Source organism: Pseudoduganella umbonata, from assembly GCF_014192225.1.
In the GTDB taxonomy this organism is placed as follows: Bacteria; Pseudomonadota; Gammaproteobacteria; order Burkholderiales; family Burkholderiaceae_D; genus Rugamonas; species Rugamonas umbonata.
The window spans coordinates 170,546-227,242 of sequence record NZ_JACHXS010000006.1 but is presented as its reverse complement, the minus strand read 5'-3'; the positions used below and the strand labels follow the sequence as shown (position 1 = coordinate 227,242).

At 64.9% G+C, this 56,697-nt stretch carries 49 protein-coding genes and 1 pseudogene (2 of these 50 only partly in view); 18 read left to right on the top strand and 32 right to left on the bottom strand.

Translation table 11 applies throughout. The features are described from left to right. The 8 genes from FHS02_RS17175 to FHS02_RS17140 all read right to left on the bottom strand — a co-directional run. Positions 1-1,822: the 5' portion of a sigma-54-dependent Fis family transcriptional regulator gene (locus FHS02_RS17175; protein ID WP_137313732.1), read on the bottom strand. The gene continues 143 nt to the left of window position 1, outside the view; the window shows 1,822 of its 1,965 coding nt (coding positions 1-1,822); it begins with the start codon at positions 1,820-1,822; its stop codon lies beyond the left edge, outside the window. An 83-nt stretch (positions 1,823-1,905) separates the two neighbouring features. Further along, positions 1,906-3,483: a GMC family oxidoreductase gene (locus FHS02_RS17170; protein ID WP_137313733.1), complete on the bottom strand. Its 1,578-nt coding sequence runs from the start codon at positions 3,481-3,483 to the stop codon at positions 1,906-1,908. Positions 3,484-3,520: 37 nt separating this feature from the next. After that, positions 3,521-4,102, bottom strand: a complete 582-nt coding sequence (locus tag FHS02_RS17165; RefSeq protein ID WP_217496928.1) for a gluconate 2-dehydrogenase subunit 3 family protein — start codon at positions 4,100-4,102, stop codon at positions 3,521-3,523. A 13-nt stretch (positions 4,103-4,115) separates the two neighbouring features. Then, positions 4,116-4,898 (bottom strand): lipoate--protein ligase family protein, encoded by a 783-nt coding sequence (locus FHS02_RS17160; protein WP_175424793.1) that lies wholly within the window; start codon positions 4,896-4,898, stop codon positions 4,116-4,118. Continuing rightward, positions 4,898-5,599: a 2-oxo acid dehydrogenase subunit E2 gene (locus FHS02_RS17155; RefSeq protein ID WP_137313734.1), complete on the bottom strand. Its 702-nt coding sequence runs from the start codon at positions 5,597-5,599 to the stop codon at positions 4,898-4,900. The genes FHS02_RS17160 and FHS02_RS17155 overlap by 1 nt, the downstream gene beginning before the upstream one ends. Before the next feature lie 3 nt (positions 5,600-5,602). After that, positions 5,603-5,848 carry a lipoyl domain-containing protein gene (locus tag FHS02_RS17150; RefSeq protein ID WP_137313735.1) on the bottom strand — a complete coding sequence of 82 codons (246 nt, stop codon included), beginning with the start codon at positions 5,846-5,848 and terminating at the stop codon, positions 5,603-5,605. Further along, positions 5,845-6,918, bottom strand: coding sequence for an alpha-ketoacid dehydrogenase subunit beta (locus tag FHS02_RS17145; RefSeq protein WP_229422606.1), 1,074 nt, complete (start codon positions 6,916-6,918; stop codon positions 5,845-5,847). The genes FHS02_RS17150 and FHS02_RS17145 overlap by 4 nt, the downstream gene beginning before the upstream one ends. 23 nt (positions 6,919-6,941) lie before the next feature. Continuing rightward, the gene (locus tag FHS02_RS17140) at positions 6,942-7,952 is read right to left on the bottom strand and encodes a thiamine pyrophosphate-dependent dehydrogenase E1 component subunit alpha (RefSeq protein ID WP_137313736.1); all 1,011 of its coding nucleotides are present in this window, start codon (positions 7,950-7,952) and stop codon (positions 6,942-6,944) included. A 371-nt stretch (positions 7,953-8,323) separates the two neighbouring features. Here FHS02_RS17140 and FHS02_RS17135 point away from each other — a divergent pair, with 371 nt between their 5' ends. Further along, on the top strand, positions 8,324-8,986 hold the full coding sequence (locus FHS02_RS17135) for a M17 family peptidase N-terminal domain-containing protein (RefSeq protein WP_175424794.1): 663 nt from the start codon (positions 8,324-8,326) through the stop codon (positions 8,984-8,986). A gap of 40 nt (positions 8,987-9,026) precedes the next feature. Here the strand turns inward: FHS02_RS17135 and FHS02_RS17130 are convergent, their stop codons facing one another. Together FHS02_RS17130 and FHS02_RS17125 are read right to left on the bottom strand one after the other, a co-directional pair. Continuing rightward, positions 9,027-9,647, bottom strand: coding sequence for a TetR/AcrR family transcriptional regulator (locus tag FHS02_RS17130; RefSeq protein WP_137313738.1), 621 nt, complete (start codon positions 9,645-9,647; stop codon positions 9,027-9,029). Then, positions 9,644-10,009: a DoxX family protein gene (locus FHS02_RS17125; RefSeq protein ID WP_229422607.1), complete on the bottom strand. Its 366-nt coding sequence runs from the start codon at positions 10,007-10,009 to the stop codon at positions 9,644-9,646. Before FHS02_RS17125 ends, FHS02_RS17130 begins: the two co-directional genes overlap by 4 nt. 411 nt (positions 10,010-10,420) lie before the next feature. On the opposite strand from FHS02_RS17125, the gene FHS02_RS17120 reads away from it, so the two are divergent. The 4 genes from FHS02_RS17120 (at position 10,421) to FHS02_RS17105 (ending at position 18,588) form a co-directional block, all read left to right on the top strand. Then, positions 10,421-13,267, top strand: coding sequence for a TonB-dependent receptor (locus FHS02_RS17120; protein ID WP_137313740.1), 2,847 nt, complete (start codon positions 10,421-10,423; stop codon positions 13,265-13,267). 88 nt (positions 13,268-13,355) lie between these two features. Further along, positions 13,356-14,456 (top strand): amidohydrolase family protein, encoded by a 1,101-nt coding sequence (locus tag FHS02_RS17115; RefSeq protein ID WP_217496929.1) that lies wholly within the window; start codon positions 13,356-13,358, stop codon positions 14,454-14,456. Continuing rightward, positions 14,453-17,158: an alpha-galactosidase gene (locus FHS02_RS17110; protein ID WP_137313741.1), complete on the top strand. Its 2,706-nt coding sequence runs from the start codon at positions 14,453-14,455 to the stop codon at positions 17,156-17,158. Before FHS02_RS17115 ends, FHS02_RS17110 begins: the two co-directional genes overlap by 4 nt. Continuing rightward, on the top strand, positions 17,155-18,588 hold the full coding sequence (locus FHS02_RS17105) for a DUF4832 domain-containing protein (protein WP_137313742.1): 1,434 nt from the start codon (positions 17,155-17,157) through the stop codon (positions 18,586-18,588). Before FHS02_RS17110 ends, FHS02_RS17105 begins: the two co-directional genes overlap by 4 nt. A gap of 37 nt (positions 18,589-18,625) precedes the next feature. Here the strand turns inward: FHS02_RS17105 and agaR are convergent, their stop codons facing one another. Genes agaR through FHS02_RS17080 form a run of 5 tightly spaced genes read right to left on the bottom strand, consistent with a single transcriptional unit; the run spans position 18,626 to position 23,910 of the window. Next, entirely contained in the window at positions 18,626-19,393 is a 768-nt protein-coding gene (agaR, locus tag FHS02_RS17100) for a transcriptional repressor AgaR (protein WP_137313743.1), read from the bottom strand. A gap of 57 nt (positions 19,394-19,450) precedes the next feature. Further along, positions 19,451-20,431 carry an N-acetylglucosamine kinase gene (locus FHS02_RS17095; protein WP_137313744.1) on the bottom strand — a complete coding sequence of 327 codons (981 nt, stop codon included), beginning with the start codon at positions 20,429-20,431 and terminating at the stop codon, positions 19,451-19,453. Continuing rightward, positions 20,415-21,611, bottom strand: a complete 1,197-nt coding sequence (locus FHS02_RS17090) for an SIS domain-containing protein (RefSeq protein WP_137313745.1) — start codon at positions 21,609-21,611, stop codon at positions 20,415-20,417. Before FHS02_RS17090 ends, FHS02_RS17095 begins: the two co-directional genes overlap by 17 nt. Continuing rightward, a complete protein-coding gene (locus tag FHS02_RS17085) occupies positions 21,605-22,954 on the bottom strand; it encodes a D-tagatose-bisphosphate aldolase, class II, non-catalytic subunit (RefSeq protein ID WP_137313746.1) in 1,350 nt (449 codons plus the stop codon). The genes FHS02_RS17090 and FHS02_RS17085 overlap by 7 nt, the downstream gene beginning before the upstream one ends. Before the next feature lie 2 nt (positions 22,955-22,956). After that, positions 22,957-23,910, bottom strand: coding sequence for a DMT family transporter (locus FHS02_RS17080; protein ID WP_229422608.1), 954 nt, complete (start codon positions 23,908-23,910; stop codon positions 22,957-22,959). A gap of 464 nt (positions 23,911-24,374) precedes the next feature. On the opposite strand from FHS02_RS17080, the gene FHS02_RS17075 reads away from it, so the two are divergent. Together FHS02_RS17075 and FHS02_RS17070 are read left to right on the top strand one after the other, a co-directional pair. After that, entirely contained in the window at positions 24,375-26,339 is a 1,965-nt protein-coding gene (locus FHS02_RS17075; protein WP_217496930.1) for an NPCBM/NEW2 domain-containing protein, read from the top strand. 73 nt (positions 26,340-26,412) lie between these two features. Continuing rightward, entirely contained in the window at positions 26,413-26,850 is a 438-nt protein-coding gene (locus FHS02_RS17070; RefSeq protein ID WP_217496931.1) for an acyl-CoA thioesterase, read from the top strand. Between the two features lie 153 nt (positions 26,851-27,003). Here the strand turns inward: FHS02_RS17070 and FHS02_RS17065 are convergent, their stop codons facing one another. Continuing rightward, a complete protein-coding gene (locus tag FHS02_RS17065; RefSeq protein ID WP_137313748.1) occupies positions 27,004-27,231 on the bottom strand; it encodes a hypothetical protein in 228 nt (75 codons plus the stop codon). 213 nt (positions 27,232-27,444) lie between these two features. Between FHS02_RS17065 and FHS02_RS17060 the strand changes: the two are divergent. Continuing rightward, a pseudogene (locus tag FHS02_RS17060) lies at positions 27,445-27,825 on the top strand (S-(hydroxymethyl)glutathione dehydrogenase); the annotation flags it as partial. Between the two features lie 140 nt (positions 27,826-27,965). Next, a complete protein-coding gene (locus tag FHS02_RS17055) occupies positions 27,966-29,090 on the top strand; it encodes a PQQ-dependent sugar dehydrogenase (RefSeq protein ID WP_229422609.1) in 1,125 nt (374 codons plus the stop codon). 511 nt (positions 29,091-29,601) lie between these two features. Here FHS02_RS17055 and FHS02_RS31230 read toward each other — a convergent pair. After that, the gene (locus tag FHS02_RS31230; RefSeq protein ID WP_137313750.1) at positions 29,602-29,829 is read right to left on the bottom strand and encodes a hypothetical protein; all 228 of its coding nucleotides are present in this window, start codon (positions 29,827-29,829) and stop codon (positions 29,602-29,604) included. Between the two features lie 383 nt (positions 29,830-30,212). Between FHS02_RS31230 and FHS02_RS17045 the strand changes: the two genes are divergently transcribed. After that, positions 30,213-30,812, top strand: a complete 600-nt coding sequence (locus tag FHS02_RS17045; RefSeq protein WP_229422610.1) for a CHRD domain-containing protein — start codon at positions 30,213-30,215, stop codon at positions 30,810-30,812. Between the two features lie 1,026 nt (positions 30,813-31,838). Here the strand turns inward: FHS02_RS17045 and FHS02_RS17040 are convergent. Beyond that, a complete protein-coding gene (locus FHS02_RS17040) occupies positions 31,839-33,005 on the bottom strand; it encodes a glycoside hydrolase family 43 protein (RefSeq protein ID WP_217496932.1) in 1,167 nt (388 codons plus the stop codon). Between FHS02_RS17040 and FHS02_RS17035 the strand changes: the two genes are divergently transcribed. Continuing rightward, entirely contained in the window at positions 32,991-33,755 is a 765-nt protein-coding gene (locus FHS02_RS17035; RefSeq protein WP_229422611.1) for a tyrosine-type recombinase/integrase, read from the top strand. The two genes, FHS02_RS17040 and FHS02_RS17035, sit on opposite strands and share 15 nt — an antisense overlap. 207 nt (positions 33,756-33,962) lie before the next feature. Here the strand turns inward: FHS02_RS17035 and FHS02_RS17030 are convergent, their stop codons facing one another. From FHS02_RS17030 to FHS02_RS17015, 4 genes are all read right to left on the bottom strand, one after another. Beyond that, on the bottom strand, positions 33,963-34,796 hold the full coding sequence (locus FHS02_RS17030) for an N-acyl homoserine lactonase family protein (protein WP_137313753.1): 834 nt from the start codon (positions 34,794-34,796) through the stop codon (positions 33,963-33,965). After that, positions 34,793-35,947, bottom strand: coding sequence for an MFS transporter (locus tag FHS02_RS17025; RefSeq protein ID WP_229430097.1), 1,155 nt, complete (start codon positions 35,945-35,947; stop codon positions 34,793-34,795). Before FHS02_RS17025 ends, FHS02_RS17030 begins: the two co-directional genes overlap by 4 nt. A gap of 30 nt (positions 35,948-35,977) precedes the next feature. After that, on the bottom strand, positions 35,978-36,742 hold the full coding sequence (locus FHS02_RS17020; protein ID WP_137313755.1) for an SDR family oxidoreductase: 765 nt from the start codon (positions 36,740-36,742) through the stop codon (positions 35,978-35,980). 424 nt (positions 36,743-37,166) lie between these two features. Further along, entirely contained in the window at positions 37,167-37,946 is a 780-nt protein-coding gene (locus FHS02_RS17015) for an alpha/beta hydrolase (protein ID WP_217496934.1), read from the bottom strand. A 236-nt stretch (positions 37,947-38,182) separates the two neighbouring features. Here FHS02_RS17015 and FHS02_RS17010 point away from each other — a divergent pair, with 236 nt between their 5' ends. The 3 genes from FHS02_RS17010 to FHS02_RS17000 all read left to right on the top strand — a co-directional run bounded on the left by FHS02_RS17010 (position 38,183) and on the right by FHS02_RS17000 (position 43,080). After that, entirely contained in the window at positions 38,183-41,005 is a 2,823-nt protein-coding gene (locus FHS02_RS17010; protein ID WP_137313756.1) for an ATP-binding protein, read from the top strand. Further along, positions 40,974-42,269 carry an MFS transporter gene (locus FHS02_RS17005; protein ID WP_137313757.1) on the top strand — a complete coding sequence of 432 codons (1,296 nt, stop codon included), beginning with the start codon at positions 40,974-40,976 and terminating at the stop codon, positions 42,267-42,269. Before FHS02_RS17010 ends, FHS02_RS17005 begins: the two co-directional genes overlap by 32 nt. A gap of 121 nt (positions 42,270-42,390) precedes the next feature. Next, the gene (locus FHS02_RS17000; RefSeq protein WP_137313758.1) at positions 42,391-43,080 is read left to right on the top strand and encodes a response regulator transcription factor; all 690 of its coding nucleotides are present in this window, start codon (positions 42,391-42,393) and stop codon (positions 43,078-43,080) included. A gap of 43 nt (positions 43,081-43,123) precedes the next feature. Here the strand turns inward: FHS02_RS17000 and FHS02_RS16995 are convergent, their stop codons facing one another. From FHS02_RS16995 to FHS02_RS16980, 4 genes are read right to left on the bottom strand one after another with little or no spacing between them, the layout of a single operon-like run. Continuing rightward, complete coding sequence (locus FHS02_RS16995) at positions 43,124-43,843, bottom strand: hypothetical protein (protein WP_137313759.1); 720 nt, start codon at positions 43,841-43,843, stop codon at positions 43,124-43,126. A 26-nt stretch (positions 43,844-43,869) separates the two neighbouring features. Further along, positions 43,870-44,424, bottom strand: coding sequence for a hypothetical protein (locus FHS02_RS16990; protein WP_175424796.1), 555 nt, complete (start codon positions 44,422-44,424; stop codon positions 43,870-43,872). Beyond that, positions 44,417-44,869 (bottom strand): (2Fe-2S)-binding protein, encoded by a 453-nt coding sequence (locus FHS02_RS16985; protein ID WP_137313760.1) that lies wholly within the window; start codon positions 44,867-44,869, stop codon positions 44,417-44,419. The genes FHS02_RS16990 and FHS02_RS16985 overlap by 8 nt, the downstream gene beginning before the upstream one ends. Before the next feature lie 20 nt (positions 44,870-44,889). Next, positions 44,890-47,046 (bottom strand): xanthine dehydrogenase family protein molybdopterin-binding subunit, encoded by a 2,157-nt coding sequence (locus tag FHS02_RS16980; protein WP_229422612.1) that lies wholly within the window; start codon positions 47,044-47,046, stop codon positions 44,890-44,892. Positions 47,047-47,560: 514 nt separating this feature from the next. On the opposite strand from FHS02_RS16980, the gene FHS02_RS16975 reads away from it, so the two are divergent. Both FHS02_RS16975 and FHS02_RS16970 read left to right on the top strand, forming a co-directional pair. Further along, positions 47,561-48,571, top strand: coding sequence for an SLAC1 anion channel family protein (locus tag FHS02_RS16975; RefSeq protein ID WP_137313762.1), 1,011 nt, complete (start codon positions 47,561-47,563; stop codon positions 48,569-48,571). A gap of 147 nt (positions 48,572-48,718) precedes the next feature. Next, complete coding sequence (locus FHS02_RS16970) at positions 48,719-49,666, top strand: MBL fold metallo-hydrolase (RefSeq protein WP_229422613.1); 948 nt, start codon at positions 48,719-48,721, stop codon at positions 49,664-49,666. Between the two features lie 61 nt (positions 49,667-49,727). Here the strand turns inward: FHS02_RS16970 and FHS02_RS16965 are convergent, their stop codons facing one another. Further along, positions 49,728-50,642, bottom strand: coding sequence for an AraC family transcriptional regulator (locus FHS02_RS16965; RefSeq protein WP_137313763.1), 915 nt, complete (start codon positions 50,640-50,642; stop codon positions 49,728-49,730). 94 nt (positions 50,643-50,736) lie between these two features. On the opposite strand from FHS02_RS16965, the gene FHS02_RS16960 reads away from it, so the two are divergent. Further along, positions 50,737-51,579 (top strand): SDR family oxidoreductase, encoded by an 843-nt coding sequence (locus FHS02_RS16960; protein ID WP_137313764.1) that lies wholly within the window; start codon positions 50,737-50,739, stop codon positions 51,577-51,579. Between the two features lie 59 nt (positions 51,580-51,638). Here FHS02_RS16960 and FHS02_RS16955 read toward each other — a convergent pair whose 3' ends face one another. From FHS02_RS16955 to FHS02_RS16940, 4 genes are all read right to left on the bottom strand, one after another. Further along, positions 51,639-52,358 (bottom strand): glycine betaine ABC transporter substrate-binding protein, encoded by a 720-nt coding sequence (locus FHS02_RS16955; RefSeq protein WP_137313765.1) that lies wholly within the window; start codon positions 52,356-52,358, stop codon positions 51,639-51,641. Then, complete coding sequence (locus FHS02_RS16950) at positions 52,355-53,449, bottom strand: L-dopachrome tautomerase-related protein (RefSeq protein ID WP_137313766.1); 1,095 nt, start codon at positions 53,447-53,449, stop codon at positions 52,355-52,357. The genes FHS02_RS16955 and FHS02_RS16950 overlap by 4 nt, the downstream gene beginning before the upstream one ends. A 92-nt stretch (positions 53,450-53,541) precedes the next feature. Beyond that, the gene (locus FHS02_RS16945; RefSeq protein ID WP_137313767.1) at positions 53,542-54,636 is read right to left on the bottom strand and encodes an L-dopachrome tautomerase-related protein; all 1,095 of its coding nucleotides are present in this window, start codon (positions 54,634-54,636) and stop codon (positions 53,542-53,544) included. Between the two features lie 15 nt (positions 54,637-54,651). Next, a complete protein-coding gene (locus tag FHS02_RS16940) occupies positions 54,652-55,659 on the bottom strand; it encodes a zinc-binding alcohol dehydrogenase family protein (protein ID WP_137313768.1) in 1,008 nt (335 codons plus the stop codon). Positions 55,660-56,149: 490 nt separating this feature from the next. Here FHS02_RS16940 and FHS02_RS16935 point away from each other — a divergent pair, with 490 nt between their 5' ends. Continuing rightward, positions 56,150-56,305, top strand: a complete 156-nt coding sequence (locus FHS02_RS16935) for a hypothetical protein (RefSeq protein WP_175424797.1) — start codon at positions 56,150-56,152, stop codon at positions 56,303-56,305. 266 nt (positions 56,306-56,571) lie between these two features. Here FHS02_RS16935 and FHS02_RS16930 read toward each other — a convergent pair whose 3' ends face one another. Further along, positions 56,572-56,697, bottom strand: partial view of an AraC family transcriptional regulator gene (locus tag FHS02_RS16930; RefSeq protein ID WP_137313769.1) — the final stretch only. The gene runs 783 nt beyond the window's last position; 126 of the gene's 909 nt are visible here — the last part of the coding sequence; its start codon lies off the right edge, out of view; the stop codon is at positions 56,572-56,574.

Genomic DNA, 56,697 nt, shown 5'->3' with positions numbered 1-56,697 from the left:
CGCCGCTCTCCTCCACACCGGTCTCCCGCCACGGCAGCGCGGGTACGGCCGACGTGCCGTGGGTGGCGGAGAACTGGTCGGTCAGTTCCTGCGGCAGGTCGGCATGCATGACCAGGGCCCCGTCCGAGATCGCCAGCGCATAGCGCAGCACATTGCGCAGCTGGCGGATATTGCCCGGCCAGCCGAAGGACAGCAGCGCATGCATGGCATCGGCGCTCAGCTGCGCATCCCTGCCGAGCAGTTCGGCTTCCTCGGACAGCACTTTGGCGATGAGATAGCGCTTGTCGTCGCGCAGGCGCAGCGGCGGCAGGTGCAGCGTGGCACCGCACAGGCGGTAATACAGGTCCTCCCGGAACGTGCCAGCGCCGATCAGGTTGCGCAGGTCGCGGTGCGAGGCGGCGATCACGGTCAGGTCCAGCGGCACCGGCCGGTCGGCGCCCAGCGGCAGCACCTCTTTTTCCGACAGCACGCGCAACAGCCGGGTTTGCAGGTGCAGCGGCATGTCGCCGATCTCGTCGAGGAACAGCGTACCGCCATCGGACTGCAGGATCAGGCCCTTCATGCCTTTCGCCCGCCCCCCAGTGAAAGTGCCCGCAGTATAGCCGAACAGCTCGCTCTCGATCAGCGACTCGGGAATCGCGCCGCAATTGACGGCCACGAAGGGCCTGGCGGCGCGATTGCTCGACTGGTGCAGCGCCCGGGCGACGACTTCCTTGCCGGTTCCCGTCTCGCCATGGACCAGGATGTTCAGCTTGCGGTTGACCAGGCGCTTGGCCTGGTCCAGCAGCCGGCGCATCGCCTTGTCGTCGCCCGCCAGCCGCTCCAGCTCGGGAAGGCTGGCCTGGCTATCGCCGGCCGCGTCGACGGCGATACGGCGTGCCGCCGGACGCTGCCGCGGCGGCCTGACGCTGGTGTAGAACATCCGGCCGCCACCGCGCGTGACGATCGAGCGATCGCTGGCGTCCTGGAAGCGCAGCAGCCGGTGCAGGTCGGCAGGGGCGAGCTCGAACAGCTCGGCCAGGGTGCGCCCCCCGACGCCGGCGGCGGCATCCCGGAACAGGCGGCGCGCGCCGGTGTTCGCCCCGACCACGGTGCCCTGTTCGTCGTAGGCCAGCATGATCTCGCCGCTGACCTCGACGAGCGCCCACGTGGTACCGAGGCGCAGGATCGCGCGATCCTCGAAGTGCCGCAGGAAATTGGCATCCTCGATCATCTGCGCGTACATCATCGTCAGGTGCAGTGCGAGATGCTGGCTTTTCTTGTCGGCCGGCGAGGTCAGCGCGGACAGGTCGAGCACGGCCAGGAACTTGCCTTCCGGGTCGAACAGCGGCGCCGCGGAACAGGTCAGCGGTATGTGCGTGGGATCGAAATGGTCGGCCTGGTGGCAGGTCAGCGCCGCCTGCTCGGCCACGCAGGTGCCCACCGCGCACGTGCCGGCCGACTGCTCGCTCCATTCGGCGCCCAGGTACAGGCCGGCCTTCTTCAGTTCGGCGGCATGGGCGTCGTTGCCGATGTAGTCCACCGTGACCCCGGCGGCATCCGTCAGCAGCAGCACATAGCCGAGCCCGGACACGCGCTTGTACATCTGCTCCATGCCGACGCGCGCCACGCCCATGAACTGCTCGATCTGTTCCTGGTGCGCGCGCAAGGTATGCGACGTGACGATGTGCGGCGCCCTCAGCCGGGAAGGATCGAGCCCGTAGTCGGCGATGCAGCGCCGCCACGACTTGAGGATCAGCTCGTCCCCGACTTCGGCCGGCGCGCCATGCAGCGCAGCCGACATCACGTGGTCGACGTGCCGGCTGTATGCGTCTTTTTTCATGCCTGTCTCCAGCTGCGCCGGCAATTCGTTGACTGCCGGTCGTTGAACTCCTGTAATGATACGTCAACCGGCCCGGCGCACCGCTACAGCGTGCCGCGCTTGAGCTCGGCGGCAATGTGTTCCGCCTGCCGGATCGCCAGCGCGACGATGGTCAGCGTGGGGTTGGCCGCGGAGCTCGACGTGAACTGGCTGCCGTCCGAGATATAAAGGTTGGCGATGTCGTGGGCACGGCCCCACTTGTTCACCACGCCGTCGCGGGCGCGTTCGCTCATGCGGTTGGTTCCCATGTTGTGGCTGGCCGGGTAGGCCGGCATGTCGATCACCCGCGTGGCGCCCACGGCTTCGGACAGCTTGCGGAACTGGCCCAGGCCATGGGCGGCGATGGCTTCGTCGTTGCCGTGGTAGGTCTTGCTCACGATCGGCACCGGCAGGCCATACTGGTCCTTTTCGGCAGGGTGCAGCGTGATCGCGTTCTGTTCGCGGGCCATGTCTTCGCCGCAGACCCAGATCGCCGTCATGTGGTCGTACATTTCCAGCGCCGAGGTGACGTCCCTGCCCCAGCCGCCCGGCTTCATGAACGCCGCCGCATAGGGCAGCCCCAGCGCCAGGCCTTCCAGGTAATAGCCGCCGTTGAAGCCGCGCCGCGTGTCGGGCGGCACCTCGTCGGCGATCACGGCGCCGATGTCGAAGCCGCGGTTCATGTACACCGGTTTGCGGTGGATCGCCAGGGCCGCCGCCGTCGAATGGTTCATGTAGTTGCGGCCGACCTGACCGGATGAATTGGCCAGGCCGTCGGGGAACATCGGCGACGCCGAATTGAGGAGCAGGCGTGGCGACTCGATCGAGTTGCCGGCAACACAGACCAGCCGCGCCTTCTGCAGCACCTGCCGTCCCTTGCGGTCGGCATACAGCACGCCGTCGACCTTGCCGGCCTTGTCGTGCCGGATCTGCAGCGCCATGCTTTCGGGACGCAGCTCCACCCTGCCCGTCTCCTGCGCGCGCGGCACTTCCGTGTACAGCGTGGACCATTTCGCGCCGATCTTGCAGCCCTGCATGCAAAAGCCGATCTGCATGCAGCCGGGGCGCCCGTCATACGGCTCGGAGTTCGATGCGACGGGCCGGATGATGCGCCGGTAGCCGATCTTGCGCGCGCCCGCCGCGACCACCTTCGTCTGGTTACTTTCCGGCATGGGCGGCAGGCCGCTGGCACGGCTGCCTGCCACGCCCATCTTCTTTTCCGCCAGTTCGTAGTACGGCTGCAGTTCCTGCAGCGTGATCGGCCAGTCCAGCACGTTCGCGCCCGCCACTGCGCCGTAGGTGGTGCGGGTATGGAAGTCGTGTTCCTGGAAGCGCAGCGCCACGCCGGACCAGTGCACCGTGGAGCCGCCGACGGCCTTGACGATCCAGGCCGGCAGGTTCGGATAGGTCTTCGTGTGGTGCCAGCCGCCGGCCGAGATCCGCTTGTCCAGCCAGGACAGCTTGTTGAACATGGCCCATTCGTCGTTCTCGAAATCGGCCTGGGTGAAGTGCCTGCCCGCTTCCAGCATCACGATCTTGTCCACGCCCTTGCGGGCCAGCTCGTGGGCCAGCGTGGCGCCGCCGGCGCCCGAGCCGATGATCACGACCACGTCCGGGTCGTTGAATGCAAATTTCCTGGTCATGCTGTCTCCTGTTGTCGTTATGTGGTACCGCCCTGCCCTACAGCCAGTCGATGTCGTCGAAGCCCCGCGTCAGGTAGCCGCCCTGCTCCCACGACGAGCCTTCGTAGCCGAGCAGCGGCCACACGGCCTTGTTGTCGTACAGGCTGGTCACCATGTCGCCGCGCACCTTCTGGAAGAACGGCGTGGCCTCGATGGTTTCCAGCAGGGCCACCCTGTCCGCTTCGGCCGGTAACGCCGCATAGGCGGCGCCGAAGCGCGCCGTGGCGGCCCGGTCCAGGTCGCGCACGCCGTCGCGCAGCAGCGCCGCCAGCGCCTTGTCCTTTGCCATGGCGCGCTCGAGGGGGCGCAATGCATCGGCGTAGTAGCGGTCGGCCAGGCGGTCATGAGGGAACACGTCGCGTGCCATGCGCAGCAGGGTCGTCGCCGCGGCTTCGCCGAAGACGGAGAACGTGCGGGCCAGGCCCCTGGCGGCGGGCGCGCCAAGGGCGGCGGGCGCCACCGCCGCGGCTCCCAGGGCAACGGCGCCGCCGTGCAGGAAACCGCGCCGCGTCACGGTGATCGTTTTCGGCAGCACGCGCATGCCGCCCGCGCCGCATGCCGGTTTGAGTGGTTCGTTCATGTCGGTCCTTTCGTCAGTGCGGCATGGAGAGATGGCGCGGCGCCTGCGCGGGCGCCCGCGGGATGGCAGGTGCGGTAGCCGGTGCCGTGGCCGTGCCGAGCACGTCCGTCAGCATGTGATGCAGGCGTTCGGCCAGCACCTCGGCCAGGATCGGCGCGCCCAGTTGCTCGGCGAACGAGGTGGTGCTGTCGTCCAGCAGCGCCGCATCGGTGGCGGCCTGGCCGAGCGCATCGCACAGCAGGGGCCAGTCGGGCGGGGCGATCAGCGTACCCGACGTCAGCAGCACGCCGGTACGCCGCCGCAGCTGGGCCAGCCCGACGATCTTGCGCCGGCCGACCACGACTTCCCACGGCGACAGGCCGCCGTAGCAGGCCCACTTCAGGCGTGCGTCGGCCTGCCGCAGCCGCGCCTCCTCCGGCGGAACCGCATGGGCGGCAATGCCCACGTCGCGCAGCAGTCCGGCATGCAGCGCGCCCAGCCAGCGGTAGCTCGACAGGGTGCCGCGGCCGAGCAGCGGGTGTTCCGGCGGCAGCACGATCGACGCGCTGACCATCCATGGCCCCGTCAGCACCGCGCCGCCGCCCGAGCCGCGCTGCACGATGGATGCGGCAAGCGCATGCCCGCCGTCGAGGCGCTCGCGCAGCGCTCCCTGCGAGCAGCCCAGCACCACGCCGGGCGCCCGGTAGGTCCACAGCCGCAAGCGCGGTTCGGTGACGGTTTCGCCGAGCTGCGCCGCGTTCCACGACTGTTCCTCCCGGCAGGTCACGGTATCGATGAAAACGGCCCTGTTCTCCATCACAGGCCCTCCGCGGTTTCCAGCCGGTGCTTCAGCGCACCCAGGAACAGTGCCGCCGGATAGCCGTCCACGGCGCGGTGGTCGAATACCAGGTGCAGCCCCATCATCGGCGCCACGGCCACCGCGTTCCCCCTGGCCACCGGCTTCGCGGTCACCCGCGTCACCCCGAGGATGGCCACCTGCGGTGCGTTGAGGATCGGCGTGAAGCTGTCGATGGCGGTACCGGCCAGGCTGGTCACGGTGAAGGTGCCACGCTGGTAGCTGCCGGGCGACAGGGTGCCGGTACGTACGCCCTCTGCCAGCGCACGCGCCTCGGCGGCCAGTTCGGCCGTGCTCTTGCGGTCGGCATTGCGCAGCACCGGCACCATCAGGCCTTCGCCCAGGCTCACGGCCAGGCCCAGGTTGATGTCGTCCATGACTTCGATCTCCCTGTCGGGCAGCCGCGCGTTGAGGCGCGGGTGTTCGCGCAGGCACAGCGCGACGGCACGCAGGACATACGCGGTCAGGCTGCTCCGCTCGCCCTCGCCGGCGGCCGCGCGCAGGTCCTGCAGCGCCGTGACGTCGGCCTCGATCGACTGGGCCACGCGTGGCACGCTCCAGCCCTGTTCCATATTGCGCGCGATGGCGCCGCGCATGCCGGTCAGCGGCACGGTACGCGGGCGGGCGGCAGTGCGCTGTTCCATATCGGATGTGGCGCTCATTGCCTACTCCCCGATCCGCGCCAGCGGCTGGGAGCGGCCGAACGTGTCGCCCGCCGCCACCAGCAGTTCGGTCACGCGGCCGGCAACCGGTGCGGTCACCTCGTGCGTCGTCTTGACCAGTTCGGCGATCGCCAGCGGCTGGCCGGCTGCCACCTCGTCGCCGACCGCCACATGCCATTCCTGCAGCAGGGCTTCCGTGCCCTCGTCCACGTCGTCCCACACCGCGCCTTCGAGTCGTGCTTCGGTCATGCCTGTGCTCCCTGGAATAATGGATTGACTGGTGGCCGCGCGCCCATCAGGCCGCGCACCGCGGCGGCGATCGCGTCGACCTGCGGAATCACCGCCTGCTCGAGCGGGCGGCTGAACGGAATCGGTACGTCGGGCACCGCCAGCCGGCGCACCGGGGCCCGCAGCGCCACCGTGTCGAGGTGCTCGGCCACCAGCGCGGCGATTTCGCCGGACAGGCCGAAGCTCAGGTAATCCTCGTCCGCGACCAGCACCCGGCCGGTCCTGGCCACGGAGGCCAGCACGCCTTCGCGGTCGAGCGGAACGATGGTGCGCAGGTCCAGCACCTCGACCGAGATGCCCTCTTCGGCCAGCTGTTCGGCGGCGATGGCGGCCTTGTGGACCATCTGGCTGAGCGTGACGATCGTGACGTCGCTGCCTTCGCGCACGATGCGCGACTTGCCGAACGGGATCGCATAGGGCTGTTCCGGCACCGCGTTGGTGCTGCCTTCGAAATACGACATCCACGACAGGCCCATGATCCCCTTGTGATAGCAGAACACCACCGGGTTGTTGTCGCGGATCGCCTGGATCATCAGTCCCTTGGCGTCATGAGCATTCGACGGTACCACCACCTTCAGCCCTGGCATGTGGGCGAAGCTCGCGTACAGGCATTGCGAATGCTGCGCCGCGTCGTTATAGCCGCCGCCGATGCCGGTGGTGATCACGACGGGGAGCCTGACCGTACCGCCGGACATGTAGCAGTTCTTCGCCATGTGGTTGTAGATCTGGTCGAAGCAGACGCCGAAGAAGTCGACGAACATCAGTTCGGCGATGGGCCGCAGGCCTTCCGCCGCGGCGCCCAGGGCCGCGCCCATGAAAGCCGTTTCCGAAATCGGCGTCTCCATGATGCGTTCGGGCCCGAAGCGGTCGAGCAAGCCCGTGGTGGCGCTGAAAATGCCGCCGTACTTGCCGATATCCTCGCCCATGACGAACACGGCCGGATCCCGTTCCATTTCCTGGCCGATGGCCTCCGCGATGGCCTGCGCCATCGTCAGCGTGCGCATCGCGCCGTCCTTGCTGCTCTCTTGCATGCTGGTCTCCTGTATGGCCGCCATCAATCGGCGAAAACGTGTTCGAAGGCATCCGCCGCCGCCGGATAGGGGCTGCGGCGGGCAAACGCAAAGGCCGATTCGATCCGGCTGGCGATGCGCAGGCGCAGCGCATGCTCGCGCGCCTCGCCGATCAGCCCCTGGCTGCGCAGGGCCGCGCCCAGCCGCACGATCGGATCGTCCTGGCGCAGCGCGGCGCCCTCGCCCTTGGGCCGGTAGTTTTCCGGGTCGCCCTGGAAATGGCCGAAGTAGCGGTCCGTCTTCACCTCGATCAGCGTGGGGCCTTCGCCATTGCGGGCGCGTGCGATCGCCGCGCCCGCGGCCGCGTACACATCGACGGCATCGTTGCGCTCGACCAGCACGCCCGGCATGTCATAGGCGGCGGCGCGCGTGGCGTTCGACGCGACGGCGGTGGAAACGGACTTTTCGACGGAGATGCCGTACTTGTTGTCTTCGCAGACGAAGATCACGGGCAGCTTCCAGACGGCGGCCAGGTTCAGCGATTCATGGAACGATCCCTGGTTGGCGGCGCCTTCGCCGAAGAACGCGATCGCCACCGAATCCCTGCCCAGCTTGCGCGCCGCGAGCGCCGCGCCGCAGGCCTGCGGCGCGCTGGCGCCGACGATGCCGCTGCACGAGAACCGCGTCGGCACGTGGAACAGGTGCATGTGCCCGCCCTTGCCGCGCCCCAGTCCCGCATCCTTGCCGAACATCTCCGCCGTCATCGCATCGAGCGGTACGCCCTTGGCGATCGCGAAGTGGTGCGAGCGGTGCGCGCCCACCACGCTGTCCCGGTCGCCCAGGTGCGCGCAGACGCCGACGGCAACGGGCTCCTGCCCGGCCGCGAGATGCATCTCGCCCGGGACCGGACCGGCGCCGATATCGAACGCCAGCCCTTTCTGTATCTTCGGCGGCAGCTTGCCTTCCATGTAGACCTTCGCCATGTTCTCTTCATAGGCCCGTATCTCGAGCATCTTTTCGTACATCCAGAGCAGGTGTTCCGGTGTCGGCTTCATCAGTGCTGTCTCCTTGTCTGTGTGGTCGATGCGCAGGCCCGCAGCCGGGCATGCCGCATACGCACGGAGACATTCAGCAAATTCGATGCCATGCTGGTTTACCGGCCAATGGGCGGGTTTTCGGGTGAAAACAAGGGAAAAACGTGCCGCGGGAATGGACAGGTGTCGCAAGCAGGCGATGGCGTGCGACAGGTGTGTCAGGCGGCCGGACCGTCGAGGCAATGCGGCAAGCCAGCGTGGGAACGGGAAGCCGTCCGCGTCCTGCCGCAAGTCGGCGCGCCCCGCCTTTCGGTGGATGTGCGGCGGTCGCCATCGGCGGTAGCATGCCCCGGCGGCCTGCTACCGCATTTCAACGAGACCGGGAAACAGCCATGACCGATACCGACCACTCCACCACCGCCATCCGGCTGCCGATCGGCAGCGCCGGCGGCGTCGTGTTCGACGTCGTCGCCTGGGGTCCGGCGCAGGCCGACGTGGACCTCAGCGTGGCCTGCATGTTCGAGCATGAGCTGGGCGGCGCCGGCATGCGTGGCGGACTGCTGGCACTCGACCGGGCACTCGGCGGGCAGCTGGGGCGGCTGCGGGAAGCCGGCGCGTTTCGCGCCCAGCCGATGGAGACCTTGCTGGTCACCACGCCGCCGCCAGGCCTGCCGCCGCGCGCCATCCTGGTCGTCGGCCTGGGCGACCCGGCGGCGCTGCACGGCGATGTGCTGCGGCAGGCGACCCGGGTCGCGATGCGCGAGGCGATCCGCCGCGGCGCCGGCGCGATGGCCTTCGCACCCAGCGTGCTCGACGCCGGCCATACCGACAATGCCCCGCTCGACATGCAGCAGGTCATGCTGGACGGGATGCTGGGCGCCCTGCGCGCCGAACACATGCTGGCCGCGGCCGGCCTGGCTGCCGCACCGTTGCTGCGGCATTGCAGCTTCGATGTCGGCGCGCCCCGCGTACAGGCGGCGGGCGACGCCTTCAGGGCGGCATTTGCGCGGCTGGCCGAGGCGATCCCGGGAGGCGTCGCGGCGATCGCGCCCTGAGGAACGTGGCAAGTCCCGGCAGCCACCGCCGCGGCATGGTTCACCCGTACAGGCGATACAGCAGATCGACGCCCCGTTCGGCGCGCTGCCGGATTTCCTGGTCGGTCAACGGAGCGCGGATCTTCAGGTTGACCCGCAGGATCGTGTGCCCATACCAGATACCTGCCAGCTCTTCGGCCGCTGCCATGGGGTCCCGAATATCGAGCCTGCCGTCCTGCGCCGCCCTTCGCAGGATATCCGCCAGCATCGTGTAGAGCCGCCCGGGCCCCGCTTCGTACAATCGACATGCCAGTTCGGGATAGACGTCGTTCGCCGACGTCATGACCCGGTCCCACGCAGCCAGGCGGTTTTCGTTGGCGAACGCCAGATAGCGCACGCCAAAGCCGACCAGCAGTTCGCGCAGATCGCCACCGATGGCGGCGCGATATTCTTCGTCGCTCATCGTCCGGGCAGACTCGCGCAGCATGACCGCCTCGATGAAGGCCTCCTTGTCCTTGAAATAGGTATAGAAGGTTGTCTTGGCGACTTTTGCACGGAGCGCGACGGCATCGACGGTCATCCGCAGCCCGTGGCTGAGCAGCAGGTCCCTGCCCGCCTCCAGCAGGGTTTCCCTGCACTCCAGCTTCCTTGGCCGGCCCCGGCCCCGCCTGGCCTCGGTCATGCGCGTTTCAGGTACCAGGCCGCCAGCAGCAGTCCGCCGACCACGGTCAGGTGCTCCAGCGCGATGTGCAATTCCGCTGTTCGCCGCGGCTCTGGAAAGCTCCAGAATGCGTGACCGAAAGGAATCGTCAGCAAGGTGAACAGCGCCAGTGCCACCGCGCCCAGCCAGCCGGAGTTGCCGACATTGGCGATGACCATCAGCGAACCACCCAGTTGCAGGAAAATCGTGGCGGCGGCGAGCACTCGTTCAAACGGCAGGCCCACCGCACGCACCTCCTCGACCACGGCGGAATAGTGGAACAATCCGAATATTCCGGCACTCCAGAACAGTACCGTCAACACGGCGCGCAGCATCATCTCCATCGGCATTACCTCCACAAGAAAATCCCAGAATATCCTACTCTCCAGTAGGAAAAAACAGGACGATTGCGCCGATGCAAGCACGCCAACAGCTTTCGAACGAAAGCATAAGTGCGAAAAACACAAATACAACAGGCAATTCGAAAAAACGTAAGAAATTTTGTATTGCGTTCATTTTCGCTATAGACTCAATAGCACTGTACCCGTAAGCGCAATACCAGATTCTTTCGTTATCTCGAAACCGAAACCTCATCAAGTGCGGATGAACGCCATACGAAATCAAACGAAAGTGCCGAGATATTCCTACCAGCTGGCCGGGCCCCGGCTGGTAGCCCTGGTGACCGCGACCGGACAGCCTTCCGTTTACCAGCATTCGCCTGCGCTGCTCCAACAACTTATACAAGGAAGCGTTTAATGAGTTCTCACCTGCACCGCCGCTCGCACGCCGACAGTCATCCTCGCTTCGTGCTGAATCCGTTAACTTCGGCCTGCCTGCTGGCGCTGGCCTCTTTCGCGGCGCCGGCTGGCGCCCAGGAAGTCACGGCCACGCCCGCCGCCGACGACCTGGTGCAGGTCGTCGTGACCGGCACCCGCGCCAGCCTGCAGCAGTCGCTGACGCTCAAGCGCAACTCCTCGGTCGTGCAGGACAGCATCAGCGCGACCGAACTGGGCCGCTTTCCGGACAATAACGTGGCCGACTCGCTCAGCCACATCACCGGCGTCTCGATCTCGCGCACGGCCGGCGGCGAAGGCCAGCGGGTCAGCATCCGCGGCCTGGGGCCCGACTACACGATCACCACCTTCAACGGCCGCCTGCTGGGCACCGACAGCGCGGGCCGGTACTTCGCGTACGACGTGCTGCCGGCGGACGTCATCAGCGGCGCCGACGTCATCAAGTCGACCCAGGCGCAATTGATCGAAGGCGCCATCGGCGGCCTGGTGAACCTGCGTTCCGCCAGCCCGTTCGAGCAGAAGGGCCAGCGCGGCCTGCTGCGCGTGGAGGCCGACCGCAACCAGATGAGCGACCTGAACGGCAGGAAGCTGTCGGGCACGTACAGCAATACGTTCGGCGACAAGGTCGGGGTGCTGCTCGGCGTCGTCTACGCCAAGCGGGACGTGCGCACCGACACGGCCGGCAACGATGGCGGCTGGTCGCGCAACGCCGTGCCGAGCGACCCGAGCCAGTTCTGGGAATTCGGCAACACCTGGGGCGGCGCCATCGACCCCAACGGCAATGGCGTCCTCGACGCCAACGAGGAAGGCCTGGTCGGGCCGGGACAGTTCCGCTTCGGTTCCATCATGGAAAAGAAAGAACGCCTGGCGCTTTCCGGCAAGGTGGAGTGGCGTCCCACCCGGGACGTGAAAGTCGTCGTCGACGGTTTCAAGACCCGGCTGGACTCGCCGCAGGTCGGCTACCAGCTGTCGTTCTACCCGCTGTACGCGCCGGGCCGGTGGTCGAACACGCAGGTCACCAACGGCGTGGTGACCGACCTGACGCTGTCCAGCGACGATCCGGAACTGCGGCTCAATCCGGAAGTGCTGAACAAGACCGAATACCGCGTGGTGGATACCACGATGGTCGGCGCCAACGCCGACTGGAAGATCTCGCCGACCCTGAAAGTGACCGGCGACATCTACGAGTCCACGTCGAAGCGCAATTCCGGCGGCAAGGACACCTACGTGGTGCTGCGCATGAACCAGCCCAACACGACGCGCATCCGGCTCACCGGCGCCGCCGTGCCCGACGTGACGACCACGTTCGCCGACGGCCGTGACCTGCAGAGCGCGCTGGCGCAGGGCCAGATCAGGGCCAGCGACTTCAATACCCACTTCTACAGCCGCACCGGCGACAACATCGACGACAACATCCGCGGCGCGAACGCGCAGGCCGAATGGAAGCTGGACCGCTTCCACGTCGAGCGGCTGAAGTTCGGCCTGGGCCAGACCAACCGCAAGAAATCGCGCGACATGATCAACAACGCGTTCAACGCGGGCCAGGATCATTACTCCGGCGCGAACGCGATCAACGTGGGCACCCTGGGCGGCAATGTCATCACCCAGACCTTGAGCCCGAGCGGCTTCCTGTCGGGCGTGAGCGGCAACTTCCCGCGCAGCTTCCTGGGGTTCGACGTCGACAGCTACGCGCAGGCCCTGGCGGCGTACGACGGCAAGGCCCGGCCGGGCGGCGGCGTGTACAGCTCGACCATCTCGGCACCCGCCTGGAACCCGCTGGAAAGCTACCGCGTGAGCGAGAAGACCACGGCCGCCTTCGTGCAGGCCGACCTGGCCGGCGACAGGTGGAGCGCGGACGTCGGCGTGCGCCTGGTACGCACCAAGACCACCGCGCAGGCGTGGGACGCGAAGATCAACGAGATCGTGGAAAACGGCGCGTTCAACTACACGGCCGTGTACGCCGACCCGTCCGCCGTGCGGCAGGAGGCCAGCTACACGTTCGGGCTGCCGTCGTTCAACTTCACCTACGCGATCACGGACAACCTGCAGCTGCGGCTCGGCGCCGCCAAGACGATGGCGCGGCCGTCGGTGGACAAGCTGGCGCCGTCCAGCACCACCGCCAGCATCTCCTGGGGCGACTTCACGCAGATCTTCGGCGGCAATGCGGAGCTCAAGCCGTACAGCGCACGCCAGGCCGACATCTCGCTGGAGTGGTACTACGCCAAGGACTCCGCGCTGACGTTCGCCGTCTACCAGAAGAACATCAGGAACCAGATCACCAACGAATGGCTGACGGGCCAGGATATCGGCGCTCCCGGTGGCCGGCTGTTCAACGTGCAGCGTCCCATCAATGGCGACAGCGCCAAGGCGCGCGGCATGGAGATCGGCCTGCAGCACCTGTTCGACAACGGCTTCGGCGTGCGGGCGCAGTACACGCGCAACCTGTCGAGCAGCTGGGTCAACGGCGTGGAGCGGCCGCTCGAGGGTATCGCGCCGGCAACCGCTTCGTTCGGCGTGCTGTACGAGCGGGGTCCCTGGAGCATGAGCACCACGGCCGACTACACCGACTCCTTCGTCACCGCCACCAATGTGCTCGGCGCCGGCTGGAACGAGACGGCCAAGTCCATGACGTGGCTGACCGCCCAGCTGGCCTACGAAGTGAACAAGTCGCTGCGCATCAGCATCGAGGGCAACAACCTGACCGACGCGGAGCAGGCACCGACGCTGGGCAACGGCACCGTCAGCCTGCCCAACGGCTACTATCGCTATGGCCGCTCCATCACCCTGGGGGCAAGCCTGAAGTTCTGATGCAGCAAGGGAGGAGCGGGCGGCGAGCGCCGCCCGCCCCGCACTACCGATAACTGGAATACCGATGCCACTTTTTTCAATGCGACCCTTGCTTTCCACATCACTCTCCTCCTTTGCCGCCCTGCTCTCCGGGGCGGTTCTTTTCTCCGCCCACGCCGCGGAGCAATCCAGCTACACGATGGCCGACTACGCCAGCGTCGCGAAGATCGATGTGCACCTGCACCTGCACGATCCAGCGCCGGCGTTCATGGAAGCCGCCAGGCGCCAGAACTTCAAGGTGCTGACGATCAACGTCGATTACCCCGACTTTCCGCCGCTCGACGACCAGCAGCGCGTGGCCATCGCGCTGAAGAAGCAGTTCCCGCAGGACGTGGCGTGGGCCGCCAGCTTCTCCGTCGACGGCTCCGACAAGCCCTCCTGGCTGCCCGCCACGCGCCGCCGCATCGCTGCGTCGATGCAGGCCGGCGCAGTGGGCGTGAAGGTGTGGAAGAACATCGGCATGAGCCTGCGTGACAGGAACCAGCACCTGGTCATGATCGACGACGCCCGCTTCGCGCCGCTGTTCGAGGACTTCGCCCGGCAGGGCATTCCGTTGCTGGGCCACCAGGGCGAGCCGCACAACTGCTGGCTGCCACTGGAGAAAATGACGGTCAACAACGACCGCGAGTATTTCAAGGCCCACCCGCAGTACCACATGCACCTGCACCCCGAGATGCCGAGCTGGGAAGCGCAGATGGCCGCGCGCGACCGCATGGTGGCGGCGCACCCGGCACTGCGCTTCATCGGCGTGCACCTGGCGTCGCTGGAACGCGACGTCGACGAGCTGGCCGCATTCCTCGACAGGTTCCCCACCGCCGTGGTGGACATCGCCGCGCGCATCGGCCAGGTACAGTACCAGAGCCAGAAGGACCGCGAGCGCGTGCGCCGCTTCTTCATCAAGTACCAGGACCGCATCCTCTACGGCAGCGACATGGCGCAGGCGCCCGGCCAGGACGGCGCCGCGCTGGGCCGCGAGGCCGAAGAAGTGTGGCGCATGCACTGGCGCTACTTCAACACCGCGGAGTCGTTCAAGGTCGCCGATCTCGACAAACCCATCCAGGGCCTCGCGCTGCCGCGCCAGGTGGTGGACAAACTCTATCGCACGAATGCCCGGCGCGCCTTCCCCGGCGCATGGGGAGGCCAGCGATGACCGCCCGCCGTGCATTCCTGCAATGGCTCGGCGCCGCGCCGCTGGCCACGCAGATCCCGTCCGCCCGCGCCGCCGAAGGCAAGGGCCAGGTGCGCGTGCAGGATGCCGCCGTGTCGCTGCAGTTCGACGAACAGATGCGTTGCCGCATCGTCAGCCTGGCAGGCAGGCAGCCCGTCGCGCTGACCGGCTACGACACCAGCGAGCACCTGGTCGTGGGCGGCAAGCCGCTGGGCCGCTTCACGATGCAGAAGGCGGAACCGGCCCGGGTCGCGACGCCGTTCGGTGCCGGACAGGCGCTGCGCCTCGCCGGCCGCTCGCTGGAAGGCATCGAGAAGCGCGTCACCGTGACGCTGCTCGACGAGCATCCCGGCGTCGCCTTGCTGGATGTCAGCTACGTCAACACGGGCGGCAAGCCGCTGGCCATCGACGCGTGGGTGAACGCCGCGCACCGCCTGGCCGCCACGCCGCGCCACGCGGGCGGTTACTGGACGTATTCCGGCGCCAGCCATGCCGACCGCCGCGACTGGGTGCAGCCCGTCAAGCGCGGCTTCGAGCAGCGCAATTTCCTGGGCATGAACGCATCGGACTACGGCGGCGGCACGCCGGTCGTCGATGTCTGGCGCCGCGACGTCGGCCTGGCCGTCGGCCACCTGGCCCTCCAGCCGCTGCTGGTCGCACTGCCCGTGAAGGCGGCCGGCGACCGGGTCGACATCTCGCTGCGCGGCGACGTGCCGCAGACACTGGCGCCGGGCGCCACCTTCGCCACGCCGCCCACCTTCCTGGCGGTGCACCGGGGCGACTTCTATGTGCCGCTGGACCGCTATCGCCGCCTGATGGCGGCGCAGGGCCTGGCCGCTCCCGAGCCGCCGCAAAGCGCCTACGAGGCGCAGTGGTGCGCCTGGGGCTACGAGCGCGACTTCTCGCTCGACTACGTGCGCGCCACGCTGCCCAAGGTGCAGGAACTGGGCTTCAAGTGGGCCGTGCTGGACGACGGCTGGCAGGTGAAGACCGGCGACTGGACGCCTGACCTGGCCAAGTTCCCGCGCGGCGCCGCCGACATGAAGGCGCTGGTCGCCGACATCCATGCGCGCGGCATGAAGGCGCGGCTGTGGATCGCGCCGCTGGCCGTGGCGCCCGGCAGCGACGAGCTGCATGACCACACCGACCTGCTGCTGCTCGACAAGGATGGCGCGGCACAGGACGTGACGTGGTGGAACTGCTTCTACATCTGCCCCGCTTACGGAAAGACGCAGGAGCGCCTGGCCGAGACGATCCGGATGATCATCGGCGACTGGGGCTTCGACGGCCTGAAGGTCGACGGCCAGCACCTGAACGGCGTGGCGCCGTGCTTCAACCCGAAGCACCAGCACAAGCGCCCGGAGGAGTCGGTCGAAGCGGTGTCGGCCTTCTACAAGGTCATGCACGACGTGGCGCATGCGGCCAACCCTGAAGCGGTGGTGGAAGTGTGCCCCTGCGGCACCAGCTACGCCTTCCACAACATGCCGTTCATGGACCAGGCGCCGGCGTCGGACCCGCTGTCGAGCTGGCAGGTGCGCCACAAGGGCAAGACGCTGAAAGCGCTGATGGGCCCCTGGTCGGCCTACGCGGGCGACCATGTGGAGCTGAGCACCGGCGGGCAGGACTTCGCCTCCAGCGTGGGCATCGGCGCCGTGGTGGCGACCAAGTTTACGTGGCCGGTCGATCCCAAGCCGAAGGACTCGTTCCTGCTGACACCCGAGCGCGAGGCGCACTGGCGCCAGTGGGTGGACCTCTACAACAGGCAGCGCCTGGCCGAAGGCCGCTACCGCGGCGACCTGTACGACCTGGGCTTCGACAAGCCGGAGACCCACGTCGTGGAACAGGACGGTGCCCTGCATTACGCGTTCTATGCCGACCGGTGGGACGGTGTGGTCGCCTTGCGCGGGCTCGGCGCGGGTACCTGGACGCTGCGCGACGCGCTCGCCGGCACGGTGCTGGGCAAGGTCACGGCCGACAAGCCCACGCTGCCCGTGCGCTTCACGCACAGCCTGCTGATCGAAGCGCGCCCCGACGCGCCGGACGCGCTGCCGGTCGCCTTCGCCGGCACGATCGCGGATGTGGGTACGGACGGCTTCCCGCGCGCATCCCAATGGGCCGATGCGCCCGCGACCTTCTTCCGCCACGACTGGCAAGGCAAGCCGCTCGCCGGCCCGCAATCGACCCGCGTGCTGCTGCTGCGGGGCGCGAACCACCTCTACCTGCGCTTCATCTGCAAGTTCGAGGCGTTGAATACCTTCGACAGCGCCAGGTCGGCGACCGACATCTGGCCGCTGTGGGAGCGCGACGTGGTCGAGGTCTTCCTGCAGGCGCCGGAGCGGGCGGGGCTGAAGAGCTACCGCGAGGTGCAGGTGTCGCCCAACGGGCTGCTGCAGGAGATCGCCGTCGAGGTGTCGGGCAAGCGGCGCATCGCCGCCGAGAGCCGTGCCAGGGCGCACATCGATGCGCAGCACAAGGTCTGGACGGCCGACCTGGCGGTGCCGATGCGCAGCGCGGGCGGTGCCGGGGATGGCTGGCGCCTGAACCTGTTCCGCGTGGAAGGCCAGGGAGGTGCCGGCAAGCAGCAGGTCCTGTCCGCGTGGAGCCCGACCGGCAAGGGCAGCGGCAGCGGTACGCCCGACTTTCATGTGCCGGCCGCCTTCGGGCGCCTGCTGACCGCGGCATGATGAGGCGGAGCCTGCGACCGCTCGGCGCCTGCGCCCTGCTCGCGGCGTTCTCGGCGCAGGCCCAGGCGCCCTTGCCGCAGCGTGCCGGTACGCCGGCACGTATTGCGGGCGCCGTGGTCGATACCACGTTCCGCGCCACCGGCGAGGAAATCGCCAATCCCGAGCGCGGCATGTATGCCTGGGCGGCGGACAACCTGGCCGCGTGGACGCAGGCACAAGCCGATGCGCAGTTCGCGGCCGGCTATCGCCTCGTCTATGCGCCGGTGCGGCTGGACGATCACGCCGGCGGCCCGCTGCCCGGCAGCGTGCTGGCCGGGATATCCGGCGGCTTTGCCACGGCGCGGCGCGCCGGCCTGAAAGTCATCCCCCGTTTTCTCTACAACTACCCTGCCGGCGAGACCGCGTACCAGGCGGCGCAGGATGCGCCGCTCGACCGCGTACTGGCGCATATCGGGCAGCTCGAGCCGCTGCTGGCGGCCAACGCGGATGTCATCGCGTACCTGCAGGCCGGCTTCGTCGGCGCCTGGGGCGAATGGCACACATCGTCGAACGACCTGACGGCGCCGGCGTCGCGCACGCGGATTCGCGACGCGCTGCTCGCCGCCCTGCCCGTGGACAGGTTCCTGCAAGTGCGCTACCCGCCCTACCTGATGGCATGGGCGCCGCAGCCGCCGCGCTGGCGCGACGGGTCGGCCGCCTCGCGCATCGGCGTCCACAACGACTGCTTCCTGGCTTCGGAGACGGATGTGGGCACCTACAGCGACGATGCGACAACCCGCCGGCGCGAACGCGGCTATGTCGCGTCGCTTTCGACTGTCGCGCCGTTCGGCGGCGAAACCTGCAATCCCGCGGATGCGGTCGAGCCGACGCCGCGCACGAACTGCGACGACATCCTGCGCGAAGGAAAACAGTTCGGTCTCACCTACCTGAACGACAGCTACTACCGCAAGCTGTTTCACCTGCGCTGGGAAGCGCAGGGCTGCATGGCGGAGGTCAGGCGCCGCATGGGCTACCGCTTCGAGCTGGTGGCGCTGCGGCACGGCGCCGCCGTGAAGGCGGGCCAGTCGGGCGAGCTCGCGCTGACGGTACGCAACAGCGGCTGGGCACGTGCCTTCAATCCGCGCGGCGTGCAAATGCTGCTCAGGCACCGCGCCAGCGGCGCCGTCGTGCGGATCGCCCTGGCCTCGATCGATCCGCGCACCTGGCTGCCGGGTAGCGACGGCAAAGCGAGGGCAAGTTTTGCCGTGCCGGGCGGCACGCCGGCCGGTGCCTACGACGTGCTGCTTGCCTTCCCGGATGGCGCCGCCTCGCTGGCAGGCGATGTTCGCTACAGCGTGCGCCCGGCCAATGCCGCGGATGCCGCCAGGTCGCAGGGCTGGGACGCGGCACTGGGCGCGTTCCGTACCGGGACGACGCTGGACATTCACTGAGCGGGCAAGGACCGCCACTTCCCGTGGCGGTGGTTCGCTAATCGGCGATCAGCAGTTCGATGCCGGCGTCCCGAAGGCCGTCGCGGTATTGGGGATCGATGTCCGCATCGGTGATGATCGTGTTGACACGGTCGAGCTGGACGATGCGGTGCAGGCTGATGAAGCCGAACTTCGACGAATCGGCAAGGACGATCACTTTCCGGGCACGTTCCACCATCTTGTGGTTCAGGCTTGCCTCGGCCTCGTGGTGGGTAGTCACGCCGAACTGCAGGTCGAGGCCGTCGACGCCAAGGAACAGCTTGTCGAAGCTGTAGGCCTGCAGGCAGGCCTCGGCCTGCAGGCCCTGGATCGACAGCGACTGCTTGCGCAGCAGGCCGCCCGTCAGGATCAGGTCGACGCCGGGGGCGTTGACCAGCTCCCATGCGATATTCAGCCCGTTGGTCATCACCGTCACGTTGTGGGCATCGCGCAGATGGCGCGCCAGCGACAGCGTGGTGGTGCCCGAATCGATGATGATGTTCTCGCCCGCCTTCACCAGGCTGGCGGCCAGCGCGCCGATGCGCTCCTTCTGCTCATGATTGAGCGCGTCTTTCTGCGAGACCGTATGTTCGGTCGGCGGCATGCGTGCCAGCGTCGCGCCGCCGTGGCTGCGGATGGCAAGGCCCTGCGCCTCGAGTGCACTGAGATCGCTGCGGATCGTCACCGCCGAAACGTTGAGCTGTTTCACGAGGTCGCTGACTTGTACCGAGGCGTGTTCGGTAAGTGCTTTCAGGATGATGTCGCGGCGCTGACCGGTTTGTCCCATGGTCGGTCGAATAGTTTTGTTAAAACAGCAGCTTACCAGATTGCAGCAGGCCCGGCACTAGGCCTTGGGGCCCGGCGCGCCTGCCAGCCGTTCGAGCGCTGCCGGGTCCAGCGGCGTACCGGCGCTGCGCGCCGCATACAGCGCGGCACCGAGCACGGGCGACAGGCGCGGCGCCTCCAGCCGGTACGCTCCAGCGCCGCCGGTGGCCAGCGCCCGCGCGAACGGCACGCGCAGCGGCCCTTCGGCGCCGAACAGGCCGCCGGAGTACGACACCGCCACTTCCGTGCCGGGGTCGACGCCGAGCTGGCCCCGTACCGCATCGACCAGCGCGGCCACCTCGACGGCGGCCGACTCGAGGATCGCCGCCGCCTGCAGGTCGCCCTGCGCAGCCGCTTCGGAAACGAGCCGCGACAGCGCCGCCACCTTGCTGCGCTCCCCTTTCAGTTCGCCGTAGACGACCTGGCACAGGTCGATATCGTCGCGCAGCGCCAGGCGCGTGCGCATCAGCGCATGCAGCGGCCCGCGTGGCGTGCGGCCATCGCTCATGCGCGAGAACAGCGCCAGGCCGGCGCGGGCGATCCAGTAGGCCGAGCCTTCGTCGCTGAACAACTCACCCCAGCCGCCGGCACGCGCGCGCTGCCCGCCGACTTCGCCATAGGCCATCGACCCGGTACCGGCGATGACGCTGATGCCGTCGGCGCAGGCCAGCGATCCGGCCCAGCTGCACACCATGTCGTTGCCGCACAGGTAGCGCCCGTGGCCCAGCACGGCGCGCGGCAGCGCATCGAGCAGCGGCTGCACGTCGCGGTCCTCGCCGTAGGCCGGCAAGCCGAAGAAGGCGAATCCGACATCGCCCGCGGTGATGCCGGCCGCGGCGAACACCGCCGCGCAGCCGCGCGCCAGCACGCCGGCCGCGCCATCCATGCCCACTTCGAGGTAGTAGGCGCTGCTCTCTTCGTGGCGCGCCAGGACCTGCCCCTGCCCGTCGACCAGCGCGAACGCCGTCTTGGTACCGCCGCCGTCAACCCCGAGGAACATGGCTGTCTCCCGTCAGTGGATAAATGGTCACGCCGCGTACCACGCGGTTGACCGTGCCCGACACGCTCGGCGTATCCGGGCGCAGCCCCAATGCCAGCGACTGCAGCAGCGCGAAGGCCTGGCAGAACAGGATGTACGGCAGTGCCAGCGCCAGGTCGGCGGACAGCCCGACTCCCTGCAGCGTGACGCAATCGCCGCCCAGTTCCGATTCGTCGCGGCCGCTCAGCGCCAGCACGCGGCCGGCGCGGCCATCGTTGCGCAGCTCGCGCAGCAGGTCCAGGTCATAGCGGCGGGCCTGCGCGTCGTTCGACAGCATCACCACGACGAGGGTGTCGGCATCGACGATGGTCTTCGGACCGTGGCGGAATCCCAGCGGGGAATCGAACAGTGCCACCACCTGGCCGTCGGTCAGTTCCAGCAGCTTGAGCGAGGCTTCGCGGGCCAGCCCGCGCAGCGCGTTGCTGCCGAGGTAGACCACGCGGCGGAAGCGGCGCGCCACCAGGGTTTCCAGCAGCGGCACCATTGTGTCCAGCACGCGCGCGGCAGCGGCCGACGGCTCGGCCGTCGAACCCGGCGGCAGTATGCCGAACGCGCCGGCGGCAGCCAGCAGCATCGACGTGAAACTGGTGGTCATCGCGAAGCCGCGGTCGTGCGTGGCGTCCGGCAGCAGGATCGCATGGGCGTTGCCGCGCCCTTGCGCCATCTGGCACAAGGCACCGTCGGCATTGCAGGTGATGACCAGGTGATACACCTCGTCGACCAGCTGGTCGGCCAGCGTCACGGCGGCCACGCTTTCCGGGCTGCTGCCCGAGCGTCCGAACGACACCAGCAGTGTCGGCACCCTGGGCTGCAGGAACTGCTGCGGGCCGGAGACCAGGTCGGTGGTGGGCACCGCTTCCACGCGCCACCCGCCGCCGAGCATCGCCGGCGCGAGGCATTCGCCGATGAAGGCAGACGTGCCGGCGCCCGTCAGCACGATGCGCAGGTCGGCACGCGACAACAGCGGGCCGAGGAAGGCGTCGAGCGCGGCGCGCTGGTCCGCGACCAGTGCCTCGATCTCGGGCCAGATGGCGGGCTGCTGCGCGATTTCCCGCGCGGTGAGGCCGGCGCCGGCGGCATCGAGCCGCTCCGCGCCGATGCCGAGGATTTCGCTGTTCCTGTTGCTGTCTGCGACTAGCATGCTTCCAACTCCTTTGTTGCGGCGCCTGCCGTGCGGGCGTCCTTGTTACAAGCTTCCCTGGTACAAGCTTGCAGATACTGGCGCAGCACCCTGGCCACGCCCTCTTTCAGCAGATCGACCGGACGGTTGGCTACCCTCCCCTCGCGTACCGCTTCGTACTGGGCCGGCAGGTACTGGCTCAGCAGCGTAAGCGGCGGCGCATCCCGTTCCAGGCTGGCCAGCAGGCGCGCCTGCGCGGCCTGGATGGCCGGATGCGGCCAGTAGTAGCGGATCCGGTCGCTCAGGCTGTACTGCTGGTCGAAGCGCGCACTGCGCGGATCGCGCGGGTCGTCGCTATAGTATTTACGCCAGTATTCCGGCTCGGCGCGCATCACTTCCAGCACCGTGTCCTTGAAGCCGGAACCCTTGCCGTCGCCGGCCATCGCCGCGTCGATATCGGCCAGCGCCCACAGCGTCTCGCGCAACGCGAAGGTGGCGCCGGGGCCGACCTTCAAGATCGCGAAGTGGCCGGCCACCAGCGCGGCCAGGTTCGCCGGCGTCTGGTAATCGGTCGAATGGGCTTCGTAGACCAGCGTGGGCACCTCTTCGATCATGCGGCTGAGGTCGACGGCGCGCTCGGGCCGGAAGTCGATCACCTTGTGGTGATCGAACTCGACGCCGGGCTGCACCACCAGGCCGACCACGCGCGGCCATGCCGCATCCACACCCGCGGCGGCGAATGCGCTGCGGTGCGACGCGATCGTCTGCGCCGCCGCGGCGGGCGTGGTGACGCTCAGTTCCGCCAGGTCCTCGTGCGCGCCGCCAGGTACCGGCACCTCGGTGCCGACCACGTAGACGGGCGCTTCGCCGCCGGCCGCCTGCCATGCCTGTTCGGCGACGGCGCACAGCCGCGCGGCACGCGCGGCGACCACGTCATCCCGCAGCGGCACCGGATCGCCGGCGCACGACATCGAGCAATCCAGATGGATCTTGCGGAAACCCGCCGTCACGTACTGCCCGATCAGCACCTCGGCCTTCGCCATGGCGGCGTCGGCGCTCTCGCCTTGCCAGGCATTCGGCCCCAGGTGGTCGCCGCCGAGCAAGACGCGCCCGCGCGGCAGGCCCACGCGGTCGGCGATGCCGTACACGAAATCGCGGAAGGCGGCCGGCGTCATGCCGGTGTAGCCGCCATCCTGGTTCACCTGGTTCGACGTGGCCTCGATCAGCACCGGCTGGTCCGGCCCGGCCGCTGCCGCGACTTCCATCGCAGCCTCGATCACCAGCGGATGCGCCGAGCACACCGCGTGGATGCCGACCGGCTCGCCGGCCTTGTGGCGGCGCACCAGATTCAACATGTATTCCATTGTCAGACTCCTTCGGTTGATTCGGGGGATGCGGCGCCGTCGTCCGTCTGCAGCGCGAGGAACAGCGCCGCCGCCAGCGACAGGCCGATGCCGGCCAGCCGGTAGCCGCCCGGTACCGTGGCGGCCAGCGCCATCGCGATGACGGTGGTCAGCAGCGGCGCGCCGGCGTTCACCAGCGGCGATACCGTCAGCGCCTTGCCGTGCCGGAAGGCGTACACCAGCGTCAGCGCGCCGACCGCGTTCAGGATCTGCGTGGCGGCGGCCAGCCACGGCCCGGAAAGGCCGTAATTGATCGGCTGCGAGAAGTCGGTCATCGCCAGCGCCGTCGGAATGCACAGCAGCGCACTCGCGGTCATGTAGAAGAAGATGCTTTCGGCATCCATGCGCGTATTGGCCAGCTTGATGAAATACGCCTGCAGGCCCCAGGCGGCCAGCACGGCCAGCGCCAGCACGAACCACAAGCCGTACTGCTGCGGCGCGCCGCCCGGGTTGAAGTCGAACAGCGGCAGCGCGCAGACAGCCAGCACGATGCCGGCCACTCCCATGCGGCCGGTGCGTTCGTGCAGGAACACGAACGACAGCACGATCGTGATGACCGGGGAAAGCGATATCAGCGGAAAGATCAGGTAGGCCGGCCCGTCCTTCACCGCGTAAAACAGCACCATCTGCCCACCGGCGCCGAGCAGGCCGATGGCCAGGCCGTAGGCCACCGCGGTGCGGTCGCGGCGCACGCGCCAGCCCGAGCGCGCCAGCACGAACAGCGCCGGTGGCACCATGGTCAGCGCCCACACGACATACACCAGCGTTTCAGGAAAGCCGTGCTGGCTGGGCAGGCCGGCAAAGGCGCCCCATACGCCCCACAGCAGCGCGGTGGCCAGCGCGTAGCCGAGCCAGCGTGGCCGGCGCGCGGCGGCGGCGGCGTTTCGTTCTTGCGGCATCGTGGTCGTCGTCTCCATGGCCGGCGTCAGAATGCCGCTCTCGCCGGCGCACCATGCGCCAGGGCCGTCCCGCCAGGCACGGGCGCAACCGCCATCGCCTTCCTGCGGTACCGAACTCCACTGCTGATTTTGCGTTTCATCGTTGATTCTTCCTCCGCTACGACGGCATGGTGGGTATTGTTTGCGTTGCGAGCCGTTCCGATAGTAGTTAATTATCGAACGAAACGCAAAGAACTTTCAAATTATTTTCGTTTACCTGTTGTTTGGCGTGCCGGAAAACGCCTTTTGTTTTCGAATGCTTTCGATTATCATCGGGGACCGGGGCTTCCGCAGCCTGCCGGGTCGGGCCCGGTTTCTCTCTCGCAGGCAGCTGGACTTTCGAATTTCTTCGCTACACGCCAACGAAGATCGCTGTGCCGAAAGCTGAAGCGAGTGACCCATTGCCGATCGAAGCGACGTTGCACGATAAACAGGAGATGCGCATGAAAGACCGTTGGTCCAGGATGAGTCAACCAAGGCACCGTTCGGTGCTCCGCGGCGTGTTCGTTACGACAATGGCCTTGCTGGTTGCGCACGCGTACGCCAAGCCGGCGGCCGATGCGCTGGCACCGGCCGGCCGCTGGGAAGGCAAGACCGACGGCAGCGCCAGCACGCCGCCGATGGGCTGGAACAGCTGGAACGCCTTCCGGACGGAAGTCGACGAAGACAAGGTGATGGGCGCCGCGCGGGTGCTGGTCGACAGCGGACTCGCCAAACTCGGCTACACCCAGGTCAACCTCGACGACGGCTGGTGGCTGAAGCGCCGTACCAGCGATGGCCGCCTGCAGATCCGCACCGGCATCTTTCCATCGGCGGCCACCGGCGGGCCGGATGGCACCAGCTTCAGGCCGTTCACCGACAAGCTGCATGCCATGGGGCTGAAAGCCGGCATTTATACGGACATCGGCCGCAACGCCTGTTCGCAAGCCTACGACCTGCATTCGCCCAACCTGCCGCAAGGCACGACCGCCGAGCGCGAGGTAGGGCTGGACGGACACGTAACGCAGGACATCAACCTGTATTTCAAGGAATGGGGCTTCGACTACATCAAGATCGACGCCTGCGGGCTGGCCGATTTCGTGCCGGGCTCCGAGCTGGTGAAAAAGCAGGACTACCGCGCGATGGCACCGCTGATCGAACGCGGCTCGATCAACCGCACCGACATCGGCGCGGTGCGCGCCCGCTACGAAGCCGTCGCCGCGGCACTGAAGGCGGCCCGGCCGGCCAATGATTACGTGCTGTCGATCTGCGCCTGGGGCATGGCGAACGTGCGCACCTGGGGCAAGGACGTCGGCAACCTGTGGCGCACCAGCGCCGACATCACGCCCAGCTGGACCAGCATGCTGCACAACTTCGACAGCGCGGCGAAACGGCCGCTGTACGCGGGCCCCGGCCACTGGAACGATCCCGACATCCTGCACATCGGCCATGGCGACTTCGATGCCGCCCACCCGGTCGAGGTGCGTTCGCATTTCTCGCTGTGGGCGATGATCAACGCGCCGATGCTGGTCAGCTACGACCTGCGCAATGGCCCGGCATCGTTCCTCGCGGTGCTGGGCAACGCGGACGTAGTGCGCCTGAACCAGGACAAGGCGGGGCACCAGGGCGTGGTGACCTACGATTCCGACGATGCGCAGATCATCGTCAAGACGCTGGGCGACGGCCAGCGCAAGGCGGTGGCGCTGTTCAACCGCGGCGCGTCGCCCGCCCCGGTAACCCTGCTGGCCAGGCACCTGAAACTGTCGGACAGCGCACCGGTCACGCTGCGCGACCTGTGGTCGAAGCAAAGCGCGACGTTCACCGGCGAGAAAGCATTCACGCTCGCGCCGCACGAAACGCTGGTGTTCGAGGCAACCGGCAAGCGGCAGCTGGAAAACGGCGTGTACCTGTCCGAGATCCCCGGCTCGATCAACGTCGCCGTCGACGGCACGCGCCAGGCGCAGCCCGATCCGACCATCCACCGCATGATCGACCCGTGGTCGAACACCCGCTCCGGCGGCTCGCGGCCGCAGTACGCCGGCTGGGGCGGCGCGCAGGCCGATACGACGCCATTCGGCCAGACCTTGCAGGTGGCGGGACAGGCGTTCGACTCGGGCATCGGCATCATGGCCAACTCGCGGCTCCAGGTGAAGAACGATGCCGGCCATGCGCTGCTGACGGCTTCCGTCGGCGTGGATGACTCGACCGAGAACACGAAGCAGCCGGTGCGCTTCCACGTGTATGGCGATGGGAAACTGCTGGCCGAAAGCCCGCCGGTGGCCTTTGGCACCAAGGCGCACTGGTTGCGGGCGGACATCCGGGGCGTGAAAATCATCGAGCTGGTGGTGCGGGGAGCGGCATCGGACGGTGCGCCGCCTGTCGTGGCGACCTGGGGGGATGTCCAGCTGGTGCGTGCGGCGGGCCGCTGAGAAGCCAGCCACCCCTGGCCGGGCGGCTCCCGCCACCGGGGCGCTACAATGCTGCCTTTGCCGTGGAGCCGCCGTGAACTGGGACCATTCCGAGCCGCATGTCTTCCCCGTCAGCCCCGCCGCCGGCGATATCGACGGGCTGGACCATACCAACAATGCCGTGTACGTGCGCTGGTGCGAGCAGGCCGGCTGGTCACACTCGGTCGCGCTGGGCCTCGACCTGGGCGACTACCGCCGGCTGAACCGGGCGATGGCGATCGGCAGCGCGGCCTACGACTACCTGCTGCCGACCGGCCTGGGCGACGAGCTGCTGCTGGGCACCTGGCTGGTCGCCACGGATGGCCGCCTGACGATGGAGCGCCGCTTCCAGCTGGTGCGCGCGGCGGATGGCGCGACGGTGATGCGCGGGCGCTGGCAGCTGGTATGCATCGAGATCGACAGCGGAAAACCAAGGCGCATGCCGCCGGAGTTCTGCGCTGCCTATTTGCCGGCGGTTGCCGTCAATGGGTGAGTGTCAGACGACTTGGCAGTCGCCGACAAAGCGAAGTCGGGTAGGCCCGGCGCGACGCCACGTAATGTGTGTCCTGCGGGCAGACGGAACACTCAATTCACGCTGTGGCGGCTCGGGTGAAACACCTTGTCGTCCACCTTGTATTTCGAGGTATTACTGCGCAAAGTCCCGGAGCGAGCGGGCAAAGAAGGTGCCGACGAAATCGCCGCTTCGATCGGTGCGATACACGGAGAAGACCGGTTCATGGACGCGGTGATAGGCGTTCCACATCATCGCCAGGAACTTTACGCGAACCAGTCCGTCGGGGAAGCCAGGCTCCAGTCCGCGTGCTTCCTCGGTGAACCTGGCCTTCTTGTACAGTCGCGCCTTTTCTTCGGTCATTACAGCTGGGCTTCCCACGGTTTGACGGGCAATTCCTGCCAGGCCCTCGTCAGGTTTTTGTATCGTACCGGCTGATGCAGCCGGCGTCGCGTGCCCGCGTCCTGGATAGGGCCACTCCGGTTGTTCATTAAGTCCGCAATGGTAAACGCGCCGGGCGTGAAAGGCTGACACTGTTGGTTCAGGCCCTGGCTGCGGCGCTTCGATGGCGTCGCCCGCCAATGCGCATTTCCTGTTTCGCCGGGACGATTGCAACAAGGTGCTGCGCTCGAGCCGATGCCTGACGCGACCAGCCGCTTTTCGCTTGCCGGCAAAGCGATCTTTCACTACATGGGCACGTCCACCCTCTCCAGCTATGTCGTGGTGACGGATATCGCTCTGGCGAGGATCCGCTCCGACGCCCCGTTCCGCAAGGTGTGCTACATCGGCTGTGGTGTCACCACCGGCGTCGGCGCCGTTCTGTTCTCGGCGAAGGTGGAGGCCGGTGCGAATGTGGCGGTATTCGGTCTGGGCGGCATTGGCGTGAACGTGATCCAGGCGGCCAAAATGGCGGGTGCAGACAAGGTCATCGGTGTCGATATCAATCCCGCTCGCCAGCGTGAGCCGGCCGCGACCAGCGCAGCGTCTGCAATGCGGGTTTTGCTCTACACTTCCCACCGCCCCTATGGACCATACCTTGCGCCCCAACAACCTGGCATTAATCCGCGAATGGAGATCTGGAACACATGAATTTGAGCATGCTCGGCCTTGCCACTACTTTCTCGCTCACCCTGCTCGCGTTCGCCGCCGCCCCGGCCGCCGCGAACGCGCGGGCCAGTGCATCCGCGACCGGCGGCCTGCCTTTCGAGGTCAAGCCGGTCGGCACATTCAAGAACCCATGGGCCATGGCATTCCTGCCCAACGGCAACATGCTGGTTACACAAAAGGAGGGGACGATGATCCTGTTCGATCCCGCTACCGGTACCAGGCGGACAGTGTCCGGCACACCCGCCGTCAGCAGCAGGGGCCAGGGCGCGCTCATGGACATTGTGCCCGCTCCCGATTTCGCGGCCAGCCAGCGGCTCTACTTCAGCTACTCCGAGGCCGGTCCCGGTGCCGGCAGCCGGGTCGTGCTCGCCACCGCGACACTGGATCAGGCAGGCGGCACGCTCAAGGACACAAGGGCCATTTTCCGCGCCCAGGATGCGTCGACCGGCGGGCACTATTCGGGCCGTATCGGTTTCTCGCCGGATGGCAAGTATCTCTTCTTCACCAGTGGCGACCGCCAGCTTTTCGATCCGGCGCAGGACCCCAAATCGACGCTCGGCAAGGTGCTGCGCCTGAACCTCGACGGCACGCCGGCCGCCGGCAACCCGCTTGCGGCCAGGGGCTTCCATGCAGCCGTCTGGTCGTATGGCCACCGCAATCTGCTGGGCATCGCCTTCGACAGGCAGGGACGCCTGTGGGAAATGGAGATGGGGCCGCGCCATGGCGACGAGATCAACCTGATCAAGCCAGGCCTCAACTATGGCTGGCCGAGGGCATCGAATGGCAGCCACTATGACGGCCGGGACATCCCCGACCACGCACCCGGCGACGGCTTCGAGGCCCCGAAAGTGTCCTGGAATCCAGCCATTTCACCAGGCGGCCTCGCCTACTACGATGCGGACCTGTTCCCGAAGTGGAAAAATTCCCTCTTCATCACCGGTCTCTCGGGCCAGTCGCTGGACCGCATCGCCCTCGACGGCGAGAACGCGACCAAGGCGGACCAATGGGACATGGGCGAACGCATCCGCGCCGTGCGCACCGGGCCGGATGGCGCGCTATGGCTGCTGGAAGACGGTCCGCGCGGCCGGCTGCTGAAGCTGACACCGAAGAGGTAGGCCAGCGGGAACTGCGTGGCGCGGGCATGCCACTGTTTGGCGGCGGAGAGCCCAGGTTCAACAGGCGGCTTGCACGGCCGTTCGATCATCTCAAAATCAGAGTTTTCCGAATCAATTGGCTTCGTGCTCAGGAGCCAAACAATGATCTCTTGAGAACTACTAAAACGACTGGCTCCGGCGGGCGCCACCTCATTGAAGCCACCGATGGATGCCATGCAAAAAGTTGACGCATCAACATTCGCTCGCTTCACATATGTTTTAAACCAACAGACGGCGTCAACGAACAGGAGAGAAATCTCGAACACTAGGAACCTGCCGCCACGGTGACGGATGGCCGGAGCCAATACGCCGCACCCATGGCGGAGCACCGCGTGGCGCTTCCGGCACGTTCCTGGCCAGCGCATGGCCGATCAGCGTCCAGTTGACCAGGTCCTTCGAATGCAGGATCGGCAGGCCCGGAACGGTGCCGCACGGCGGCATCCCTTGTCACGTGCTTTCTACCTCGGAGATATCACGGCGCAAAGTCCTGCAGCGGGCGGGCATAGAAGGTGCCGACAAAATCGCCGCTCCAGTTGGTGCGATATACGGAGAACACTGGCTCATGGACGCGGTGGTACGCATTCCACATCATCGCCAGGAACTTTACGCGAACAGGTCCGTCAGGAAAGCCCGGCTCCAGTCCGCGCGCTTCCTCGGTGAACCTGGCCATCTTGTACAGACGCGCCTTCTCTTCGGTCATTACAGCTGGGCTTCCCACGATGTGACGGACACTTCCTGCCAGGCGCTTCAGGTTTTCATATCGTGCCGGGCCGATGCAGCCCAGCATTGCGTGCCCGCGCCCAGGATTGGGGCCGCTCGATTTGGTCATGGAAGCAATGGTAGACGCGAATGGGCATAAAAGGCCGGCACTGCTGGTTCGCGCCCTGGCTGCGGCGCTTCAACGGGCGACATTGCCGGCGAAACAACAGCGGGCGGAGCTCGATGACCAAAAATACAACTGAAGTGACCCGGTTTTATAACGTGCACATCTCGCTCCCGGCAGCGAATGGTGATTTAATAGCAACGCTTCATGGGCACTTTTTCTGTTTGACTTTCGCTTAACAATATCACAAAGGAAATTCAATGAAACGGATCGTCACGTCCCTGGCATTTGCCGCAAGCATGCTGGCAACTTCCGCTTTTGCCGCTACTACTACCTATACCGCACACCTGTCGGGTCCAGCCGAAGCAGTGCCGGTGTTCTCGCCTGGCTATGGCGTTTCCACCATCGTCATCGACGATGTGGCCAACACCCTGCAACTGACCACCAGTTTCAGCTGGCTGTTGGGCCAAACCGCCGCTGCGCACATTCACGCCGGCACCGACGAGCCATTGCTGGGCGCTGTCGGGGTAGCTGTACCTGCCAACGGCTTCCCGCCAGGCGTTTCCGCCGGCACCTACTCGGCCACCTTTAACCTGCTCGATGCCACCACGTACACCGTGGCCTATTGGGACGACGCCGGCGCCACCGGGGAAGGAGCCCGCGATTCGCTGATCTCGGACCTGAACACGGGCCGTGCCTACTTCAACATCCACACCGACCTGTATCCGGGCGGCGAGATCCGCGGGTTCTACATTCCGAGCCCGGTACCGGAGCCAGGCACTTACGCCATGCTGGCGATCGGCCTGGCCGGCGTCGGCTTCGTGGCCCGCCGCCAGCGCAAGCAGGAAGAAGTCGCGTAATACCGTAACGGCCGCTCTTTCAACGGGCTGTACCGGCGTGGCCGCGAGAAATCGCGGCCACGCCGGAATCATTGCATTGCTAATCTATTGGAGTGTCCAGTTACCCTCATGGTCCAGCGAGGCAGGACAGATCATTCGAGGGTTGTAAGGAGTAGAAACTTCGCGGGCTACCGGAACCGGTCATGCACTGCAACGACGTGGATGGAGACCTGAATGGCAACGGCGATTAGGCGGTGAACCGGTGTGGTACGCCACGCTTTGCGTGGCCTGGGCGGGGATTCAAGCTGGCGAAACATCGCTCAGAACTTGATTTGACTGGAGGCGAGGACGGGAGTCGAACCCGTCTAGACGGCTTTGCAGGACTTAACTCATCCGTAGGAATCAACAGGTTCCCGAAAAACCCCAAAAATCGCCAAACTTATGGCATCTAATACAACAGCTCTCGATATAGTATTCGGCTCAGCCGTCAAGATTTCCGTTTAATATATTGCTGAGTTGCAACGGCTTGCACGGCCGTTCGATCATTGCAAAATCAGAGTTTTCCGAATCAATTGGCTTCGTGCTCAGGCGCCAAACAATGATCTCTTGCGAACTATTAAAACGACTGGCTGCGGCGGACCCCACCTCATTGAAGCCACCGATGGATGCCATGCAAAAAATTGACGCACCGACATTCGCTCGCTTTCACATATGTTTTTAACCAGCAGACGGCGTCAACGAACAGGAGAGAAATCTCGAACACTGATAATCGAGGGCCAGTGTACTGGCGTGGCAAACCTTCCACAGGTTCGCGCGCTGGGTGCACTGGCTGACAGTCGAGTCTGGCAAAGACGAGCGGAGGATACCGTGCACGCCGCGCTATAGGTACTTGCTCACCCTTTTACTAGCGGGCTGACAAGGCAGCGAAGCTGGTGGTTACCGACTGGTATTGTTCGGCTTGATGCATTTGCCTGCGCCAGTGCCGCGGGATGAGCCAATGCGCGAAGCGGATTACCTGCTGCCCGGGCTCGCTCCAGGTATCGGGCATCATTCCGAAAACCGGAAATAATCGAACTCCCCATACCCGGCCCGCGTGGCCGTATTCGACGGCGTGCCGCCCGGCGCCTGCGCGAACAGGCCCACCTGCGTGCCGACCCAGCGGCCCGGCTGCGTGGTGAACGCGGGACCGAAAGGCTGGAAAGTAGTCCCATCCAGGCTGTAGCTGAACGTCACCTTCGCATGGGTCGAATGCAGCATCGAATGCCAGTAGTGCGGAAAGTCGGGCGCCGCGTCCGGCACCTCGACGGGACTGAACGACAGCCGCACATGGACCGGCCCCCTCACTTCGACGGGAGCGACGAGCACCGTCTCGTGGCTTTGCCGCACATGACCTTTGCTGAGCCCAAGATCGGCGCCCAGGCGCGTGACTTGCACGAGGCGCTGGCCTGCCGCCGTGTTTTCCAGACCGATCCACGCGTAGTCGTAGCCATATGCCACCAGCCCGGCACGCTCGCCTGGCTGTCCGCCCGGCTTCAGTTCGACGGCGGTGGTTACCGAGAACGCCATGCCTGGCAGCTTCTGGGTCAGCAGATGTCCGGCCTCCCATAGGTTGGCCGGCGACGACACTGCTTTCAGCCGCAGCTTGCCCTTGACCGCCGGATCGACCCAATCCGGCATCGGGTTGGCCATCCATTGCCAGCCCCGGTGATAGCCGTTGTCGAACTCGTCGCTGGTAACCGGGACGGTCACCGGCTGTGAAGCGACGTTTGGCTTGCGGTTGCGTGCGACCGGTGCGCCGTAGGGCTGGCTGCCCCGCCTTCGGCCAATGATCGGCCAGCCATCGGCCCCCCATTGCATGGGTTGCAGGAACACGCGGCGCCCATAGGAATCCGTGTCGGAGAAATGCAAGAACCAGTCTTCGCCGGACGGCGTGTCCACCCACGCGCCCTGGTGCGGGCCATTGATCGGCGTATCGCCCTGGTCCATCACATTACGGCCTTCATAGGGGCCGTCGATCCGGCGCGACCGGAACACGCCCTGCCAGCCGCCCTTGACGGAGCCGGAAGGCGCGAACACGTAATACCATCCGCCGCGCTTATACAGCTTCGGCCCTTCGGTCGTGAACCACGGCAGCGGCCCTTGCGACGTATGCGCTTTCGGCAGCCTGTCGGCATCGAGGATCCGCACCGCTTTCGCCAGATGGGTCGTGCACATGTCCTGGCGTGGCGCCGCGACCTGGAACGCCGTTCGCTGGCCGGCACGACGATTCGCCGCAAGCTGTCCGCACTGAGCTCATTATTTGAGGCACTTTGCGAAGCCAACGCCATTCAAGGTAATCCGGTCGATGGCGTCGAACGTCCGCGCATGGGGAGCCAGGAGGGTCGAACGCCCGCCATCGGTGACGAGCAGGCGCGAGCACTCCTGTCGGCACCCGACACCACGACCTTGCAAGGCCGGCGCGATCACGCCATTTTGGCCACCCTGCTCTATCATGGATTACGACGCGCAGAGTTGTGCTGCCTGCGCTTAGCGGATTTGCAGCAGCGCCGCGGATTGCGGCACCTGCAGGTACACGGCAAAGGCAACAAAATCCGATACGTGCCATTGCACCACGCCGCGGCCAGTGCGATTACCGCATACCTCAAGGCGGCGGGTCATGGCAACGCCAAGGCCGGACCGTTGTTTCGGCCAGTGAGCAACAATACACAGGGTGCCGTTCGTGCCATCACGCCGGACGGTGTGTACAAGCTGCTTGCCAAATACAGCAGCAAGGTCGGCATCAACGTCGAAGGTTTTGGTCCTCATGCGCTGCGCGCTACCGCCATTACCAATGCGCTGGAGAATAACGCTGACCTGGGAAAGGTACAGGAATGGGTCGGCCACGCCAATGTGGCGACTACGCGTCTGTACGATCGCCGTCAAGGGCGAACAGAAGAGAGCCCAACGTTCAAGGTCGCGTACTGACATCGCACGCCGCAGCGTCTTACCCTTGCGCTGCGCTGTGATCGCGTCTGCTGCGACTACGGCGATCAATGGATACGTAGCGCATCATCGCGCCCGGAGAACACCGAAAAACATGCGATCGGTCACATTAGTCCAACTTCATCGGCAGCGCAACGTGGTTATGCAACCAAGCGGCTGCACGACCTCACGTCGCGCCAGAGGCATTCCCTAGTCGAGATAACCGGGCAGCACAGGCAATTGCGCATTGTCTGCCGGCTCGTGCTGGATGATCAGCTTGGCCTTCGTGCGCGCAATCAGCCGCTCCAGTTTTCCTGAGGAGTCGATCGTGGCGTCATGATCGAAATTGAACGTTGGTACCTGGTTGTCGCGGCGGTTCTCGGGAAAGTGCCATTGGTCGCCCGACAGAATCACCACACCGCTGCGCGGTAGCGTCACCTGCAAGGCCATGTGACCGGGGGTATGCCCTGGAAGAGCGATGGCACGGACCGTCCCGTCGCCGAAAAAGTCATGGTCGCCATCGATTTCCTGTATCCGGCCTGAGGCAAGGTGTTTCCCAATTAATTCCGGCTGAATGAAGTGCTCCGAAGCAGCCTTCTCATCCCTCAGCACCGCGCGCTCGGCCTTCTGCAGGACCAGCGTGGCGGCCGGAAAGTCATTTGTCTGCCCCGCATGATCGAAGTGCGCGTGCGACAGCGCCACATAATGGATGTCGGTGGGCTCAAGACCGAGTCCCTTGATTTGCTTGTCGATGGTGGTCGACAGATTCATTTCGAGCGCCCCCTGTTTTAGGCCTGTCAGGAATGGACGCGCGAATCCCGTATCCCACAGCATCCAGGTATCGCCGTGTTTGACGAGATAGCAGGAAATGACGATATCGTACGAGCGGCCCTTATAGTGGCCCGCGTCGGACATCATCGACATGTCGCCGATATGCATGGTCCCGCAATCTAGACGGTAAAGCCGTACGTCCGTTGCGCCCCAGGTCTGGCCGGCGCCGGAGAACAGCACCAAAGAAAGCAGCGCAGTTTTCAGAATCTTCATAAGATACCTTTCGTTGTAAGAAGCGTGCGGCGCGCCGACAGGGCAAGACAGGCCCACGACAGAGCCAGCAATACCAATGAGCCAAACAAGTTCGCGTGAAAGCCCCAGCGCACGTACAGGAACCCTGCAAGGGCGGAGCCCAAAGCGATGCCTGCGAACACGAACGATGCCGTCACCGCCAAGGCCACGCCCCGCAGTTGCGCAGAGAGTTCGGCAATGCGTCGCTGCTGAGAAGGCCACACGATATCCGTGGCGAATGCCCAAAGCATCAGTACACCGAAGAGCTGCGCCAACGTGGGTGGCACAACAAGCAGCAGCATCAGGTCGAACCCCAGGATCGCCATCCCGGCCACCAGCAAAGTGTCGGCGCTGTAGCGTCGTGCAAGGCGTACCACGAAGAGATTGCCCACTACGCCGGACACTCCCAATACCGCCATCGCCAACGAAGCAGTTTGTTCGCCACCGTGGAACACATCACGGATGATCGGCACGAGAAAAGCGTAAGTCGCGTACACGGCAGCAGCCGCAAAGAACACCACGAAGTACGCTGGCAGCAATATGGGATCAAACACGACCCGACCCAAAGTGCTAGGCGAAACCTTCTCGCCCCCTGCTTGAGCCGGCACAGTGCTGCGGATCAGCACCACGGTCAGCAGGCCGGCCGCGCCGATTGCCAGAAACAACGTGCGCGGTCCCCATGCCTGCGCTGCCCAGGTTGCGAGTGGTATGCCGGCCAGACCCGCCATGCTCAGGCCCAGCAGGACCATGGCGATGGCGCTTCCCTGTTGCTCGTCTTCGACTAACCCGGCCGCTAGCGCACCCAGCACTGGACCGATCAACGCGGCCCCCAAACCCATAGCAATTCGGGCCGCCAGCAGTATGTAATAGCCCGGCGCAAGCGCGAATATTATTGCGGCGGTGCTGAACAGCGCGAGGCCGATCAGCACTTGTCGGCGCCGCGGCAAGTGCCCGAACGCCATCTGCAACAGCGGCGCTGCCAATGCGAAGGTGACGCCGAAGACAGTGATCAGCAGCGCCGCCTGCTCGTCGCGTAGATGCCATTCAGCGGCGATGGCGGCCAGGGTTCCTACCACCGACAGTGCACCCGTAGCCTGCACAAAGTACGCAAGAGCCAGCGAGCGCAGCGCCATTGCCGTCGATGGTGGGACGGGGTGCATGGCTTAGTGCCCGACTGGGATCGGATTTTCCTTCAGCGACTGGTTGAATGCCGTGAAGAAGGCATGTTCGCCAGAGCCGGGGTTGTCGCGCAGTGCCTGTATTCCTTCCACATACACTTCATCCTTGCCTTCCGCCAGACCTGCCATCGTTGCAGCGATGAAATCGGACAGCGGCATGGCGCGCGAATCCCCACTCTTATAAACGAGGTCGGTATCGACCCAAGGCGGCGCGATTTCGACCACACGGACGCCGCTCCCCTTCAGCATGAAGCGCTGCGACAACGCATATGAGTGGATGGCTGCCTTTGTAGCCGAATACACGGCGGTGCTGGCCAGCGGCACGAATGCCAGGACCGAGGAGTTGTGAATCACGACTGCGTCCTTTTGCTGCTTCAGGTGGGGCAGAAGGGCGGACGTCATGCGCACTGGGCCGAGCAGGTTCGTCGCCACGGTAGAGACGGCGGTCTCGTCGTCGATTTCACCGGCCGCGTCATCGAACGGCATGATGCCGGCATTGTTGAACAAGACGTTCAGCATGGGGAAATCGCGCACCAGCTGTGCGGCTACGGCCTTGATCTGCTGCGGGTCCTGGATATCGAGTTCCACCGCCCGCATGCCAGGATTAGCCGTCGTCACTTCATCGAGCAGTGCCTTTCGGCGGCCGCTGATGATGACCTGGTTGCCCAGCCGATGGAACGCTTCGGCGATGCCGCGACCGATGCCCGAGGTGCCACCAGTGATGAAGATCGTATTGCCGTTGGTTTTCATGGTTGTTTCCTTTAACGTGTGATTGGATGAGTGTCAGTTTGCGCTGGCCTGCACATTTCGGTAGGACATGGTTACCGCTTTTCCGGCCATCCTGTGACTGATTCAGCGGCAACAGCCACCATTACTGGCGCCCTTCTCGTCGGCGCAAATGGATGTCGTTTCGACTGACAGATTGCGCATCGCGAGGCCGGATCGACCGTACACACTGACAGAGCAATTCTATGAAGCGCGACTGCACCTGGACAACGCGCCGGATGGGATAACTCCTTGGAGTCAGCCTGGGTCAACCCTAGTCGGTCTGTCGATGGCGCTAGCCCTGTGGCGCTGTTCCGGTGGCGCGCGCATGCCTGTACCTAGCTAGGCACGGCCATCGGCTATCTGCCAGGCCGGACGCAGATGGAATGGTGTGCAGTGCGAACGCCGCTCAGCACCAGCGAGTGCCTCGCGCCGCTTTGTCGATATGGGCTACTACACAGTCCGGCCGCGCCTCGTGGACGGCATGGCTGGCTGCGGTTTCCGCGATTACAGCGGCGGCACGGGCTGCCATCGCTCTCTGTTCTTCCGGCGGAATCATCCGGTCACGTGCTGCGACCAGGTACCAGCTCGGCTTGGAACGCCATGCGGGGATCGATACCTCGCCTGTGAAGGCCGCAACGCCCCAGGGCCGTTGCGCACTGGCGAGGAATGCCGCACGATCAGCTGTAAGGTCGCCCGCGAAAGCGCTGGCGAATAGCTCCTGCTGCAACCGAAGAAAACCGTTCACTGGCGCCATGATCGGCGGAATTGCAGCGCCCGCAGGCGGGAAGGCGAGCAGCTTCTGCGCAGACTCGCCACAGTCGGGCACGAGCGCGGCAATGTAGACCAGGCGCGCCACCCGAGGATGATTGCCCGCTTCGGAAATGACGACGCCCCCGTACGAATGCCCCACGAGGATGACGGGTCCATCGTGCATGTCTATCATGGCCCGGGTCGCGGCAATATCCGCCTGGAGCGACGTGGCCGGAATCTGCGCGACGCTGACGCGGTAGCCTTTCGCGGTGAGTCGCTGGTAAACCTGCTCCCAGCTCCCACCATCGACGAATGCACCGGGCACGAGCACCACATCCCTGGCCTGCATCGGCGATGCCGGCAGGGGTAGTGTTGCCAGCACCTCACGCTTGCGGCCCGGTACATGGAAAAGGGAAATCAGCGACGCATCATGCATGGAGCGAACCTCGTAAATTCTGCATACGGATGCGCGAGCATGGAATCGCACGCACGGGCAGCAGTCTGGGGCAGGGTCGCGCAGGGCACAATACCCCATAGGAGTGTCGATTACAGAACGGGGCGCCCTGCATCCCTCGCAAGGCCTAGTGGTCCCCTCCCGGTCTCCCTGAGTTTTCCTCTGGCAATTATGTTAAACTGAGAGTTAATGAGCGGTTCTGGTGATGTTCTAATACAATGACTACAGATTGGCGGTTCCAGTTCGGACCATTCACCCTCTCTCCTGCAGAACGTCTACTCGAGCATGACGGCATACCGGTCAAGCTCGGCGGCCGCGCCCTGGAACTGCTAATCGTGCTGGTGCAGTCGGCCGGCGAAATCATTGGAAAGCGCGAACTGCTCGCCAGGGTCTGGCCGAACTTGGTAGTTGAAGAAGGAAACCTGCGCTTTCATATCGTGGCACTGCGTAAGGCTCTGGGCGACAACGGCAACGATCATCGCTACATCATCAACATAGCCAACAAGGGCTATAGCTTCATCGCACCGGTGCAGAAAACCAGCATCGCATCGCATGGCGACGCCGCGAAGCCAGACGCTGGCACGCGACTGCCGGCGCTCGCTACCGCGGTGCTTGGCCGTTCCGAAGAAATCTCCGCCCTCGCGACTGCGCTGTCGAAGTACCGGCTCGTGTCGATCGTCGGCTCCGGCGGAATCGGCAAGACCACGGTAGCCACTGCGGCAATGCACGCGCTCTACCGGGAGTTTGCCGGGGATGTCCATTTCGTGGATTTCTCGTGCATCACGGCTCGCGAACTGATTCGTGCAACCGTAGCGGGTGCAATGGGCGTGGCGCACTCCGTCGAGGATCAACGAGCACTGGAAGCCCATCTCGCCGAGCGCAAGTCGCTGATCGTGCTTGACTGCTGCGAGCATCTGATCGAAGAGATTGCGATGTTCGTCGAGAGGATCCTGCGCAACTGTCCCAACATCCGCTTCCTGATCACGAGCCGTGAGGTGCTAAAGGCGATCGGAGAATATGTCTACCGCTTGCAGCCGCTGGCGTTTCCGCCGCCAGGCGCCGGACTGACGAAGCAGGAGGCACTTGCTTATCCCGCCGTGGCACTGTTCGTCGAACGTGCCGCGGCGGGCGGCTTCGTGTTCTCCTTGACGGATGATGATGCCCCGCTGGTCTCCCGCGTCTGCCGGGAGCTGGACGGGATCGCACTTGCGATCGAGCTCGCTGCCAGCCGGATCGACGCGCTCGGCCTGCATGCCGTCACGCGCCACCTCGGCGCCGGGGCAGCCCTGTCGTGGCCGGGAAGAAGGACGGCGACGGCGCGCCACCAGACCTTGCGCGCGACCCTAGACTGGAGCTTTAATCTCCTGCAAGAAGAGGAGCAGAAGCTGCTGCGCCGCCTGTCGGTATTCGCCGGCACGTTCTCGCTGGATGCCGGGCTAGCAATCTGCTGCCACGACACCGACCAGTTCGTCGCGATGGACCGGATTGCGGGCCTGGTAGCGAAATCGCTGGTGGCGGTCGACGCGGGGGGAACCTCACTGCGCTATCGCCTGCTGGACACCACACGATCGTACTGCCGCGAGATGCTTCAGTACCGGAACGAGTACAACGACATCCTGCGGCGCCAGGCACTGTTCTATCATGACTGGCTCATGCTCGTCACACATCGGGACGAAGTGTTCACTACACTAGGACAGGAACTACCGAACCTGCGCGCAGCGCTGGACTGGCATATAGCCGATAGGAACAACCACGAGATGGCTGTCGAATTGGCCGCTATCGCCTGCCCGCTCCTATTGCGGGCCTCGCAGCTGATCGAATGCTCCCGCTGGGCAGAAGCTGCCCTGGCCGTACTGCCAGGACACTTCCTCGGATCGCATCTGGAGATGCGCTTGCAAGGGGCTCTCGGGCAGTCATTGATGTTCCTGGGACATGAGCGTGGCGGAAGTGCCGCTGCAGCCTACGACCGGAGCATTGCCCTTGCCGAACAGCTGGGCGACCTGCCGGAGATGCTGCACGTTCTGAATGGCTACCTGGTGCTGCTGCATCGCCAGGGCTCGTACACGGCGGCACTGGCGATAGCCAGCAAGGCCCGACTGCTGCTGACAGCGCTGGACGATTCCCAATCGCGCTTCGCCGTAGACTCGTTAATGGGTGTGTGCCTGCACTTGGTCGGCCGCGTCGGCGAGGCACAGCGGCACTGGGAGAGCTGCTTTACCGGCACTTGTGGCGCGCCACAAGTGCCCGATTCGTATGCCAGCTTCGAATATCACATTCGCGCATTGTGTGGCATGAGCAGGACCTTCTGGCTGACCGGTAAGCAAACGCAAGCGTACGCGCTTGCCGAGGAGACCATCCAGAAGGCAAGAGCGCGCGGCCATGCGGTCACGTACTGTATCGCCCTGATCTGGGCGGGGTCCGTCTACAGTTTTGCGCAAGACATGGAGCGCATCGACGGCGTCGCCCGGGAGCTCGAACGGATCGGCAAGCTGCATTCGCTCGAACCGTATCGCAATGTCGCAGAGGTCCTGCAAGGCCAGGTTCTGATACTGCAGGGGCAGTCGGCCGCCGGGCTCGAACGCATTCGTAAGGCCGTGGAATCGCTGCATGGTCATGGCTACAGGATGATTACCAGCGTCGCCCTGACGTGGATGGCGCAAGCCCTGTCCGACCTGTCGCTGCACGCGGCCAGCCTGTCGATGTGCACCGAGGCGGAGGCCATGATCCGCCACGGTGGCGATATGCTGCGCCTACCGCCATTACTCGTGACCCGTGGCAGGTCGCAATGGAAGATCGGCGCCATCTCAGACGCGGAAAACAGTTTTTCCGCAGCGATCGAGGTGGCTGCGGACCAGGGAGCGTGGACCGAGCAGTTGCGAGCAACGCTGGCACTTGCCGACCTGTACATGGCGCAACTGCGGAACGACGAGATCGCGCCCCTGCTGTTCCCGTTCGTCTCGGCGCCGGAAACGGACATGCCCGATATCGCGCGCGCGCGCAAGCTGCTCGATGAAGCAACCAAAACCGCCAAACTCGCCTGAAGCCGCGCGGCCCGGCCACGCCGTCCTGGTCGCCGCAGTCCTTTGCAACGGCATCGAGTTTTTCGATTTCGTCGCGTACGCATTTTTCGCGCACACCATCGGCAAGGTCTTTTTCCCCACCGCCGAGCCAGCCTTGAGCCTGTTGCTCTCGGTCGGTGTCTTCGGTGTTGGCTTCATCGCCCGCCCGGTGGGCGGGGTCATCCTTGGCAGATATGCAGACAGTGCGGGCCGCCGTCCCGCACTGCTACTCAGCGCCGTACTGATGACGGTCGGCACGGCCGGGCTCGTGCTGGTGCCCGGTTATGCGGTAATCGGCGTGGCCGCGCCAGTACTCATCACTCTGTTCAGGCTCATCCAGGGCTTCGCTCTGGGCGGTGAGACAGGACCATCGACCGCCTTTCTTCTCGAGGTCGCTCCACCCGACCAGCGCGCGGTGTATGTGTCCCTGCAGATCGCCAGCCAGGGCATCGCTATGATCCTGGCCGGCAGCCTCGGGCTTGCATTGTCGCTGACACTCACCGCCGACCAGATGCTAGACTGGGGATGGCGCGTTCCTTTCCTGGCCAGTGTGGCGCTGATCCCCATCGCGCTGTTCCTGCGCAGGTGCATGCCGGAAACCCTGACGGGCGAGCATCGCGCACCGCCAGGCGCGCCGGCACCGTCTTGGCGCGCGCACCCGGTCATCCTCGGCATCCTCGTCATCGCAGGAGGCACAGTCTCCACTTATGTCGGCAATTACATGACGACCTATGGCACCGTGATTCTGAAGCTTCCCGCGGCGGACGGCTTCCAAGCTGCCATGCTGACTGGCTTCGCCACGCTGACTGGCGCAATCGTCGGTGGCTATTTCGCCGATCGGCTCGGCTACCGTTCGATGATCCTGTGGCCCCGCGTCGCAGTCGCGGCGATCGCCATTCCCGCATTCGACTGGCTCGCCGCACATCCGGATGGACGCACCCTGCAGGCAATCTCCGCCACACTCGCATTCCTGACAGCATTGACAGCAGGCGGCGTGCTCACCGCAATCTGTGAGCTTTTTCCTCCTCATCGCCGGGCCGCAGGCTTGGCGATGGTGTATTCGATCGGCGTCTCCGTCTTCGGCGGGTCGACACAACCCGCCGTCACATGGCTGATCGCCATTACCGAAAGCCCGCTCGCCCCTGCCTGGTGTATCGCTGCGACCAGCGGCGTGGCCATCATCGCCACAATTTTCCTGTTCAGGCACAGGCCGTCGGCAGTACAACCTGCCTCGACCGCAGTCTAGCGGGAAGCCCACTCCGCGGCGCCTTTCGCTCGCTAACAAGATTCAACATCAGCTAACTCGACTCCGCCCGTGGCACTGGCGATGATGCAGCCTTGTCACGGCCTATAGTCAGGAAATTGAAATGAAGCCAATTGATGTCCCACGCATGATTCGTGTCGCGGTACGTATCAACGAGCCACTGCTGCACGCAGGCACCTGTGCGACATTGGATAAGCAGCCGGGCATCTACATCGTCGACGACCTGCAGCCATCTCAGCACCGGGTCGACGTACTGGTGGTGGATGATCTGTCGCTACGCGCGTTGCCCAGCCAGGAGGCACAACGCAATGAAGGCCCAGCGCGCCCGCGTATCGTGGCCGTTACCGCCAGCGTGCAGCCATATGCCATCCGGTCAGCCTTTCGGCGAGGCGTGCATGGCATGGTGCTGCGGGCCGTGACGGAGAGCGAGCTTGTCCGCAGCATACGCAGTGTCGCCGCCGGCGAGAACTTTCTCTGCCAAAGCCTGGCGACCCAGTACGCACGCACGCCCGGGAAGAAGGAATTGACCGGTAGAGAGGAAGAAGTACTGCAACTGCTGGCCAGGGGGCTGTGCAACAAGTCGATCGGCAGGGACCTAGGTATCGCCACGCAAACCGTGAAGTCCCATGTGAAGTCGATCATGGCGAAACTCAACGCGAAGACCAGGACCGAGGCAGCCAGTGTCGCCTTCGAGTCCGGCATGACCGCGACTGTATCCGAATTGCTGCCCCTGTCAAATGGTGCCGCCGGCGGCCAAGCAGCCGATCGAATGCCGGGCTGGACGACGTACTGACCCGCTACAGAGACAACGCCACTAGCTACCGCTCCTCAGAACCTCATGCGAACCGGAGGTGGCTAACTGCGATGGAGACTACCAGCGGCTCCAGCTGGTGGCCAAGATCTGGGTCACGGACAAAGATCAAGTGGCGCGTCGGCAAAGCAATACCTTGCGCTTTCACGTAGTCGTGGAAATAGTGTACGGCAGGTGTACCGCCATTGATGTCGACGTCGTAATCATGGCGACGCAAGCGGCCTTCGTCTGACACATAGAACGTCTGCTGGTTGCTATGCGTTGCCACCGATGTCGGATAGCGAACGCACAGGCGCTGCCAGGTTTCGCCGTTTTCCTGCCAGTCGCCAATCTGCTCGAATTCAAATCCCGGCTGCGCAAACGCGAAGGGCAACGTCAAATAGTTCCACATTGCATAGCCGACGAAATAGGCCAACTGCAGGTCGTTCCACGGTGTATCGAGCCCGGCGCCGGCGAACGACGCACGCGGCTCGACCAGTTCGGCGACGACCCTGCCCTCGGCGGTCTCGATCGCGGCTCGTCCGGGAGTGACGTCAGTGCGGCGGTCGGTCGCGCCAAATGGCGCGTGCGATGTCCACTGGCGGTGCAGGTCGACGGTTACATCGACTTCATCGAGCATGCCGGCCTTGCCCTTTAATGGCCACAGGATGCCGCCCTGACTCAGGTGGGCCGACAGGGTTGAGAACTGGTTCCAGCGTTCCAGGCCGCCATGGGCATCCATCATGCTTTGTACGATCTCGTTCATAGTTTCCTCATTGATGATGTAACAGGTCAGTCGGGGCAAGGCAGCCCCGCCTCTGCCCAAACTTTCAGGGCGCGCACGAACTCGTCGTGCGACAACGCCGGCTTGCTGCGGCCAGCGCCGGGATTCCAGGCCCACAGCACCAGTGGGTCGGTTTCCATGTGCTCGACCACTTCCCGCGGTGTCTTGCGATTGCCGTTCCGGGTGGGGTCGCGCAGTTGCCGGCAGATGCCCTTCTTGTCCAGCCCTTGCCAGTTCATGCTGAGCGGTGCTAGGTGCCAGTCCCGCACGCCGGGCACCCTTCCATCCGCCGTGTTCTCGGCTTGATGGCAGGCCTGGCAGCGCAAGGCGGCCGAGCCATGGCCGTCTTTGCCGCGCACGACCTTCTGGGCATGCAGCACTCCCATGTCCTTCTGGCGCGGCGCATCGACCTGATGACAGTTGAGGCACCTGGGTCCCATGACCACACTGGCCACTGGATCGAACAGCGCCGCCCTGTCATCGGCCGCCACTGCACCGCAAGACCAGCCAAGTGCCACCATTGCGGCCAGCACAGCCATCGCGCAGGACGCACGGCTACGCATTGCGCGCCGCCTTGTGGATCGCTAGCCGGATGCGCTGGTAGGTCCCGCACCGGCAGATATTGCCGGCCATCGCTTCGTCGATGTCCTTGTCGGTCGGATGCGGATTCGCTTTCAGCAGCGCCGTCGCCGCCATGATCTGGCCCGACTGGCAGTAGCCGCATTGCGGCACGTCGATGGCAGCCCAGGCCTTCTGCACGCGTTGCCCGACCGGATTGGCGCCGATCGCCTCGATCGTGGTGATCTTTTTGCCGACGGCCGCCGACGCTGGCATCACGCAAGCGCGGGTGGGCTGGCCGTCGACATGCACGGTGCAGGCACCGCACAGCGCCATGCCACATCCAAACTTTGTGCCGTTCAGATGCAATTCATCGCGCAGCACCCATAGGAGGGGCGTATCGCCATCCGCATCGATCTGGCGCTGCTTGCCGTTAATGTTCAGTTTCATATGTCTGGATTCCTTTGAGTTCAGGCCGGTAGCGATGCGCCGATGGGCATCTTTCGGATGCGCTTGCCTGCCAGCGCATGGACGGCATTGGCGACAGCAGGCATAACGCAGGCCGTGCCCGGCTCGCCCATGCCCCCCGGTGCCTCGCCGCTGGCGACGATATGGGTTTCGACGACGGGCGCTTCGTGCATGCGCAGCACGCGGTAGTCGTGGAAATTGCTTTGCTCCACCCGACCATTCTTGATCGTGACGTTACCGTACAGGACGGCGCTGATACCAAAGACAACCGCGCTCTCGACCTGTGCGTGCACGGTATCGGGATTGATCACCACGCCGCAGTCGACGGCGCAGACGACGCGCGGGACGCGCAACTCGCCTTCCGGACCGACCACCACGTCCGCCACCATCGCCATATACGTGCCGAAAGCGAACTGGACGGCCAGGCCACGCCCGGTGCTGCCGGCTTTCGATCCCTGCCAGCCAGCCTTGTCGGCCGCCAGTTCGAGCACCCTGCGGGCCCGGGGGTTGTGACCAAGCAGGTCGAGCCGGTAGCGCAACTGGTCAGCACCGGCCGCGTGGGCAAGCTCGTCGATGAAACTCTCCACCACGAACACGTTGTGGGCAGGCCCGACGCCGCGCCAGAACGCCGTGGCGACGCCCGGCGGCTCGTGGCGAACGTAGGAAACGCCGATAGCAGGAAAGGCGTACGGCGGCGCGTCGGCGCCATCGACCGTCTCGGCGTCAAACCCGTTGTTGAAGGCTCCTGGCATGAAGCGGCCCAGCACTGAGGACCCCGTGATGTGATGGGTCCAGGCGACCGGCTTGCCGGCGGCATCGAGGCCGGCAAGCATCCTGTCGTAGAAATATGGCCGGAACATGTCGTGCTGGATATCTTGCTCCCGGCTCCACACCACTTTGACGGGATGCGGCACCGCCTTGCCGATGCGGACGGCGCGTTCGATCATGTCCACTTCCAGGCGCCGGCCAAAGCCTCCGCCCAGCAGGAAATTGTGCACTGTGACGCGCTCCGGCGGCAGGCCCGCTGCGCGGGCGGCCACCGCGTGCGCAGCGCCCATGATCTGCGTACCGGTCCAGACTTCGCAGCTGTCAGGCCGCACGTGCACCGTACAGTTCACGGGCTCCATCGGCGTATGGGCAAGGAACGGCAGCTCGTAAGTCGCTTCCAGTACGCGAGCGGCACCGCGCAGTGCCTGCTCGGGATTGTTTTCCGAACGCACTGTCGCGCCGGCACCACGCGCGGCCTGCGCCATGTCTGCCACGATCGCCTCGGTCGTCAGCCCGGCATGAAGGCCATCGTCCCACTCCAGCGACAACGCAGCGATGCCCTTGTTCGCGGCCGACATGTTGTCGGCCACGACAGCAGCGCAGTCGTCGAGCCGCACTACCTGGCGCACGCCGCGGATCTTCATCGCGGCCGCTTCGTTGAGCCTGACCAGCCTGCCACCGCGCACTGGCGAGATCGCCAGTGCCGCCACTTTCATGCCGGGCAGGACCACGTCGATACCGTAGCGTGCCGAGCCATCTAGCTTGCCTTTCGTATCGAGACGCTTCGCCGCCGTGCCGATCAAGCGGAACTCGCTAGCCGGCTTGAGCACGATGTCCCGATCGTTGGGCACCGGCATGCGCGCAGCCGCCGCCGCTAGCTGCCCGTACCGCAACAGGCGCCCGCTGGCTACATGGAGGACAGCTCCGCGCTCGGCACGGCACGTTGCCGGATCGACCTGCCACTGACTGGCTGCCGCACGCACGAGAAGAATGCGTGCCACTGCGCCGGCCTGACGCATCGGCATCCAGGCCGCACGCATCGTCGTCGAGCCCCCGGTCATCTGGCCACCCAGTGCGGGATTGGCGTACTTGCCTGCGTCGGCCGGTGCATGCTCCAGTACCACTTGGTCAAGGTCGACCTCGAGCTCCTCTGCAATCAGCATCGGGATCGACGTGTACGTACCCTGCCCCATCTCGACGTAAGGCATCGTGAGCGTGACCTTGCCGTCACCGTCGAGCCGAATGAACGCATTTGGCGTAAATGTGACTTCCGCTGGCAAAGCGCGGGCCATGCGGCCGGGAATGGCGACCTGCAGCAACAGGCCACCCGCAACAGCCGCCCCGGCTTTCAGCCACAGGCGCCGGGAAGCATCAGGTAGCGCATTTGTCATTGCCAGCTCCATACATGGCGGCACTGCGCCGGACGCATCGTGGCTTGGCGGTACCGCAAGGCTTGAGTGGTCATGCTTAGCTCCAATAATTGAAAATGAAAATGGGTATAAGAACGAGGCCGGCTGGCAACGAATCAGAAATGCGGGGATTCGGGCCATTCGGTTCCCCCCATTGGCGAGAAGCGCGGAGCAGTTCAGGCGCTGCGGAGCAGCCCGGTGCGATTCATATGGGAGGTCATGTGGTTGATTGTTCGACGAGCGCCTCGTTCCGGGCAATCACCCGTTTGGTGCCTTGACTCCCGCCTTTCGGCCTCGCATCCTGCGCCATCGGCCAGAATCCGCTGCACGTGCATCACATTTGGGGAGTGCCGGCACGCCGCCGCGTGCGCTACGCTGATCCAGTGGCGGCGGCCGGGTGCCGGAAGATCAGGCCACGCTGCCCTTCTTGCTTCATGCCGCTCGCCAGCACCGTGCTGGCCTGATATGGGACACCAAACTTCAGAACAGGAATACCATGAACACCATCACCGGCGAGAAACCTGCGTTCCCTGCAGGGACGGCTTCCACTAGTACGATCGCCGCCTTGCCCGTCGCCCTGTTCGGTTCAGTCATGGGCCTAACAGGGCTTGCGCTGGCGTGGCGGTCGGCTCACGCGCACTTCAGCGTGCCGTCCTGGATCGGGGCGGGCCTCGGCTGGATGGCGATATTTGCTTTCGTTGCGGTCACCGCCGGCTATGCATGCAAGGTGCTGACCGCCGGAACTGCTGTGCGGGACGAATTCAACCACCCGATCGCCGGTAATATGTTCGGTACGCCGCTGATCAGCATCCTGCTGTTGCCGCTGCTGCTGGCCGACCTCAGCCTGCCGCTGGCACGGGCGTTTTGGGCGGCCGGGGCGATCGGCATGAGCGTGTTTGCCTGGTTCATCGTCAGCCGGTGGATGCGCGGGGCACAACAGCCCGTGCACGCCACGCCTGCATGGATCGTCCCGGTGGTTGGCATGCTGGACGTGCCGCTGGCCCTTCCCGCGCTGCAGTGGCCACGCCTTCATGGCGTCGCGATGTTCGGCCTGGCGATCGGACTCTTCTTCGCCCTCCCCCTGATGACCCTGATCCTCTCGCGCCTGATGTTCCAGGAACCGATGCCCGAATCGCTGCGACCATCGCTGATGATCATGCTGGCACCGTTCGCGGTAGGCTTCTCGGCCTACGCAAGCACGACCGGACACGTCGACGATTTCGCGACGGCGCTCTACATGCTGATGTTGTTCATGCTGGCCGTGTTGCTAGGACGGCTACGCAACCTGCCGGCCTGCTCAACATTCAAGGTTTCCTGGTGGGCCGTTAGCTTTCCCCTTTCGGCCTCAGCCACTGCCGCAATCCGCTATGCCAGCCATTCACCGAACCGGTACACGGACGGCATCGCTATCGCCGTTCTCGTCATCGCCACGGTCGTCATCGCCGGCCTGCTGATACGCACTTTATGGGGCATTGCGCGCGGTGAACTGCGCGCCGTGATGACGTGAACAGGATAGCCAGTGCTCCTGTCGCCTTTCCAACTTGGCGCTTGCTGATCTCCCTCCAAGGTTGCATTCCTTCGGGCGCGTTGTGCGACCAAGGTGGCGTTCCCTAGAATCGGATGCGCAAATGCACATCGCCAACGATAAAGGAACATGATGACTACCATCTCCCGATTGTTACCTGTCGCAGTCGCAGGTATGCTGGCAACCCATTCCTGGCTGCCCTCGGTCTATGCCGCCGACGCAGGCAGTCCTGTCGTCAAGATCAACGAAGCAACCGCCAAGGCCGATGTCGAGGTCGAGAGCCTGCGCGGCCACATCAGTGTGCTGTCGGGTTCGGGCGGCAATATCGTCGTGTACGCCAGCCCGGCAGGCAAGTTCATCGTCGACTCCGGGATCGCCGTATCACGAGACAAGCTTACCGCCGCACTGAACTCTATCGGCCCCACTCCACTCAGGTATCTGGTCAACACGCACTACCACTGGGACCATACCGACGGTAATGCATGGATGCAGGCGGCAGGCGCCACCGTTATCGGTTCGCCGATGACGTTCAAGCATCTGTCGGAGACTACCCGGGTGAAAGACTGGAACTACACGTTTGAGCCGCTGCCGCGCGAGGCACGGCCCAGCATTGTCGTCGCTGGCAGCAAGACCATGCGCTTTGCCGGCGAAACCATCACCATGCGCAATTTCGGCAACGGCCATACCGATGGCGACCTGTGGGTCTATTTCAAGCATGCCGACGTGCTGGCCCTGGGCGACACGTACTGGAACGGATACTACCCGTTCATCGATAACGAACATGGCGGCAGCATCGACAATGCCATCACGTGGGCGAACAAGGCGATTACGGCCAGCAGCGCACACACGCTGATCGTGCCGGGCCATGGCCCGACCGGCAACCGCGCCAGCCTGACCAGCTGGCGTGACATGCTGGTCGCGGTGCGAAAGGATATCGCGATGTTGAAGCGGCAAGGAAAAACGCGCGAGGAAGTCGTGGCCGCCAAGCCGACAGCCCAGTATGACAAGCGCTATGGCGGTTTCGTCATCGACGGCAATTTCTTCGCGAAGCTAGTGTACGACGGCTTGCCTCGCTAAACCAGCGTCCCGCGGCAGTGCAACGCGGCGCACTGCCAGAACGACCGACCAGGCGCCATCTTCATCGCCTCACTGAGCGGTGCATTGTTGGCGCATGACCAAGCGTGCGCTTGTACGCATTGCTGAAGGCACTTTCTGAGCCATACCCGAGCGATTGCGCCAGAGTCGCCAGCGGCACCCGCCGTTCACGCAGGGCTCGCTGCGCCAGCCGCATGCGCCACGCCGTCAGATACGCCATCGGCGCGAGGCCAGCAACGTTCTTAAAGCGTGCCGCGAATGCTGCTCGGGACATTGCTGCCGCAGATGCCAGTTCGTCGAGGGTCCACGCGCGTGCTGGATCGGCATGCATGAGGCGAATCGCGGGTGCCAGTCGCGCATCGGCGATGGCAGGCAACCAGCCGCCCTTTGCAACCTGTCCCGTGGCCGTGGCCGCGCGCAGGATCTCGATGAAAAGCAGGTGCGCCAGTTGTGCCGATGCCGTCACGGCGCCAGGCGCCTCGCCGTCACGCTCGTATGCCAAACGCCGCAACAACCAATGCGCGGCGTCCAGGCAGTGATTTCCCGCGCGGAGATGGATCAATGCCGGCAGCGCATCCAACAGCACACCGGCCGTTTCCAGTGCCAATTCCACCTTCCCCCCAATCATCAGGAACTCGTCGCCACTGCCGTGCCGGGCCAGCGCCCCCATGCGGTCGACCAAGATCTCATCAAGCGGCATCGGCGGCAACGCCGGATCGGTGGCCAGCACGTGCGCGCGGGCACATCGCAGGAGGAAGATGTCGCCGGCCTCCACGGATATCGCCTCGGCTTCGCCTTCCAATAGCAGCATGCAGCGGCCACGCAGCACGCCCCAGAATTTCAGGCGGTCTGTGGCTGGAAAGCGAATGGCCCAATGGCCGCCCGCCTGCAGTGCACCGGAGAGCACGGAGCGCGTCTCCAGCAGCGTGAGAAAGTCGGAGAAAGGATCGACACTCATTGGATTTTCGCGCATTTTTTTGAGATTCCGGATTATTCAAAATCTTGGTCTTCGCCGCTATTCTGCTACCACATCATGATTGAAAGGAGTGAACATGACGCACAGGACTTGGCTCATCACGGGCATCAGCAGCGGCTTCGGCCGCATGATGGCTAGCACGCTGCTGGCCCGCGGCGAGCGCGTGGCTGGAACGGTCCGTAACCTCGACGCGGTTGCCGACCTGAAGGAAGCACACGGCGATGCTCTCTGGCTGGCGGTACTGGACGTGGCCGATTTCAACGCCATTCGCCCGGTGATTGATCGCGCCTTTGCCGCATGGGGCCGCATCGACGTCATCGTCAGCAATGCGGGCTATGGCTTGTTCGGCGCGGCAGAGGAGGCGTCGGACGAGCAGGTGTTGCATCAGATCGCCACCAATCTGCTGGGCTCGATACAGGTCGTGCGCGGCGCACTGCCTCACCTTCGGGTTCAGGGCGGCGGTCGGATCTTGCAACTGTCCACGGTAGGGGGGCAGGCGGCATTCCCTGGCGCAGCGTTGTATCACGCCAGCAAGTGGGGCATCGAAGGGTTCATCGATTCGGTCGCGCAGGAAGTCGCGCCATTCGGCATCGGCTGCACGCTGATCGAACCGGGCGGAGCCCGCACTGGTTTCCGCTACCGTAGCGCGCAGCTGGCACCGCACATGCCCGATTACGATACGTCACCCGCCGCCCACGCCCGCCGGATGATCGAAGCACAGACCGCTGTGCCGCCGGGCAATCCTGAAAGGATGGTCGCTGCGATGATCGCCAGCGTTGACGAGCCGATGGCCCCGCGGCGGCTGGCACTTGGCAGCGACGCTTACAGCGCGATGCACCGCCAGCTGACGGAACGGCTCGCGGCGCTAGAGGCGCAGCGCGAGCTAGCGCACTCCACGGATGCGCCCGTGATGTGGTAATTGCGGACAGGCGGCGCCAACACTCCCGTGAGGTGCCCGCCGTGCTTCCGCCATGCCTATCATTGCAGCCGTGCGTCGATCGCGGTCACCACGTCGTTGCCTAGGTAAAGCCCTTCCAGCGCGCGGATGGTCCGCGCGTCGAGCTTTTCCTCGGCATCGCGTCGCATCACCAGCGTGGCCGCGTCGCGACCGCCCAGCATGCCCTTGGGCTCGCGCAGCGCGCGGATGCGGTGCCGGGCGTGCAGGAATTGTGGATGCCACAGCGGCACGACCACCCACTCCCCTTCCGCCACAGCCCGCTCGAACGTGCCGAAGCACTCATCCTCGGTGCCGCTGCGGAAGTGATATCCAAGTCCAGCCAGGCCGTAGGCCTCCATCATGGCGGACGAGAAGCGGCTGATGCCGGCGCCAGGATTGATGCCTTGGATCGTGCGGCGCATGCGCGCCAGCACTTCCGGCTTGCGCAAGTCGGCCACGGATGCCAGCACGTCTTCTGGCACGTAATCGGGCACGCCCCAGATGCAATACGGTTCGTACAGCACGGTCAGCTCGCGCACGCGGTCACGGATCGGCGCAAGGTATTTCTCGTGGCTGGCGGGCAGCCAGGCCGTTGCCATCACGTCGACCTCACCACGCCCCAGCATCTCGAACATGCGTTCGTGCGGCGCTTTCAAGAACTCCACCTCGTGACCGTGCAGGCGCAGCAAGGCTGCCACCACCTCGGCGCTGGCGGCGTGGAAAGACAGGTCAATATGACCCAAGCGTATCACTGGCTTCATTGGCTTGCTCCTTCGAGTTGCAGGGTGTACAGGGTGATTGGCCAACGTACGCGGGAAACGCCATCGTTGAACAGTGCGTTGCGATCCATTTGCGGCACGGGCAACCAGATTCGGTGGGCGGCGTCAATGACGGGGGCATCGACCCAGTGCAGGCGATCGTCCTGGATCACGGTCATAACCCTGCCGTCCGGCGTACGCTTTTTCAGGCTGCTGGTCTTCAGGTCCGAAAAGTACAGGTTGCCGTGACGATCCATTGCCGTGCCGCCAGTGGGCGGCAGGTCCGCCCACGGCTTGACGGCGCGCTCCAGGGCCGCAGCATCTACCGTCGGATCATCCAGCAGTCGCGTTTCGACCTGCGACCAAGGACCGCTCAGTGGGCCAAAGTACAGGTGCCTTCCATCAGGGCTCAGCTCGAATGGATCAGCATTCACCCGCAACGGTTTGCCATCGGCGCCGCGCATGATCCGGCCAGCCACCTCTATCTGGCGATCCGCCAGGGCCGTGGTAGCAGGCGAGCCATCCAGCACACGGCGCGTGTCGCCCGTCACGAGATCCAGCACGATAATGCCAGGCTTCCCGGCATCGGTCAGATAGGCATGCTTGCCGTTGAAGCGGATGTCGTCCACGTAGCTGCCGGGCAGCGCGACATCCGGTCCGAATTCGACAACGCGCGTGACACGATTCGTGCGCAGGTCGATCTGCACTGCCTTGGCGCCGTGCGGGAGCGGGTCGCCGCCAAAATCCGGTGATCCGCTGTCGACAACCCACAAACTGCCTTTTCCATCCATATGGATGGCATTGACGTTAACAAACGCGCGGGCACTGGCTGCGCCCTTTCGCCAGCCATTCCAGGCAGCATCAGGATAAGGTTGCGGCTTGCCGGCTGCATCAAGCAGGCCGACGGCCGGGCCTTTCGAACCGGTCCAGCGCGGCCCGGCGACGAAGACGCGCCAGCCGTCCACGGCCACGGCGTTCCAGACCATATCGTTGCTTTGCGCCACGACCTGCAACTGCGCCGCGCCGGCATTCAAGGCCAGCACAGCGCCCAAAACCGCCGCCGCGGCTACTTTCATCGAGAGAATGCGTTGCATGTTTGTTCCTTGCTGGTTGAATGGTGCAGCGTCCCTGCGCTCCGTGCTCGAGGAAGCACTGGGCGCGCTGCCGCACGCTGGCAACGTTGCAGTTACCTGGTGGGCGCAGGCTGCGCACCGATCTTCAATCGCAGCAACTCATACGGCTTGCGGCGCAGGTCGCGTCCCTCGTTGAAACCAGCCTGGCGGTGCAGTTGGTTGGCGATCACGTACAGGTAGCCATCCGGACCGATCGAGAACGTATCGGGCCACGACAGCCGCGGTGCCTGGGCAATCGTCTGCCAGGTCGTCGCGCCGGCATCGAGCTTACGGATCGCATTGTGTTCATAGTCGCCTGCGTAGACGGTGCCCTTGGCATCTGCCTCCAGTCCATCGGAGGCGCCCTTAACTCCAATATCGCGCACGGCCCGTGCCAAGTCGGCTTCGGATACAGCCGGGTCGCGCAACAGCCTCGTCGGCACGGCAAACAGGTGCCGGCTCGACAGCGCGCAGTAATATAGCGTCTCGCCGTCCGGCGACAGGGCGATGCCATCCGACGCAACCTTGAACGATGCGGGCATCGCCTTGCCATTGACCGCCGGTGCAAATCCCGGCTCCGGCATGACGGAAGCGTGCCCATTCAGGCGGCGCACGGCCTTGCCGGTCGCCAGGTCGAGAACGATGATGGCGCCAGGGCCGGAAAGCGACGAATCGGTGATATAGGCCACCCCTTCGCCGCCCCCGCGGAAGTCGAAGCGAACGTCGTTCACGTACGTCGACGGCAGCACCACATCCGGCGTGAACACATAGGTCTTCACGACCTTGTTCGTAGCGAGATCGATCGCGACCAGCCTGGCCCCGCCCGGCTTCGGCGCGGAGAACTTCGGTGCAGCAGTATCTAGGACCCAAACCCGGCCATGGCCATCCGCCACCACACTCTGCACGCTAATGAACGGATCGGCATCGGCCTGCGGATAGGGCACGGCCTTCCCATTGCGCAGTTCCGCCACCGTGAACTTCACGTCGTCGCCCCAGCGCGGGAAGTTCACGAAAATACGGCCGCCCTCGCTGACAGTGACGCCCGTGGGCATGGCCCCATCGAACGTAGCTACCCGTTCCAGGGTGCCGATGGAGAGCGCCTTCTCGGCAGCCCCAGCAGTTCCCGCGAGGAAGAAGACAGCGGACGCGACGAATGTCAATGCTTTCATGAGTTCATCTCCCGATCAGAAGCCGGCCAGCACGAACTTGCCGCGCGCCTTGTTGCTCTCCACGATGGCGTGCGCCCGACGCAGGTTCGCGGCATCGATCTTTCCAAAGTGCTCCCCCACCGTCGTCTTCAAGGCGCCAATGTCGATCAGAGACGCCACGCGATCGAGGATCTCACGCTGGCGCACCATGTCGACCGTCTCGTACATCGAACGGGTGAACATCAGTTCCCAGTGCAGCGAGATGCTCTTGCGCTTCAGCGGCATCGCATCGAGGGTGGCCGGATCATCGATCAAGGCAAACTGGCCCTGCGGCGCCAACATGTCGACAATGTCCGCATAATGATGGTCGGTGTGCGTCAAGCTCACCACGATGTCCGCGTACTCATGGCCAAGTTCTCTCAGCTGCGGCTTCATCGGCTTCGAGTGATCGATCACATGATGGGCGCCTACTGCACGCACCCACTCGGCCGTCTCGGTACGGGAAGCGGTACCAACGACCGTCACCCCCGTCAGCTTACTAGCCAGCTGCGTCAAGATCGAACCCACGCCGCCTGAAGCACCGATGATGACCATCACGCGGCCGCCACCTCCCTGCTCCGGCACTTTCAGACGGTCGAACAGCAGTTCCCAAGCCGTCAGCGACGTCAGCGGCAGCGCAGCAGCATCCGAGAAGGCCAGCGTCTTCGGCTTGTGGCCGGCGATGCGCTCGTCGACCAAGTGCAGCTCGCTGTACGAACCCGGGCGCATCAACGAACCGGCGTAGTACACCTCATCGCCCTGCTTAAAGGCGGTGACTTCCTCGCCCACGGATTCCACGATGCCGGCCGCATCCCAGCCCAGCACGCGGGGCGCGGTCACGGCCGAGCTGCGGCGAACCTTCGTGTCGACCGGATTCACTGATACCGCGTGCACGCGAACCAGCAGGTCACGCGGACCCGGCACGGGGTCAGGCAGCTCCACGTTGATCAGTGCCGCGGGGTTATCGATCGGCAGTCCATGCTGGGTGTAGGCGATTGCTTTCATTCTTCTTCTCCGTTGTCGGTTGCGATGTGTTCATCTTATGGCTTTGCCAGCTACGAAAAAACCCCATTAATTGGGAAGCATTTTCACTCTCGGAGTGAAAATAGTCATGTTGATGAGCTACCTTTTCCAGCATTGGCGGTGCCAGCCGTAAACGAAGACAAGGCATCGGGCTCTGAAACGACAAAGGTCAATTCGAGGAACCATTGCCGCCAAACCACTGCTGCTTACAACAGCATTACGACGGCTTCGTCATTGACGGCGACTTTTGTAAGCTGGTGTATGAAGGCTTGCGTCATCAACCCGTGATGGACAATTAAACAAGCGTAATCGCCCAATGGCCATGGCCACCAATGCGAACCACAGGTACCGTTACGTGATGACGCCAGTGAACGTTACGTTCCAGGCATTTATGGCGTTTATGTGTGTCACGTCGCCTTTCGCCATCCGACGAAGTCGTTCCGCAACTGGTTGAGGTGCTTAAGATCACGGTATGACGGTCGTGCAGATGTTGCTGCGCAAGCGCTTGCACGCCGAGCGGCGTCTATCCATCGTCGTCTCGATCGGCTACTACGATGCCAAGGCGGCATTCTTAACATCCGCAGCGGAGGCCAGTACTGCATCTAGGTCCGGCCAGTACCTTCATTGACGGGAGCGACAAGATCGCGCTGGCGCTCGTGATGATCATTCAGCTGATACTCAGCGCGCCCGCGTCGGGCTCGTTGTCGCCCGGCGCCGCTGTCGCGATGGCCGCAATACTGGGCTTCCTGAGGCTCAAGAGCACAACTAGGTCCTGATCGGCATGCTGCTGGTACTGTGCATGCTACTGGAGCTGATGTTCATGTCGGAACAGTGACAACCCTGCATCGGCACGGTCGACATGAGAGGACATGTCGCCTACGTAAACCAGGTGGTTCAATGCTGGCGTACCGTGCGCCGGTATTCTCCTGGGCCCACGCCGTGGTGGCGTTTGAAAACGCGGTTAAATGCTGCTTCCGACTGGTACCCCACCTGTTCGCCGATCTGGCCCGCGCTGAGCCG

Excerpts from the sequence above, each read along its gene's own strand:
- FHS02_RS17170 (WP_137313733.1), bottom strand. The coding sequence starts at position 3,483 with ATGACCAGGAAATTTGCATTCAACGACCCGGACGTGGTCGTGATCATC.
- FHS02_RS17165 (WP_217496928.1), bottom strand. The coding sequence starts at position 4,102 with ATGAACGAACCACTCAAACCGGCATGCGGCGCGGGCGGCATGCGCGTG.
- FHS02_RS17160 (WP_175424793.1), bottom strand. The coding sequence starts at position 4,898 with ATGGAGAACAGGGCCGTTTTCATCGATACCGTGACCTGCCGGGAGGAA.
- FHS02_RS17155 (WP_137313734.1), bottom strand. The coding sequence starts at position 5,599 with ATGAGCGCCACATCCGATATGGAACAGCGCACTGCCGCCCGCCCGCGT.
- FHS02_RS17150 (WP_137313735.1), bottom strand. The coding sequence starts at position 5,848 with ATGACCGAAGCACGACTCGAAGGCGCGGTGTGGGACGACGTGGACGAG.
- FHS02_RS17145 (WP_229422606.1), bottom strand. The coding sequence starts at position 6,918 with ATGCAAGAGAGCAGCAAGGACGGCGCGATGCGCACGCTGACGATGGCG.
- FHS02_RS17140 (WP_137313736.1), bottom strand. The coding sequence starts at position 7,952 with ATGAAGCCGACACCGGAACACCTGCTCTGGATGTACGAAAAGATGCTC.
- FHS02_RS17135 (WP_175424794.1), top strand. The coding sequence starts at position 8,324 with ATGACCGATACCGACCACTCCACCACCGCCATCCGGCTGCCGATCGGC.
- FHS02_RS17130 (WP_137313738.1), bottom strand. The coding sequence starts at position 9,647 with ATGACCGAGGCCAGGCGGGGCCGGGGCCGGCCAAGGAAGCTGGAGTGC.
- FHS02_RS17125 (WP_229422607.1), bottom strand. The coding sequence starts at position 10,009 with ATGGAGATGATGCTGCGCGCCGTGTTGACGGTACTGTTCTGGAGTGCC.
- FHS02_RS17120 (WP_137313740.1), top strand. The coding sequence starts at position 10,421 with ATGAGTTCTCACCTGCACCGCCGCTCGCACGCCGACAGTCATCCTCGC.
- FHS02_RS17110 (WP_137313741.1), top strand. The coding sequence starts at position 14,453 with ATGACCGCCCGCCGTGCATTCCTGCAATGGCTCGGCGCCGCGCCGCTG.
- FHS02_RS17105 (WP_137313742.1), top strand. The coding sequence starts at position 17,155 with ATGATGAGGCGGAGCCTGCGACCGCTCGGCGCCTGCGCCCTGCTCGCG.
- agaR (WP_137313743.1), bottom strand. The coding sequence starts at position 19,393 with ATGGGACAAACCGGTCAGCGCCGCGACATCATCCTGAAAGCACTTACC.
- FHS02_RS17095 (WP_137313744.1), bottom strand. The coding sequence starts at position 20,431 with ATGTTCCTCGGGGTTGACGGCGGCGGTACCAAGACGGCGTTCGCGCTG.
- FHS02_RS17090 (WP_137313745.1), bottom strand. The coding sequence starts at position 21,611 with ATGCTAGTCGCAGACAGCAACAGGAACAGCGAAATCCTCGGCATCGGC.
- FHS02_RS17085 (WP_137313746.1), bottom strand. The coding sequence starts at position 22,954 with ATGGAATACATGTTGAATCTGGTGCGCCGCCACAAGGCCGGCGAGCCG.
- FHS02_RS17080 (WP_229422608.1), bottom strand. The coding sequence starts at position 23,910 with ATGGAGACGACGACCACGATGCCGCAAGAACGAAACGCCGCCGCCGCC.
- FHS02_RS17075 (WP_217496930.1), top strand. The coding sequence starts at position 24,375 with ATGAAAGACCGTTGGTCCAGGATGAGTCAACCAAGGCACCGTTCGGTG.
- FHS02_RS17065 (WP_137313748.1), bottom strand. The coding sequence starts at position 27,231 with ATGACCGAAGAAAAGGCGCGACTGTACAAGAAGGCCAGGTTCACCGAG.
- FHS02_RS17055 (WP_229422609.1), top strand. The coding sequence starts at position 27,966 with ATGCTCGGCCTTGCCACTACTTTCTCGCTCACCCTGCTCGCGTTCGCC.
- FHS02_RS31230 (WP_137313750.1), bottom strand. The coding sequence starts at position 29,829 with ATGACCGAAGAGAAGGCGCGTCTGTACAAGATGGCCAGGTTCACCGAG.
- FHS02_RS17045 (WP_229422610.1), top strand. The coding sequence starts at position 30,213 with ATGAAACGGATCGTCACGTCCCTGGCATTTGCCGCAAGCATGCTGGCA.
- FHS02_RS17035 (WP_229422611.1), top strand. The coding sequence starts at position 32,991 with ATGGGTCGTGCACATGTCCTGGCGTGGCGCCGCGACCTGGAACGCCGT.
- FHS02_RS17040 (WP_217496932.1), bottom strand. The coding sequence starts at position 33,005 with ATGTGCACGACCCATCTGGCGAAAGCGGTGCGGATCCTCGATGCCGAC.
- FHS02_RS17030 (WP_137313753.1), bottom strand. The coding sequence starts at position 34,796 with ATGAAGATTCTGAAAACTGCGCTGCTTTCTTTGGTGCTGTTCTCCGGC.
- FHS02_RS17025 (WP_229430097.1), bottom strand. The coding sequence starts at position 35,947 with ATGGCGCTGCGCTCGCTGGCTCTTGCGTACTTTGTGCAGGCTACGGGT.
- FHS02_RS17020 (WP_137313755.1), bottom strand. The coding sequence starts at position 36,742 with ATGAAAACCAACGGCAATACGATCTTCATCACTGGTGGCACCTCGGGC.
- FHS02_RS17015 (WP_217496934.1), bottom strand. The coding sequence starts at position 37,946 with ATGCATGATGCGTCGCTGATTTCCCTTTTCCATGTACCGGGCCGCAAG.
- FHS02_RS17010 (WP_137313756.1), top strand. The coding sequence starts at position 38,183 with ATGACTACAGATTGGCGGTTCCAGTTCGGACCATTCACCCTCTCTCCT.
- FHS02_RS17005 (WP_137313757.1), top strand. The coding sequence starts at position 40,974 with ATGAAGCAACCAAAACCGCCAAACTCGCCTGAAGCCGCGCGGCCCGGC.
- FHS02_RS17000 (WP_137313758.1), top strand. The coding sequence starts at position 42,391 with ATGAAGCCAATTGATGTCCCACGCATGATTCGTGTCGCGGTACGTATC.
- FHS02_RS16995 (WP_137313759.1), bottom strand. The coding sequence starts at position 43,843 with ATGAACGAGATCGTACAAAGCATGATGGATGCCCATGGCGGCCTGGAA.
- FHS02_RS16990 (WP_175424796.1), bottom strand. The coding sequence starts at position 44,424 with ATGCGTAGCCGTGCGTCCTGCGCGATGGCTGTGCTGGCCGCAATGGTG.
- FHS02_RS16985 (WP_137313760.1), bottom strand. The coding sequence starts at position 44,869 with ATGAAACTGAACATTAACGGCAAGCAGCGCCAGATCGATGCGGATGGC.
- FHS02_RS16980 (WP_229422612.1), bottom strand. The coding sequence starts at position 47,046 with ATGACAAATGCGCTACCTGATGCTTCCCGGCGCCTGTGGCTGAAAGCC.
- FHS02_RS16975 (WP_137313762.1), top strand. The coding sequence starts at position 47,561 with ATGAACACCATCACCGGCGAGAAACCTGCGTTCCCTGCAGGGACGGCT.
- FHS02_RS16970 (WP_229422613.1), top strand. The coding sequence starts at position 48,719 with ATGATGACTACCATCTCCCGATTGTTACCTGTCGCAGTCGCAGGTATG.
- FHS02_RS16965 (WP_137313763.1), bottom strand. The coding sequence starts at position 50,642 with ATGAGTGTCGATCCTTTCTCCGACTTTCTCACGCTGCTGGAGACGCGC.
- FHS02_RS16960 (WP_137313764.1), top strand. The coding sequence starts at position 50,737 with ATGACGCACAGGACTTGGCTCATCACGGGCATCAGCAGCGGCTTCGGC.
- FHS02_RS16955 (WP_137313765.1), bottom strand. The coding sequence starts at position 52,358 with ATGAAGCCAGTGATACGCTTGGGTCATATTGACCTGTCTTTCCACGCC.
- FHS02_RS16950 (WP_137313766.1), bottom strand. The coding sequence starts at position 53,449 with ATGCAACGCATTCTCTCGATGAAAGTAGCCGCGGCGGCGGTTTTGGGC.
- FHS02_RS16945 (WP_137313767.1), bottom strand. The coding sequence starts at position 54,636 with ATGAAAGCATTGACATTCGTCGCGTCCGCTGTCTTCTTCCTCGCGGGA.
- FHS02_RS16940 (WP_137313768.1), bottom strand. The coding sequence starts at position 55,659 with ATGAAAGCAATCGCCTACACCCAGCATGGACTGCCGATCGATAACCCC.
- FHS02_RS16935 (WP_175424797.1), top strand. The coding sequence starts at position 56,150 with ATGACGGTCGTGCAGATGTTGCTGCGCAAGCGCTTGCACGCCGAGCGG.